Consider the following 57,671-nt stretch of genomic DNA (forward strand, 5'->3'; position numbering starts at 1 on the left):
TGCTCTCGATGATGAAGAAAAAGACAAAGTAATTGCACAGTTAAGCAAAGGCAAGATAAAACCTAATGTCCAACGTTTCAAGGGTTTAGGTGAAATGAATCCCTTACAGCTGCGCGAAACGACCATGGATCCCAATACCAGGCGCTTGGTGCAACTAACCCTGGAAGATGAAGCATCAACCTTTGCAATAATGGATATGATGTTAGCAAAAAAACGCGCAAGTGATCGCAAAGCCTGGCTTGAATGCAAAGGAAATTTAGCTTCTGTCTAATCTTTGCTTACAATTATATAGGGGGCCCTTGGATCTTTTAGCTGGTGTAAGAGGGAGAATCTAGAAAAGTGTCACTGGGTGAATTGGAAGAAGAGATAATTTCTGCAGATTTTTTAAAGAAAAAGCCTATTTTATTTGCTTTATTGGCATGAATGATGCCAGGAATTGTTGGTTTGAATTCTTGCAGATGCGGCAGATCAACTGCTTCATCTTTTAATTCATGCTCCAAATTTGGCTCAGGGAATTGACTTTCTAAAGTCGTGAATTGCTGCTCAAGCTTATCGCGCATCAAGTTTTCTTGCAAGGTTTGGGCCACTGAACTTGCTAAATAAACCAACCCCAGAGCCATCAATCCTAATAAGCCTGGCAGTATACCTGCTGGTATAAAGCACCAAGTTGCAACCACTCCGGTAGCTGCTATTGCTGTTACTAAATTAATAATGATTTTATTACGATGTTTTGTGTATTCGTATGCCAAGCGTATTCCTTGCTGTTGGCTTGCCAGTGGGTCCATTTCACTTATGTCATTATTTTTTTTCCATTCCCGTAAAAATTGTACCGCGCTCACTATTTCTTTCAGCACGCGGATTAAGGAAGATAAAATAAATAAAAAGGAAGTCACAGGTGACAAAGTAGCTGCCGTACCAATAACAATTCCATAAGCAGCAATATTAACTACCGAGCTTACAAAAAGAAAAAAATTGTCTTGAAAAAAATCCCGTGCTGATAATTTTGGGTTGAACAAACTTTGAAAAAAAAGATAGCTGCCGGATGCTAAAGTGTACAGGATTCCAGCGCTGGGGAAAAACACGCCCATGATCAAGAGCTGTTGTATTGCAGTAAAACCGCTTAATAAAAAAGGCGAGAGCGCAGAAAAACCGAGCACAGCCAGTACAACCCCTGTCCCTATCTTAATTTTCTTGCCAATATCGCCCTCATCAACCCTATACAATAATTCCTGTATTGCTGCATTTTGGGGATGATCTTCAATTAATTCACTCAATTCAACTAAAAAATCATATACCTTTATGGGAGTATTAAGAAAACGTCCCCAATAAAGACGAGAGACACCAAGCGAGGACAGCACACGTTCAGCAGCATTCTTGATTTCGACATTGCTATTGATGCCAGTGGTGAGAAATTCTTTATAATCAATGGTTAAATTTGGATATTTATGAGTAAATTCCTGCAAAGAATGCTGACTATTTTCTTGCAAATAGTCACAAAAGCAATTCAACACACTGACTACATGTAAAGCCATTAGATTTAAATAAAATCATTAAAACCGCATTATATAGTGTTATCCTTTTGTATGCATTAAAGATTAGAACTTCAGCAAGGGAAGAATAGTTGAATAATCATCAGTCCAGGTGACGTTTTCTGGTTCCTCTACAAACCGCCATTCTTTTTTTAATAAATCAAACGCGAGCGTCGTATCAAATGTCAGCAAAGCCCATTCTGAAGCCACCTGCCCCAACCGGGGATCTCCTGGATGCTGTAAGTGCAAAACGATCATTTCAAGCTGCCGGCCTGCAGCTGCCACTATAGGTAAAATCCTTAAATGCCGGTTGCTGATGTTAACGAGTATCACTCCGTGCCGCTTTAATCTACTGCGATACGATGAAAAGGCTTCTGTACTCAATAGATGCACCGGTATGGCATCAGAAGTAAATGCATCGATGACCAGTAAATCCAGAGAAGCACGCTTCATTTCTTTGAGCGCCAAACGACCATCGCTACGCAGGAGCGTCAACTGCGAATTACAATCGCGAAGGTAGGTAAACAAGGTTGGATCTTGGGCAATTTGCATAACCTGGGCGTCGATTTCAACCATAGTTAATTTATCTCTTTCGCGAAACTGGCAAACCATAATGCCTGTCCCCAATCCAATAACAACCGCAGAAAGACTTAAGGATTTGCGCTGCATTTCCCTAATTACCGGCAAAACAGCGCCATAATAAGCTTGAATACCCTCTCGCGAATTTGGATCATTTAAAAGTTGGAAACCATGTAAGGTACTTTGGCTCATTAGCACGTGTGCGCCCGGTTGCGCATGCACTTCCTTTATCCCATAAAAATTTCTCTGTTGCGCCAGTAACTTAGTAGATTTTTGGCCGGCAATAAAAATAAAGATAAGCAAGAGAGCCAGGCACAGTAAAAGCGTACGTTGATTTTTAGAAAAAATAAATGCTGCAGCCAATGCCACGACCTCAATGACATGCGATGATTTTACCCATTTAAGCCACTGCTGTGCTGGAAGAAAAAAATTTATTAGCAATAGGGATAAGATAAGCACCGGCAATAGCCAGTCGCTTGTTTTTTCCCTGGCAGGAATGGCTAGTAAGGATAAAAGCAAAATCAGGGGATATTCATAAGCGCCATTAAATAAAACAGGCGCCAGCAAACCATTAAAAATACCTGCCAGCACACCTCCCACCGCTATACAGAAATAAAAACTTGTTAAATGGATGGGAGAGGGGCGCGTTTCAGCCAACTCACCATGACAGAGCAGCGCAAACACAAAAAAATTGGCCAAGTGCACTAAAATGCTTTGCCATGCCGGAATTTTATGAATACCAAGTACAAAACCTAAAACAGGAAAAATTAAAAAGAATATCGCGTTTTTAATAATCCATGCATGAGAAATGATTTTTTTCTGCGCAAACGTTAATACATAAGATAATAAATAAAGTGCGAGTGGGATAACCCACAACAAGGGGGTGGCGGCTACATCTGTGGTGATATAAAAAGTCACTCCCAACATCAAACTGCAAGGAATAAAACTCAAAAATATCCAGCGTAATCTCCTTTTCCAACTCAAGGCAGTTTGCTCTTTATAACGGACGATATGCGGTTGGTAAGGAAAATAAAACAATAAACTCCACAAGAAAATCATATAAATCACATAAAAACCATTCCAGTAATAAAACTGCCCACTGATCTTGAAGAACCGTTCAATTAGCCAGGGATAACAAAGTAAAGCCAATAAACTGCCGCTGTTACTCGCTGCATATAAAAAATATGGATCACGTCTTCTTTTGCTTTTAATTTGACTAAATGTATACTGCAATAAAGGCGCAGAAGCCGCTACAACCAAGAGTGGTAAGCCAAGCTGGAACGTTATCTGTACAAGAATTGCGCGTTCAGGAAAATCTGCATTTGCAAGCGCAGTAAATTGAACTGGCAGGAACAAAAGGCTTAAAAAACAAACGCTAAAATGAATTATTTTCCAGCTATGCGGATGCTGCAAACGACTTAAAAACCAGGCGTATGCGTAGGCCAAAAGCAAGAGCGCCTGGAAAAACAACATACATACTGTCCATACGGCGGGAGTCCCACCGTAAACTGGCAAAAGAACTTTGGCCACCATGGGTTGGATAACAAACAACAAGGCGGCACTCAGAAAAAGAGTAAGTGAGAAAGAAAACTGCACCTGGGTTATCCAACACTGGCGAACTATTAATAAATTATGCTTTAAACTACTTATTGTGAGCCGGCCCCGCTTGTTCCAGTACCGGCAGTTCCAGCTTCAGTATTTGTATTAGCCGGGGTGCTGGTATCTGGTGTGGCATCTGTGTTCGTGGTGGTGCCAGGGGCTGGGGTAGTTGTTGTGGTCTCAGCAGGCGGCAATTGTACGGTAGTTTCTGTAGTCGTTGCGGGGACACTAGTCGTGACCGGGCCACCAAAAACATAATACAAAACGATCGCCGCAACTAATACAATGACGATGATCGCCACTACCGACACCACATTATTAGAATCATTATTAGCCATTATGTTCTCCTTGTTGTTTGCAGTGAAAACGCCGATATAAAAGTATTTTTTTGTGGCATCACTTGGCGTAACTAACGTTTTTCACAGGATGCTCTTAACATCCAGCGCGCTTTTTCGTGAGATTCAATGCGATTAGCCAATAAATTTACGGTTCCTTCATCGTTGTGTTTTTGCGCCATTTCCATCGCTTTATCCAAATCCTTAACCAAAGTATCATGATCTGCTGCTAATTCGCTCACCATTTCATTTGAATTCAAATTTGAATCGCCATCTTTGATGCTTTTTAAGCGTTCGAATTCTTTAAACGTTGCAGGAGCATTACTCCCTTTAATTAAAATCCTTTCAGCCATTTGATCCACCGCTTCCGCCAATTCCTGGTATTGCATCTCAAATAATTCGTGTAAAGACTTGAATTGAGGGCCTTTAACATGCCAATGATAGTTTTGCGTTTTAAGATAAAGTGCGTAAGTGTCTGCTAAAATGATGGATAATTTATCTATTAACTCCTTCATACCGACTCCTTTTCCTAAGTAATGTTCCTAAGAATAGTTGAAAAATGAAATAATTCAATAACTAACTTGCACAAAGCAAAAAGGGTTTCAATTTTCCAGAAAAATTCTTATATGCTGGAACACATATTGTTTCAAAAATGAAAAAATCAGTTAAAATGGATATGTTTTGTTATGAGAGATGAGAATGGATGAGCGGTTTTACACTCTAGAAATCAATGCCTTATCTAGTATTCAGCATGCAATGAAGCAACAGGCAATGCAATCGCTTGAAGCGGGCAAGGTAGTTTATTTTCCACATTATGCATTTATCCCCACCGCGGGCGAACAAGAACAAGACATATTATCAGAATCCATATTGGATCCGAAACATAAAAACATCAGCTATGATTACTGCAGTCAACGCTTGGCAGGCGTCAGCAAACAAACATCTTCTACCTCCCCTGTTATGCAGAAATTTATGCACCGCTTTGCAGAATTTGCCCATGAGTTGGTGGCGCATTTGTTACCGCAATATCAACGCGATTTGATTTGGGGCAGAACCAGTTACCGCCCGGCAGAAATCCGGGGCCGCAAAAGTTCTAAGCGGAAAGATGATACCCGCTTGCATGTGGATGCTTTTCCCTCAACTCCGGTAAATGGGTTAAGAATTTTCCGCGTGTTTTGTAATATTAATCCTTATGGCGAGCCGCGCGTATGGCATTTAGGCGAACCCTTTAGGCAAGTTTTAAACAAATTTGTCGCCACAATTCCTCCCTTCAGTGCAACTTATTCCAGATTATTAAAATTCATCAAAGCCACTAAGACCCTGCGCTCTCCTTACGATCACTATATGCTTCATTTGCATGATCAGATGAAGCTGGATGATGATTATCAGCAATCGACTCCCAAATTTCGCTTCGACTTCCCCCCTTACAGCACTTGGCTCACCTTTACTGATCATGTCTCTCATGCAGCATTAAGCGGGCAATTTCTTTTAGAACAAACATTTTATTTACCTGTGACTGCCATGCAACATCCACACTTATCTCCCTTGCAAGAATGGGAACAAGAAAAAGCGTGCAGTTTAGTTTAAGCGATAGCCCACCTATAAATCGTGTTCTTAGTATTTTGCAAACATAAAAAAACCCGCTTAAAGCGGGTTTTTTTATCACGGGGATAGAGCTTACATCATGCCGCCCATACCACCCATGCCACCCATGCCGCCCATATCAGCAGCACCAGCTTCTTCTTTCTTAGGCAATTCAGCAATCATGCACTCTGTGGTCAGCATTAAGCTGGCAACTGAAGCTGCATTTTGCAGAGCTGTACGGGTCACCTTGGTTGGATCAAGAATACCCATTTCCACCATATCGCCGTATTCGCCGGTTGCCGCATTGAAACCAAAGTTGCCTTTGTTCTCGGCAATTTTGTTCACGATTACAGAAGCTTCATAACCTGCATTGGTTACGATCTGACGCAAAGGTGATTCGATAGCACGGCGCAGAATGTCGATGCCCATATTTTGATCTGGGTTGTCACCTTTCAAACCTTGCAGAGCTTTTTGCGCACGGATTAAAGCAACGCCACCGCCAGCTACTACCCCTTCCTCAACCGCAGCACGGGTAGCATGCAGAGCGTCTTCAACGCGAGCTTTTTTCTCTTTCATTTCAACTTCGGTAGCAGCACCGACTTTAATCACAGCAACACCGCCAGCCAATTTGGCCACACGCTCTTGCAATTTTTCGCGATCATAGTCAGAAGTAGTTTCTTCCATTTGAGCACGAATTTGCGCAATGCGATCGGTGATGTCTTTCGCTTTACCTTCACCATCAATGATGGTGGTATTTTCTTTGGTAACAACAACGCGCTTGGCAACACCTAAATCTTCTAATGTAGCGCCTTCTAAGCTCTTGCCTACTTCTTCAGAAATGACTTCACCGCCAGTCAGAATGGCAATATCTTGCAGCATGGCTTTACGACGATCACCGAAACCAGGTGCTTTGACTGCGCAAACTTTTACTATGCCACGCATGTTGTTAACAACCAGGGTAGCCAAAGCTTCGCCTTCAACGTCTTCAGCAATGATCAACAAAGGACGGCCAGACTTGGCAACACCTTCTAATACGGAAAGCATATCGCGAATGCTGGAGATTTTTTTGTCGACCAACAGAATAAATGGGTTTTCCAGTTCGGCTGACATGTTTTGTTGGTTGTTGACGAAGTAAGGAGAAATGTAGCCACGATCAAATTGCATACCTTCGACCACGGATAATTCATTCTCCAAGCCATTACCGTCTTCAACTGTAATAACACCTTCTTTACCTACTTTTTCCATTGCTTCCGCAATGATTGAGCCGATTGCTGCATCATCATTGGCAGAAACAGTACCCACCTGGGCAATTGCCTTGCTGTCTTTGCAAGGGGTAGACATAGCTTGCAATTCTTTGGTGATTGCAATAACAGCTTTGTCGATGCCGCGCTTTAAATCCATTGGATTCATGCCAGCAGCAACGGCTTTGTGGCCCTCAACCAAAATAGCACGAGCCAATACAGTAGCGGTGGTTGTACCATCACCTGCGGTGTCGGAAGTTTTAGAAGCTACTTCACGAACCATTTGCGCGCCCATGTTTTCGAATCGGTTTTCAAAATCGATTTCTTTAGCAACGGATACACCATCTTTGGTTACTGTAGGAGCACCGTAAGATTTCTCCAATACCACATTGCGACCGCGTGGACCCATAGTTACTTGCACTGCATTTGCTAATGCGTTTACACCAGCAAGCATTTGTTGACGAGCTTGGTCACCAAAACGTAATTCTTTAGCCATTGTATATCTCCTTAACGATATAATTACTTCTCAACAACACCCATGATGTCATCTTCGCGCATCACGACCAGTTCTTGACCATTAATCTTGATTTCTGTACCAGAATATTTGCCGAATAATACTTCATCACCTACTTTTACAGCCAAAGCACGCACATCACCACTGTCTAAAGGCTTGCCTGTCCCAACAGCGATCACTTCGCCCCGCATAGGTTTTTCTTTCGCACTGTCCGGAATTACGATACCGCCTGCTGTTTTAAGCTCCTCTTCCAGACGGCGAACAACCACACGATCGTGTAAAGGACGAATCTTCATACTCATGCTTGTTTCTCCTGTTAATGATTACCAGATTATTTTTCAGAACACATTCTGACTTATTCGCGCACCAATCTGATTGGTTGGCAACGCTGATGACAGGCATATGGGGGCAGTGAAGCATCTTTCAAGGGGTAAGATAAAAAAAATGTTTGCTATTGCAATTCCGGCGTCCAATTCAAAAAATTATTTGTGCCGAAAGTTTATCGCAAACAAACCATGAGTGGTGGAATTGACACGCGTTCCTGATTACAATGGTCAAATAATGATTAATTTGCTTTTATCATCATGAAAAAATATCTGGCATCCATTTTACTGCTCATACCGCTGCTGGGGTATACCGCCCCCCCCAAAGCTGCAGATATTTTTACCTTGGCAGCAAAAGTTGCCGATCCGAATACTCTGCTTTTATCCTGGGAAATAAAACCTGGATATTTTTTATATAAGGACCGCATCAAACTGCTCGATGAAACAAACAGCACTTATTCTCTTGGCAGAGTCATTTTTCCGCGCGCATTAAAAAAGACCGACAAACTTGGCCGCACTTATGCCATATATCGTGAAAAAGTCTTGTTGTCTGTGCCAATCCTTGGCAGGCAGCCAGGGGAATCTATATTACATGTCCATTTTCAAGGCTGCGCCGATAACGGATTTTGTTATCCACCGCAAAGTAAAAAAATTAAACTTACCCTAAATACCGACCTTGCCCTGCAACAAGCTGAAGCGATGGTGGATAGCGCACCGCTTACTCAGAAGAAACCTGAAAATAAAGCAGAGCAAATTTTATCTACCAATAATATGCCCTTTATCATGCTCGGATTTTTAGGGTTTGGTTTATTGTTAGCCTTTACTCCTTGCGTCTTGCCCATGCTCCCTGTCCTGTCCGGGATTATTGTTGGTCACGGACCTGGTTTATCGACCCGGAAAGCATTTTTACTGTCGTTAAGTTATGTATTGAGCATGGCATTTACCTATGCTGTGGTAGGAGCCATCGTGGCGCTTATGGGACAAAACTTGCAAATTTTCATGCAATCTCCTGTAATCATTACGCTATTTAGTCTATTTTTTGTAGCGCTCGCCTTATCGATGTTCAATTTTTATGATTTACGCTTGCCCTTATCCTGGCAAAACAAGCTGGCAAGCGTTACCCGCAGCCAAGAAGGCGGGCATTACCTGACGGCTGCTCTGATGGGCTGCCTGTCTACCTTGATTCTATCCCCTTGTGTGACAGCTCCTTTAATCGGGGCGCTCAGCTATATTGCCCATACCGGTAATATTGTCTTTGGCACCCTCGCTTTATTTTTTCTGGGCCTAGGCATGGGTTTACCTCTATTATTAATTGGTCTTTCCGCCGGTAAATTATTGCCAAAAGCCGGGCATTGGATGAATACCGTAAAATCATTTTTTGGCATTTTATTGATCGCGCTTGCAATTTATTTAATGGAACGGGTATTGCCTGCCATTTATACCATGCTGTTGTGGTCCGGGTTATTGGTATTTTCTGGAATTTACATGGGTGCCTTAACCCCGGCACGCAGCAATTCTGCCCGATTTGCCCAGGGTTTGGGGATCATGTTTTTAGGGTATGGTTTACTTATTCTCATCGGCGCAAGTCAGGGGAATACAAACCCATTATTACCCTTAATGAAAAATAGCGAACACAAAGTACAACTTTCCTATCCCGTGGCCAAAAATATAGCGGAAGTGCAACAAGCTTTGGCAGCTGCAAAAGGAAAACCGGTTATCCTTGATTTTTATGCAGACTGGTGTAGTGCTTGTAAGGTGATTGCCGCGACAACCTTACAAGACCCACATGTACTCAAAGTTCTTAATAAATTTGCGCTGGTGAAGATTGATCTCACCGCCAATGATCACGATGCGCAAGCCTTGTTAAAACACTTCAATGTAGTGGCTCCCCCCACTTTTCTTTTTTTTGATGCAAGAGGCGACGAAATAATCAATGCGAGGATCGTAGGGGAAATAACGGCAAAAAGCTTTTTCATAGAACTTAAGAAAATTTTGTCTTCGGAAAGTTAAACTTGTATAATCTGCAAGCTTTTTTACCACGATTTGAATAACAATGAACCATAAAATAGGATTTGTCAGTTTAGGTTGCCCCAAAGCATTGGTGGACTCAGAACGCATCATCACCCAACTGCGCGCACAAGGTTACGAACTTGTGTCCAGTTATCAGGATGCCGGGGTTGTGGTTATTAATACTTGTGGTTTCATTGACTCAGCAGTACAAGAGTCATTGGATACGATACAGGAAGCTATGGCTGAAAATGGTCGGGTTATTGTAACCGGCTGCCTCGGTGCAAAAGCTGATAAAATTCGCGAAGCATGCCCGGATGTGCTGCACATCAGCGGTGCTCATGCCTATGAAGAAGTAGTACGCGCCGTGCATCGCCACTTACCGCCCCCAGTTGATCCCTTCACCCAACTCATCCCACCGCAAGGGATTAAACTGACACCCAGACATTATGCCTATCTTAAAATCTCAGAAGGTTGCAACCAAAAGTGCACATTTTGCATTATTCCCAGCATGCGCGGAAAATTGCAAAGCTACCCTATTACCCAAGTTTTAAGTGAGGCAAAACGCTTAAAGGATGCGGGGGTAAAAGAAATTTTAGTTATTTCGCAAGATACCAGCGCCTATGGTGTAGATACGCGTTATGAAGCCGTTAGCTGGCAAAATAAAACGATTAATACACGTTTTTATGATTTATGCGAGCAACTGGGCGAACTTGGAATCTGGGTGCGCTTGCATTATGTTTATCCTTATCCGCATGTCGATGAAATCATCCCTTTGATGCGCGATGGTTTAATTTTGCCTTATTTGGATATTCCCCTACAGCATGCAAATTCCAGAGTGCTGAAAGCCATGAAGCGTCCGGCCAGCAGTGAAAATACATTGGCGCGCATTGCTTCCTGGCGGGAAATTTGTCCTGACCTCACCATACGCTCAACTTTTATAGTGGGTTTTCCAGGTGAAACTGAAGAAGAATTTGCAGAATTGTTGCAATTTTTGCAAGACGCCCAGCTGGATCGGGTAGGCTGCTTTCAATACTCACCTGTAGAAGGCGCCAAGGCCAATGAATTGGCTAATCCTGTACCGGCAGAAGTGAAAGAAGAGCGCTATCACCGTTTCATGCAAGTCCAGGCTGAAATCAGCCGCAAAAAATTGGCAGCTAAAGTCGGCACAGAACAAACTGTATTGATTGATGAAATTACCAAAGAACACGTCGTTGCACGCAGTGTCAGCGATGCACCTGAAATTGACGGGCTGGTTTTTCTACCGCATCATCCGGATGCAAAAACCGGTACATTTAGAAATGTCATCATCACCGCTAGCGATGCTTATGATTTATACGCGGAGTTTAAGCCATAAAATTTGTACGGCAGTTGTGCAGCGAAATTATCGTAAACTGTAAGAACTTGGCTTCGTATCTTCTTCGGCAGTGGATTTTTGCTGCATGACCTTGGCCACCTCCTGGTTCCTTTGCAAATACTTCCTAAGTGCCACTGCCGCTTCTTCATCTTTTGTATCCGCAATTCTCAGGAAATAATCCGCTGCGATTTCCACTGATTTTACAGCTGTTCTACGGCCCTCATTATGATACGTACCCATGTTGAATAAGGCCATCGGGACTCTCTTGTCTGCTGCTATTTTTGTCCAAAAAAAAGTCTCGGCATCGGCATCTATAAATTGTGCATAATAGCGCGCTATAGCGAGGGCATCTTTACCCTTTACCCAGTGCCAGTTTTTCTTTATCTCAGGTTCCAATTGTTGAAATGTTTCCTTAGCTTGTTTTAGCTTGAAAACAAAAGAACTAGTTTGCATCGTTGTAATGGCGGCCGTGAATTCTTTGGCTTTTTCTGAAAATTCTTTATATTCATTTTTTTTAGTGGTTAAAACACGCAATACATTCTGCGCCTGATGAGAAGTCAGTGCCAAATTAAGACAAGATGGTGCATCAGCAAAAGAGCCAATCAATTCATTCACTTCCGAGGGTAGACAACTTAGCTGGTTTAGCTCGAGAACTTCTTCTTTTACGGCATCAATTAATTTTTCTGAAGTGGTTTTGGCCCAAAACCAAGGGGATCCTGTGAACCACCATTTAACCATAGGTCCAATAATTATACCGGTTACTAAGGCAAAAGCTGTATTAGCAATCAGCAAGCCTATCCAAGTCGACCAATGACGATGTTTTGTTATTATCGGAGAGTTTTGTAAATGAATTCTGATGTCAAGGTCAATGTCTGCCAACAATTCTTTTTTTGTACCTTTGGTTATTGGTTTAAATCGATATTTTTCAACGGTTTGTTCCAAATCAGATGCCAAATCACATAAAGCTCTGGCTTTGTCATCATCGCCTTCGGTCTTCAACACATCGCCATGTTTTTTTATTTTTTCTATTAAAACAAACAGCCCGGCATAATTAACGTTTCTGGATTTCTCAATCGAAGCGGTCGGTGTCGGCATAATCAACTCAGGTAAAATCCACTAACCATAGTGTAATAAAATTACACAAATATAGCAATCATAAAGCAATTACTTGTTGAGCAAAAATTCCTCACTAATTTCTTTTATCTGTTTAGGAAATTTCGCAACGCTTAGGAAATTTGGTTGCAACAAATAAAAATGCAAAATTTGATGGCAATCATTGTATGCCTTGGCCAATTGTGTAAATTGCAGCTTGCTTAATATTTTTTGCCTATAAAGTTTAGTTAATTGCTCCAGGTTGTGTGTGCAGAAAACAAACTCTTCTGCCGGGTAAGCTAACATTAAAAATTGAATCAAAAATTCTAGATCAATGAGTTCCCCTGCTGCGGGCTTTACCTTGTCCTCATTGTTTTTGCTAATCTTTAGCCGCATTTCTTTTATATCTTTTGCCAGTATCGCCCTATCTCTAGGCAAAAATAAAACATCTTTTTTTAATTGATTAAATGCGGTGTGCAGCTGCGTATTTCCATATAAAATGCGCGCCCGCAACAAAGCTTGGTGCTCCCAAGTCCAGGCACTGTGGTATTGATATTGAATGAAAGCATCGATGTGGCTCACCAAAAGCCCACTCGCGCCTGAAGGACGTAGACGCGTATCCACAGCATACAAGACACCTGCCTGGGCACGCATGGTCAGCATATGCAATATTTTTTGGGTTAAACGGGTGACAAGACTTTCCTCTGCGCGCTCGGCTGCATGTAAGAAGACCAAATCCACATCCGAATCATAATTCATCTCTTGACTACCTAATTTTCCATAAGCAATGATGGCAAAATTGGATTTAATTTTTTCAATTTCGGGATAGCGTTCTGCCAGAGCAGTACAGGCATTGGCCAATACTTCATTGATGATTACTTCGGCAACATCCGCTAAAAAACGGCCAATTCGCACTGAATCACAATGCCCGGATAATTCTGAGCGGGCTGCCAACAACCAGCACATGAGTTTAAATTGACGCAAAATTTCATTGTATTCTTCACGTCCGACACAATGCGTCAAGCGTGCCTGCAAAGATTTTCGTAATTCTTCCTTGTTTGCAGGCTGCCAGCTGTCATCTTGATCGACTAATACCTCCAATAAAAAAGGTTGCTCGACTAAGAGGGATGTAATAAAGGGGCTGGTGGCAAACCAATGCAGCAATTCTTGCAATACATTCGGCTTTTCAGCCAACAAGGCCAAATAGGCACTCCGTGAGACGATGCTTTCAAGCAAGCGGATAACTTGCAATAAAACGGCATCTGTATTTTGTAATTTAGCTAATTCGCTTAGCAGCAAAACCATAAAGCGGTCTAAACGCAAACGGCTGGCTTGCGACAATCTGCGACAGCGCGGCGCATGCCGGAAAGCATAAATAATTTGATAGCAACGCTCCGCTTCCTTAAACCCTAAACTTGCAAGCAAATTAACAGCCATACCTGGTTCCACATGACCTTGCCACAAACTGGTTAATTGATTAAACAAGAGACGCTTTTCATTTTCATATACGTCTGCTTTCCCAAGCACACCATGGAATGCGTGGCTGACAATGCGCCGATATTGCTGCAATTTCTCAAGCAAATCTTCCCAACGCTCATAACTCATCGCCATGGCTATTTGCATACGCACCAGCTCATCTTGCGGGAGAGAATGAGTTTGTTGATCGCCATGTATTTGTAATGTGTTTTCCAATTGTCTTAAAAATAAATAAGCTTGCTGCAAAACATCTGTATGAGCGAGCAACCTCTCCTGTTTTAACGCTTGCAGTGCTTCCAGAGCATTTTCTTTTTGAATTTGCGGTAACCGCCCGCCGCGAATTAATTGAAAACATTGGATAATGAATTCAATTTCACGAATACCGCCACGGCCGCGCTTAATGTCATCAAGCATGGAATTAAGCTGCACTTCTCTCTCGATCATGGCCTTCATGCTGCGCAACGATTCAATCACGCTGAAATCAACATAACGCCGATAGACAAACGGTTTGATTAGGCGAGTAAACCAAACCTTTTGCTGGCCAATGAGTCTGGCTTTCACCATAGCGTAACGTTCCCAATCCCGGCCTTGCTCCTGATAGTAAGTTTCAAGAGCTTCCAGGCTTTGTACTAGCGGCCCACTATCCCCGTTTGGGCGCAAGCGTAAATCGATACGAAAGACAAAGCCATCTGCAGTCATGGTTTGCATCAATTGGGTAAATAGCTGGGCCACCTTAGTGTAATATTGCTGGTTACTAATCCTTTCAGCACCGTCTGTGCATCCTGCTGCAGAAAAAGCAAAAATTAAATCCACATCGGAAGAAAAATTAAGTTCCCGCCCCCCCAATTTTCCCATGGCCAAAATATAAAGTTCTGCTTCATCGCCGTTTTCATGCCTGGGCGTGCCATATTTATGGGATAACTGCTGCTTACAGTAAGTTAAGGTATACAGGATAAGCGTATCAGCGCAGTCTGACCATGCAGCCATAGTCTGCTGCGTAGTAGCTAAATTTGCCAATTCACGCAAAAATAAACGCAATAATTGACGATGGCGAAATTGTCGGATTTGGCTTGCAAATGCATGATGCGGCAAATCCAAGGAAACAACGGTTAGTAATTTCTCATAATCTTTTTTGGCAAAAGCCATGCTGCAATCATCTTCTTGCAGTAAAGCTTGTAAATTAGCCACCTGCCGACAAGCATAGTTACTCACATAAAGGAGGTGTTTTGCAACAGGAAGCAATGGATGCAGCAGATCGGCAAAGTATTTATAAAATAAATTATCTTTTACAGCAAAGAAGTTTGCAGATTTATAAATTGTCATTTAAACGTTCAGAATCCAGAATGAGCGAGTGGATATTCAATATACTACATACTATATCTCAGCAAGAATAAAGCACTTCTTCATCGTATCTGTTTGGATTTTATAAATTACACTACAGGTGTTAATTACAAAGTCAATGGATTATATATATACTGAAAGCAATAATCATTTTTGTCCTGCTTTGAAAAGGTAATTGCATGAAACAACTCAAACTTATCATTTTTCTTCTCACTGCTCTGGCTTGTACCGTTTCTTTCGCCCAAAACCCTCCTTTGCGCGTGGCGCTTAACCGGTTTTCACCCCCATTCGTCATGCAGGGAGCGCATGAGCAATTATTTGGATTCGACGTGGCAATGATGAATGCAATATGTAAAATATTAGAGCGAGAATGCCAGTTTCGCGTAATGAGTTTTAACCAACTCCTCAATGCAGTGGTGAACAAGGAAGCAGATGTGGCGGTGGGCTCTATCGGCATTACTGCCGAACGCGCCGCCCTAGTTAATTTTTCATTACCTTACTTGCCCAGCAAAGCTTTATTTATGGGGGATACGAGTAAATTAAACGGACAAGAATTCAGCATCAAGACTCTAAACAATAAACGGATTGGCGTGGAAGCGGGCACCGTGTTTACCAGCGAAATCACCCACATGGGAATTAATAATCCCGAAGTGGTAACCTTTCAGTATGAGGAAGACATTATTGAAGCTTTAGCGAATGAAGATATTGATTTTGCCTTGCTTGACGCGCCTTCCGCGCAATATTGGCAAGCTCATAGCAGTTTAAAAATATTGGGTGAACCAATCCCTTATGGCTTAGGCTTGGGGATTGGCATTGGCAAAGATGACATGCCTTTGCTGCAATCCATTAATCAGGCTTTATTGCAATACCAAAATAGCCCTGACTTCAAAAAAGATTACAACATGTATTTACAAGCGTTTTAATATAGCCCTCAGGCTAAGCTGGCCGGGGCAAAGCAATTCAGGAAGAATGAATACTGAGGCGGGTATGCAAAAATAATGTTTGCCAGCTTCATGTAACCGCAGCCATGAGTTAGACGTTAAACTGCCGGTCTAGTGAATGGTTTGTCCTTGGGTAATGCAGTAACTGATAACTTGTCGCGTCACGAAATCACCCTGGTTAGCACCATACATGGAATTAAATTGTTTGGCTAAAGCAAGGACCCAATTAGCCAGGCGAAAATTCATTCGCTTTTCACCCTGATCAATGACCAATTCAAACAAACCCAATGTTTGAGTTTCTTGCTCTTTGGCATACTCTTCCATAATAAGTTGTGCAATGTGCATGTCTTTATTTTTAGTAGGCCAATTTTTATTCACTTGCGTACCCCCTTACATAAATTAATTCAGTAAATTGGTATGGTTTGCAAAAATTCAAGTGTGCAACAATATATTGTATAATATTTACATTGTTTGCACAATATAAATACTTTTTATTCACTACGGGCATGCACGACGCCTTGAGATTCGTACCACAATGTCATAAATAACACCATGACAATGGGACCTAAAAATAACCCAAGCAAACCTAGAGTCTCCACACCACCCAAAATACCAAACAATACGGCAAGGAAAGGCAATTCAATCGCACCACCTATGAGTACAGGTTTAACAAAATGATCAGCGACAAACATTACAAAAGTGCCCCATGCGATGACAATAATGGCGGCAATCATACTACCGCTCGCCAATAAAATGAGCGCCACGATTGCAAACACAATCGGCACCAAGAAAGGAATCATGGCGGCAAATGCGGTAATAAAACCTGTTAGGGTTGGTGCGGGAAACCCTACTAAAACATAACACGCACCCATTAAAATACCTACGCCAATACCAACCACAATGGTACCGTTTACCGTGGCGCGTAAGGCATTGGGCAATCTATCCGCATAGCGAAACCACCGCCCGCCTAAACAAGTTTCACCAATATGATTGATTTGTTGGAATATTTTGTCGCCGTCACGATAAAAGAAAAATAAAGTCAACAGCGTAAAACCTAGTTGAAACCCGCGATGCGCCAACCCTACTCCGATTTGCTTAATATAATAACTGGCTGGTGTTAACGACAGATGAAGATTGGATAAAAAATTACGTACATAGCCCGGACGACCAATATTTTCATTCCAATAAATTACCAAATCTTGGCCTATAAACGGAAAATCGCGTATAAATGCTGGAGCTTGCCCCCCTTCACGATTTATTAATTGCAAATAATTAATAAATAACTGCAATTCCTTAACCAATACGGTAACAAGCCAGCTTAAGGGAATGATTAACAACAAAGATAAAACCGATGTAAATAAAAAAGCGGCCAGATTGTGCTTTAAGCCAAACAACCGGCGCCAGCGCTGATATAAAGGATAAGTAGCAATGGCAATGATGGCTGCCCATAAAATGGATGGTATGAAACGGTGAATAATAAACAAAGCCAGTAAAACAATACTGATGGTCAAACCAATGCTTATCAATTCTTTATGATTGTCGTTCACGCAAAACCCCAAGCCAATAATTGTAAAACGATAAAGGCAGGAATAGCCGCCAAAACATCATCGAGCATAATTCCCAAACCGCCACGTACGTGTTTATCAACAAACCGTATGGGCTCAGGTTTCCAAATATCGAAAATACGAAACAGGACAAAACCAATAATCGTCCAGGCGATGCCGGGTGGAGCAAGGAACATGGTCAACAAATACCCTACCACTTCATCCCAAACAATGCCGGCATAATCATGCACGCCTAAATCCCTGGAAACTTTATCGGCTACAAACACTCCTAATAAAAAAGCCGCAAGAGTCCAACATGCATAGATGCCCCAAGAATTTCCCGCGAGCAATAAATAGACAGGGATAGCGGCTATTGTGCCCCATGTCCCGGGCGCCACCGGCATCAAACCACTGCCAAACCCAAAGGCAATAAAATACACTGGATCCTGCCATACCCGCTGTCCGATTTTTAGCATATGCATTTCAACCCCTTCTAAGGTAAAAATAATACCTGCCTCGCCACGGGAGCCATCAAAAATGACTATAACCCTTTACCGGCAACCTCTCAATGCATGCACCCCGTCGCCCCCTTAATCCGCGCGCCTCTTCAATCATGCCAATCTTAACGCATCGCTTGCCGTGCTGCTTGAGTTGTTTTTTAAATTCTTGTTCATGCTCGCGGGGAATGGTAAAGCACAATTCGTAATCATCCCCACCCTGTAATGCCATCGCAAGCGCTTTATGCGGACGGTGTTTCTTAAGCACAGGGTGAACAGGGATTTGCTCAAGATCCAGGCATGCGCCAACGCCACTGGCATCGCAAATATGATTTAAATCCGCATTTAAGCCATCTGAAATATCAATTGCAGCCGTTGCGTATTGTTGTAGATAAGGGATGAGATCGACACGGGGAATGGGATGCAATAATTTTTCCATGAGTAATTCCTTATCCTCTACATGTCCAGAAGATAAATAGTCAACTGCCAAAGCGGCAGCCCCTAATTCACCGCTGACAAAAATTGCATCGCCAGCCTTGGCGCCACTGCGCGCCACGGCTTTTCCAGCAGCAACAAGCCCATGAATTGTCACGGTAATTGTTAATGGACCTCGAGTCGTATCACCACCGATTAAAGCTATATTATAAGGAAGTAAAGCTGCAGTTAAGCCTTCGCTAAAACGCTTTAACCAAACTTCATTGCATTCCGGCAATGTCAACGCCAGAGATACCCAGGCAGGTTCCCCCCCCATGGCAGCTATGTCGCTAATATTGACCATGATTGCTTTATAAGCGATATCAAAGGCATCAAAATCAGCTAAAAAATGAATTCCAGAAACCAAAGTATCGGAACTAACCAGTAAGTGTTTCCCTAAAGGAATGCTAAGACAGGCCGCATCATCGCCAATTCCCAGCACAACGTCATCACGCGTATGCACAATGGATTTAAAAAAAACCTCAATCAATGCAAATTCATTCATGATTGCTGCTGATTTCCACCATTCTCACTTGCTGGGCAAGGTTGTTTAATACCCCATTCACATAGCGATAGCCATCTTGCGAACCGAACGTTTTGGTCAATAACACAGCCTCATCCAAAACTACACGATAAGGCAATTCCGGACAGTGCATCAATTCAAAAGCACTCAAACGCAACACGGTAAGTTCAATCGGGTTTAAACTTTGAATGGGCCGATCCAGAAAAGGGGTAAATGCAGCTTCAAGCTCTTTCACATGCTCAGGAACCCCGTACAATACACGCCGGAAATAATTGCCATCCACTTTTGACATATCATTGCCAGCACGAAACTGTGCTTCAATTTCAGTCGGCTCACTGCCGGACATTAACCACTGGTACAAAGCTTGTAAGGCAAGCTTTCTTGCGCGCCGTTTACCTTTAATATCTTGATTATCCACGGTTACCTCATGAGGATTTATCGAATTTACTTATTTGTTAACTACGTCCTTGCCTTGCTTATAAAAATCCTTTTACTTTTTATCGCCATCCATCTGATCAATCGTTTGCCTGAATTCACTCACATCCTTGAAGCGTTTGTACACGGAGGCAAAACGCACGTAAGCAACATGATCAAGGCGATACAATTGCTCCATAACCCATTCCCCAATTTGACGGGAATCAATTTCCCGCTCACCTTTTTGTCTGATCTTTTGCATGATGGCGACAATTGCTTCTTCTAAAGCATCCACACTGACAGGTCTTTTTTCCAAGGCACGCAACATACCCGCCCGCAAATTTTCAATGTTGAATGCTTCTCTGCGCCCGTCGCGTTTAATTACTACTGGCATGATGAGTTCCGCAATTTCAAACGTAGTAAAACGCTCATGGCAGACAAGGCATTGCCTGCGGCGGCGGACTTGGGTGCCATCGGCGACCAAACGTGAATCCACTACCTTGGTTTCTTCAGCACGGCAAAAAGGACAAAACATAATTAATCACGATAAACGGGAAATTCAGCACACAAAGCTAAAACCTGCTCTCTTATTCTGGCGATTCCTTGTGTATTGTGAATATTTTCCAGGATATCAGCAATCCAGTCAGTGATAAGCTGAATCTCTTTTTCTTTAAAACCCCGAGTGGTTACAGCAGGGGTACCTAAGCGCAATCCACTGGTAACAAACGGGGAGCGCGGATCGTTGGGGACAGAGTTTTTATTCACGGTAATATTAGCCTGCCCCAAAGCAGCATCCGCTTCTTTACCAGTGATATCCTTGTCAATTAAATCCAGCAGTAGCAGATGGTTTTCCGTGCCTCCGGAAACAATGCGATGCCCGCGCGCGAGCAAGGCTTGCGCCATGGTTTTGGCATTACGAATTACCTGTTGTTGATAAGATTTAAATTCCGGTAATAAAGCTTCAGCAAACGCTACGGCTTTGGCTGCAATGACATGCATCAACGGCCCGCCCTGGATGCCAGGGAATACAGCTGAATTTAATTTTTTTTCAATTTCTTCATTTGCTCTGGCAAGAATAAGGCCGCCACGCGGACCTCTTAATGTTTTATGCGTTGTTGAAGTCACAACGTCTGCATAAGGAATTGGTGAAGGATACAAGCCTGCAGCAACCAACCCGGCAACATGTGCCATATCCACCAGCAAATAAGCACCAATTTCATCGGCAATGGCACGGAATCTAGCCCAATCCACGACTTGTGAATAAGCAGAAAAACCCGCAATAATCATTTTGGGTTTATGCTGCAAAGCGAGTTTTTCCAAAGCCTCATAATCGATTAAACCGGTTTCAGTGTTTAGCCCATACTGCACGGCACGGTAAATTTTTCCAGAGAAATTGACTTGAGAACCATGTGTTAAATGTCCCCCGTGCGGTAATGCCATGCCTAAAACCAAATCACCAGGGTTCAATAATGCCATCATGGCAGCGGCATTTGCTTGCGATCCAGAATGAGGCTGTACGTTTGCATATGCTGCAGCGAACAATTGCTTGGCGCGGGAAATGGCTAAAGTTTCCGCTACATCCACATATTCACAACCGCCATAATAACGCTTGCCGGGATAGCCTTCTGCATACTTGTTGGTGAGCAATGAACCTTGCGCCTGCAAAACGCGCGGACTGGCATAATTTTCTGAAGCGATGAGTTCGAGGTGTTCTTCCTGCCGCTTCTTTTCAGCTTGCATGGCTTCCCAAAGCTCATCATCAAATCCTGCAATCGTATATTGTTTGTCAAACATAATTTTCCTTATTCACGTATTGCCATTATTTGACAATTAAATCATTACGAACGCTTTTAACGCCATCCACATCCGCAGCAATAGCCCCAGCTTGTTGCTTTAGCGTATCATTATCGACGAAACCGCTTAATTGTACCTCATCTTTATAAGTTTTAACTTTAATTTCAAAGCCTTTGGCACCTAACTTGTCTAACAATTCAGTTTTTACTTTGGCTGTAACTGCAGAACTATCCAAATATTCTCCTGTACTCTCCTGGGTGGGGGTGGCGGCACAAGCAATGATGATCAAAGCGAAAACGGGCAGCATTAAAAATTTAAACGTCCTTAGCATTATATCTCCTTTGCTGTTTTCGAGATTAATAATCCATTGTTTAGCAATTTAAGATTGTCTGGTAGCATCGCACGCCACCAGACTTTATGGGATGTGAAATCAGGCTAAACCTAACAAGGGTAGCACACTGTTTTATCCTAGTCATGCCCATGCACGTTGGAATCAGCAATGTTGGCATGCTGATGAAGATTATCCGCATGGCCGTGTACATTTTGCCGGCTTTGGTGCTCATGTTTGTGAACACTTTTATTTCTGGCAGCAACCGTAATTTCACCCTGCTCGCCATGACCATGATGGTTATGAGCCCGATGATGATGCTTGTGCACGGAATGACGGGCATGCTCATGGATATTGCCAGGCATAAGATTTACACCGTCTGTACGCTCAAGAGTGACTTCAGGCTTTGCGGGCGGAGCAACAATCGTTATCTCCGCTTTGTTTTGCGCTTGCTTCACAGCGGATTTCTTTACTTCTTTTTTGCCGGCGACAGCTTGAGATTTCTGTACACTCGCTTGCGGTTTAGGCGGAGCAGCAGGCTTATTGTCTCCGCTGCAAGCAGCCAGAAAAGCCATTAAAGTTAAAGCGATATATTTCATAATATTACCTATTGGTTAAAACCGGCGCGAGAAATCTCGCACCTTTTTCTTACTTGGCGCTTACTTCTGCTTTCAGCTGGTTATTGAGATAGGGCACAATGCGTATGGTCATGTTAGTTGGAGTATAAGCATTGTAAATCATATGACCATTGAAAGTACGTATCGTCAAATACATGCCGCTATGACAGTAATTATAATAGTAAAGGCTGATATAATGCGGTGCTTCAAAGCTATACACGCTGAAAGGAATTAACGGGGAGCCGTCATCGAATGTGCCAGTAACCTGTACATTATCGAAGCTATTGTTAATGATTGTAATATCACAATTCGAATATGCTGCAGAAACTTGTTGCCCTTTTTGATCATTAGCCTTGGGATGAATGTGCTGGTTTGTTCCTGCAAAAACGTTACTCAACAAACCGAAACAACAAAGAAAAATGAGCGACTTTATTTTCATAATTGAACCTCGCTTTAAACGGAGGTTAGATGGTAACAAAGTATTTAATTTAGTCAACAGGCTTTTATTATAAACACACAATCTATTTTTAGGGATTCTATTTTTACCAATTATTTATGTTAATATTACTGCTGCTTAATTCCTCCAATTCCATACATCTCTCTGGCTGACTATCATCACTGAGTAGGGAACGAATTTATAGCATAAAAAAATAACTGCATTACGTTGCGCGACAGATAAGGATACATTGGGTAGATGAAAACAATAATGAAGAAACGCATGACCATCATGCTCATCGGTTTGCTCGTAGTTTTTGGCGGAATCATTGGCTTTAACCTGTTCAAAGGTTTTATGATCAAGCGCTTTTTTGCCAGTTATGAGCCGCCTGCAGTTACCGTATCTTCTGTGAAAGCACAAAAAAGAGACTGGCAACCGCACATTGCCGCCGTGGGAAATTTTGTCGCCATTAATGGGGTTGAAGTAAACTCACAAGCATCAGGGAATGTAGTCGCCATTCACTTTGATTCAGGGCAATTTATTGAAAAAGATAAACCCTTGATTGATATTGATGACAGTGTGGATCAAGCGACCTTGAAGTTTAACCAATCTGAATTAGCCTTACAGGATATTAATTATAAAAGGCAAGCGGATTTATTTAAGCGTGGTGCTACCTCAACTTCAAGTCTTGATGAAGCCAAAGCCAAGATGCTGCAGGCACAGGCAAATGTTGAAAAAACAGAAGCGACGATTCGACAAAAGCACATCCGCGCTCCTTTTTCCGGGCAGCTGGGTATCCGCCAAGTCAATTTGGGCCAGTTTATTAGCCCGGGGCAAACTTCCATTGTGACCCTGCAATCCCTTGACCCCTTGTTTTTGGAATTCTATCTTCCCGAACAATTGCTTAAAAAATTGCATTTGAATCAGGCAGTAACTTTTTCAGTCGAACAAAACCCAGGCATCTTGTTTACAGGAAAAATTACCGCAATTAACGCAAAAGTTGATATCAATACGCATAATATTTTAGTGCAAGCGACCATTCCTAACTGCCCAGCCAAGGCTTTAAAGGATCCTTTGCATTCCACACTGATTAAAGCTAAAAAAGAAAAACAGGGAAACCGCATCATCGTGGCTTGCGACAGCGAATTAAATACCAAAAACAAAATCCATGAATTTAATTTTATCCCCGGCATGTTTGCCGACATCGAGGTGGAACAACCTTCCATTCCCAATGTGGTTGTCCTGCCAACAACCGCCATTTCCTTCAGCCTATATGGCAATTCCGTTTTCCTGATTGAAAAGGATGGGAAAAAAGATAAGGAGGGTAAGGATATTTTGGTGGTCAAACGCGCCTTTGTGAGTACAGGAGAACAGGAAGGAAACTTTACCATGATCAAAAAAGGGGTCAGTGCCGGACAAGAAGTCGTCAGCGTCGGTGAGATTAAACTCCAGGATGGCACTCGCGTAGTGATTAATAATGATATTCAGCTTAATGAAACGGTGGATCCCGATGATTTAGGGCAATAGTCTGCTAAACCACAGGAATTTAAATTGAACATCATTGCACCTTTTAAGGTGCACAGCGGAATTAATGCATGAAATTTACAGATTTATTTATCAGACGTCCAGTGTTGGCTACTGTGGTGAGCTTGCTTATCTTATTGTTTGGCTTGAATTCAATTACCAGCATGCAAGTCCGTCAGTATCCACGCATGGATAATACCGTCATTACCGTAACTACTGCTTATCCAGGTGCCGATGCCAATTTGATTGCAGGCTTCATTACCACACCTCTGGAAGCCGCGATCGCCAGTGCTGAAGGCATCGATTACATGACGTCGAGCAGTACCCAGGGCGTCAGCACCATTACCTTGAATATCAAACTTAATTTTGACCCGCAAGTTGCCTTCACTGACGTAATGAGTAAGGTGCAACAAACCTTAAACCAATTACCTCCTGAGTCACAGCAACCGGTAATCGTAAAAAGCTCGGATACTTCCACTGCTTTGTTGTATATGAGCTTTGACAGCACGGAGATGACACCGCAACAAATTACCGATTACGTAACACGGGTGATTCAACCGCAGTTGCAAACCGTCGATGGAGTCGCCAAAGCTGAAATTTTGGGCGGGCAAACTTATTCGATGCGTATCTTTTTAAATCCCAATAAAATGGCGGCACTGGGGATTGCTCCGGCGGACGTATTTACCGTACTTGCGAATAACAACTTTTTAACCGCGGCAGGAAATACAAAAGGCGAATACGTTGCCATCAGCATTCGCGCTAAAACCAATTTAAATAACGTTGATGAATTCAGCCAGCTCATTGTCCGCAGCGACGGCAATTCCATTATTCGCTTGCGTGATATTGCTAAAATCACTTTAGGCTCGCAATCCTACGACACATCCGTAATCTTTGATGATAAAAAAGCGGTATTTATCGGGATCACACCAACGCCTACAGCCAACCCCTTGACGGTCATCACCGATGTAAGAAAAATTTTCCCGGATATCCAAAAACAGTTACCCCCCTCCTTGACCGCAACCATTGTATACGATGCGACCGAATTCATCCGTGCCTCGATTCATGAAGTGATTGCAACCATCGTCGAAGCTGCCTTGATAGTCATCGTGGTGATTTTTTTATTTTTGGGATCATTCCGCTCTGTACTCATCCCCATTGTCACTATCCCACTTTCTTTGGTGGGGGTATGTACCTTAATGCTGTTTTTAGGATATTCCATTAATCTGCTTACCCTGCTTGCTTTCGTATTGGCAATTGGTCTTGTTGTGGATGACGCGATCGTGGTGGTTGAAAATATTCATCGCCATATTGAAGAAGGGAAAACTCCATTTGATGCAGCGCTTGTCGGTGCACGTGAAATCGCAACACCCGTCATAGCCATGACCATTACCTTGGCAGCCGTGTATGCTCCAATTGGATTTATGGAAGGTTTAACCGGCGCATTGTTCAAAGAATTTGCTTTTACCCTCGCCTGTGCGGTAATTATTTCCGGCGTCATCGCACTCACTTTATCTCCGATGATGTGCTCGAAAATTCTATCCAAGGAATTGAGTAGCGGCCGGTTCACCCGTTTTCTGGATAATTTGTTTGAACGCTTGCACGTCCGCTACAAACGCATGCTGCACAGTTTGCTGGAAACGCGAAGCATCATGCTGGTTTTTGCTGCTGTCGTACTGCTCGTTTTGCCTTATCTTTATATAACCACGGCAAAGGAAACCGCTCCTGAGGAAGATCAGGGATTCTTCTTTATTATTGGTACAGCACCGCAATATGCAACATTGAATTACGTTGAAACCTATACCAAAATGTTTGGAAAAATTTACCAGAGTTTTCCTGAAACTGAACATTATTTTGCCATTAACATGAAGCAACCCATGTCAGGAATGGTGCTCAAGCCCTGGGATCAACGTAAAAGCCAGTTTTCACTCAAAGAACCATTACAAAATAAATTAAATGAAGTCCCCGGTTTAATGTCTTTTGCTGTTATCCCGCCTCCTTTGCCAGGAGGCGGCAGAGGCACGCCTATCCAGTTTGTCATAAAAACCACTAATGATTTCCAAAGCTTGTTTGAGGTATCAAATAACTTGCTCAGCAAGGCTAAGCAAAGCGGTCTTTTTATCTTTTTGGATAATAGCTTAAAATTTAATCAGCCCGAAATTGAGCTTGATATCAACCGCTCGAAAGCCTCGGATTTGGGGCTTGATATGCGCACCATCGGCAGCAGCCTGGCCAGTGCATTATCCGGCGGGTATGTTAATTTTTTTGATTTAAAAGGACGCAGTTATCAAGTCATCCCGCAGTTGGACCGAAAGTTTCGCCTCAATCCAGCGCAATTAGGGGAAATTTATGTCCCTACTGCCGGCAAAATCATGGTGCCGCTGTCAACGGTAGTCACCCCGGTTGCCAAAACTCAGCCGAATGAATTGTCGCATTTCCAACAATTGAATTCTGCAATTATTCAGGGGGTCATGATGCCAGGAGTTACCTTGGGTCAAGGGATTGCCTATCTGCAGGAGCAAGCTAAAGAAATATTACCAAAAGGATTCATGGAAGATTATAGCGGTCAATCCAGACAATTCATTCAAGAAGGCAGTGCCCTTATTTTTGCATTTTTCATGGCCATCATTGTGATTTTTCTCGTACTTTCTGCACAGTATGAAAGTTTCCGGGATCCTTTGATTATTTTAATCAGTGTACCGATGTCCATATGCGGTGCATTAATCCCCTTAAATCTTGGTGCGGCGAGTATTAACATTTACACGCAAGTCGGATTAATTACCTTGATCGGTTTGATTAGCAAACATGGAATTCTCATTGTAGATTTTGCCAACCATTTGCAACGTGAGAAAAACCTGGATCGCCGTGCCGCAGTAGAAGAAGCGGCTGCCATCCGCTTGCGACCCATATTGATGACTACCGCTGCCATGGTCTTTGGTGTCATTCCATTGTTAATTGCTTCAGGCGCAGGCGCGGTCAGCCGTTTTGACATTGGCTTGGTTATTTCCTCAGGCTTGTTAATCGGGACTTGCTTCACCTTGTTTGTGGTTCCTACCATGTATACCTTCCTGGCAGCCGATCACCGGCATGATCGCAAACCGGCAACTGCTGGCGAAAATGAAATAAAGCAAGCGGAATAAGAGTTAGCGCATGTAAATGGCGACAGATTACATGCGCTATATTCAGACTTTCTCGCATTTTACTGTCCGGAATGAACAAGCCTATTTTGGCTCTCCCCCAAATACAGGGGCACTTTAATCGGATTATAGTAATCTAACTCTTTGATTTTGCAGTCAAAAGAGGATTAAAGTGCCGAAGAAAGATATTATCCTAAATTTACCTGGTTATTCAATAACCAAGGTGACAGGAAACAATCCTGTTTTTATACAAATAAGTTATAACCGAGTTGTTCGCTGTATTTATTGCAATGGTAAGCGGTTAAGGAAGAAAGATAGTTTTGAGAGGAAGATACGTCATGAGTCGTTAGGTTTACGTTATAGCTACTTGTGTATCAAGGCTCATAAATTTCAATGTTATTCCTGTAAACGCTATTTCAACCAACGTTTTCCAGGAATTGGCAAATACCAGCGAGCCACGGAAAGCTTACGTAAAGAAGTATTTCACCGACATACGGAGGGGGTAAGTCAAAAGGATTTAGCCCGTCACTTTCATACTGGAAAGTCCACAATAGAACGCTGGTATCATTATGGCTATGAACGACAAGAGAAACGGATTACATCCCCTCTATGTCCTCGGGTATTGGGTATTGATGAGCACTCATTTACGAAGAAGCAAGGCTATATCACTACCTTGTGTGATTTAGGGAAGCATAAAGTGTTCGATATTGTTAAAGGCCGTTCTGTGCGGGATTTAGAGAGCTATTTTAAAGCATTGGAGGGTAAGGAGCGTGTCCGCGTGGTTTGTATTGATTTAAGCAGTAGCTATCGTGCTTTAGTCAAACGCTTTTTCCCTCATGCCAAAATTGTGGCTGATAGATTTCATGTTATACGGTTAATTAACCAACTTAGTATGCAAACCTTTCATCAGATTGACCCTGCCATGAAGTATCAAAGAGGTACCCTCATGGCCTTGAAAACCAAGCCCGAAAATCTATCACCATTGCGCTTAAACAAACGTAATCGCTATTTGGAACAGCAGCCCGCCATTGCTGCCATTTATGATTTTAAACAACAACTGCATCAACTATTAACCAAGAAGCATTGTACGGGAAGACCCCCTATTTTGCCATTTGCAAGCGAAGCATCATTTTATGTGCACGCGCAATGATAAGTGGGCTAAATTCGCTTGCGGGTATTTCATCCAGGATTTTATTGGTGATTTCAAGAGCCATTTTCCCCGTTAATGCGACCGAGATATCAGCTTCCCTAGCCATCTGCTCTATGTGGCGGAGAGATAAGGCGTTAAAATCGTATTTACTGCCAATTTTCATCGCCATTTTAGTTGTAAGTTCTGGGTAATATACGGTTGAAATCATATCGTAGAACGGAGCTAAACGCGTTTGTTGTTCCTGATAAATAAGAGAAAAATTTTTACCGTGCGCATCATTGTTGCCAATAATTAAATTAAACAAAATCCCTTTTAATAATTCTTTTATATCAAGAACTGGAAAACTGGATGCCTGTCTGACTAATTGAAAACAATCCCGAATGGCAGGGCCTCCCTCGCGCTGATATTTCCTTTCCGGGATAATGCCCATGGCCTGACAAAAATCCTCCTGGTGTAAACGTTGAATTCCTTCTTTTGTTTCAATCCGATCATAGCGCTTAACCAATAAATAAGGCGTAGCACCAGCATAATGTATCGATGCCTCCACTGCATTTAAACCAATTTTACGTGCCAGATACAAACAAAAACACTCATTTTTAATCAACGAAGGAAAATCGCGATTGATTGGTTTTAAAATATGGGTGCTGGGGGCGCCGTTCAGTGGTATGGCAATGTCCCCAGCAATGATAGCTACTGGAAGTTTATCCTGTGCCCCAGCCAAAGATAAACGTATTCCTTCCTCACCCGCTATCATCGGTCTTTGCCACATGGTTTGCAGAATTTCCCCTACAGCTTGTTTCTTGATGAGTTTATATTCCGGGTTTAGCTGGGTTAAAGGAACTGTTTCTGGTAACATGCTTACTGCCCCTGCACATTCGCCGCCAATGGCGTGCAAGAGCGCAAAATCATTGTTTTCACTAATGCCCAATTGGCGAGCAATTGATGCGCGTAAATGTGCCTCTGGTAAAAGTCCACTAAAAAATGGGCGGCATTGTTTTTCCGCAAAAGGTGTAGTTTGTAAAGGAAGTGAGCGAGATAAAGGAGAATTTTTCTTATTCTCCAAATAATGTTTATCGTAACTAAAGGCCATATTGCCATGCGCGTCGATATTTAATTTTCCTGCGAGCGTTTGCTTTAAATAAACATTCAATTTAGGCATCTTCTACCTCGGAATGGGAGAGATGGAGCTGGATGCCAAGCACTTGCAGTACTTGTAATACCTTTCCAATCTGGCAAGTGGGTTTACCATTTTCCAATTCAATGATAAAACGCAAGCCTGTGCCAGCAGCTAAAGCTAAGTCTTTTTGCGTCACGCCAAGTTTTTTACGGACTCTGCGAATAAAATGCCCTATGTTGTCAGTCGATAACATCATGGTGGTTTCTATGTTCCCGTACGGGAATTTTAACTCTCTTTTTTGAAAAAATCCAGCTAAAATTCCCGATCGGGAATAAAATAAGTTTTTTGTCTGTTGAATGGAAAAATATTACCGATCGGCAATATTTTCCTGTTACCTAACCTGCTTCCCAAGTATTTCTGTCCTCACCTCATCTGAATATGTTAAAATTTGCGATTTTAATTCGTACGTACAGGTTTAAATTATGGATAAGACGTATTCCCCGCAAGCAATCGAACAAAAATGGTATAAAAAGTGGGAAAGCCATCATTATTTTGAGCCACGTGGAGACGGTAAAAATTTCTGTATCATGCTGCCCCCCCCCAATGTAACAGGCAGTTTACACATGGGACATGGTTTCCAGAATACTTTAATCGATGCGCTTATCCGTTATCAACGTATGATGGGATCTCGTACGCTGTGGCAGCCGGGTACTGACCATGCGGGAATTTCCACGCAGTTAATTGTAGAAGGACAGCTCGAGAAAGAAGGCTTATACCGTAAAGATATGACACGCGAGGAGTTCCTGGCGCGCGTTTGGCAATGGAAAGAAGAGTCAGGTGATACCATTACACGTCAAATGCGCCGAATTGGTTCTTCTGTAGATTGGACGCGTGAGCGCTTCACCATGGACGAAGGTTTATCCGCAGCGGTGCAAAAAGTTTTCGTACAATTATACGATGAAGGTTTGATCTATCGCGGTACGCGTCTTGTTAACTGGGATCCTAAACTGGGTACGGCTATTTCCGACTTGGAAGTAATTTCTGAGGAAGAAGACGGCTTTCTTTGGCATATTCGTTACCATCTCGTAGGTTGCGATGAATCCCTGGTAATTGCCACCACCCGCCCGGAAACCTTGCTCGGTGACACGGCAATCGCGGTTCATCCAGAAGATGAGCGCTATCAACATTTGATTGGTAAATATGCTCATTTACCCTTGTGTGACCGCACGATTCCAATTATTGCTGATGAATATGTAGAAAAAGACTTTGGCAGCGGTTGCGTCAAAATTACCCCAGCCCATGATTTCAACGATCATGAAATCGGCAAACGGCATGATTTACCTTCAATCAATATCTTGACCAAAAAAGCTACGATTAATAGCCACGCGCCCGCCAAATACCAGGGATTAGACCGGTTTGTCGCCCGTGAGCAAATCATCAAGGATCTTGAGGAAGCGGGATTATTAGTTAAGGTGGAACCGCATAAATTAAAAGTACCCCGCGGTGAAAAATCGAATGTCATCATCGAGCCATTACTCACTGAACAATGGTATGTAAAAACCAAACCTCTGGCAGAGCCGGCAATCGAAGCCGTAAAAAAAGGGGAAATTCGCTTCATTCCCGATAATTGGAGTAAAACTTATTTCCAATGGATGGAAAATATCGAAGACTGGTGCATCAGCCGCCAGCTGTGGTGGGGGCATCGAATTCCTGCCTGGTATGATGAGCAAAATAATGTATATGTTGGCTACAGTGAAAATGATGTTCGCTTTAAATATAAGCTGGATGAAGCGGTTTTCCTAAGACAAGATGACGATGTACTGGATACTTGGTTTTCATCCGCACTATGGCCTTTTTCAACTTTAGGCTGGCCGGAACGCACCCAGGATTTAGAACAATTTTATCCAACCTCCGTGTTATTTACCGGATTTGACATCATCTTTTTCTGGGTAGCCCGCATGATTATGCTGGGTCTTAAATTTACCGGAAAAATACCTTTTCGCGACATCGTGATTACCGGATTGGTTTGCGACAGTGAAGGCAAAAAGATGTCCAAATCCAAAGGAAACGTGCTCGATCCCATCGACATCATCGATGGCATTGATTTAAACCACCTCATTGAAAAACGCACGGCCAATTTAATGCTGAATTCAGTGCGCGATAAAGTAACCAAGCAAACCCGTAAGCAATTCCCGGACGGTATTCCCGCATTTGGTACAGATGCTTTGCGTTTTACTTTCTGTTCCATCGCTTCTACTTCAAGGATTGTACGCTTTGATTTGGCACGGGTGGAGGGTTATCGTAATTTTTGCAATAAATTGTGGAATGCTTCGCGCTATGTGCTGCTTAATACGGATGAAGAGCAAGTTGATTTTGGCGATGGGGCGTTTCAATACAGTCCAGCTGATCAATGGATTTTATCCCGTTTACAGCGCGTCAAAGACCTTTGCCATCATTATTTTGCCACGTATCGATTTGACTTGCTGGCAAATACCCTGTATGAATTTGTCTGGCATGAATATTGCGACTGGTACTTAGAATTATCAAAACCCGTGCTTTATGATGAAGAAGCTCTGGCTCCCATGAAACGCGGCACCAGGCGGACTTTAATCCATGTTTTGGATCAAATCCTCAAGCTTTTGCACCCCATTATGCCGTTCATAACAGAACAAATTTGGCAGCAAATCACTAAATTAACCAGCGAAAATGGCGAAACCATCATGTTGGCGCGCTACCCGCAGGTTGAACAGGATTTAATCAATCAAACCATTGAAGAAGAAATTGAATGGCTACAAAAAGTTATTCAATCCATCCGCACAATTCGCAGCGAAATGGCGATTAGTCCGGCAAAACTGATTCCCCTGTATGTGCGCAATGCATCAACGCAAATTAGAGAAAGAATACAAAAATATTCTTCCATGTTGCATTCATTAAGCAAGTTAAGTGAAATCCATTGCCTGCACGCAGAAGAAAAAATGCCTGCGTCTGCAACTGCTGTGGTAGGTGAAATCGAATTGCTCATCCCGATGGCAGGCCTTATTGATAAACAAGCGGAGTTACAGCGGCTTGAAAAAGAAATCGCTAAATTAGACAAGGATATTTCATTAGCGGAAGGCAAATTAAATAATCCTAACTTTGCTGATAAAGCACCAGCGGATATCATTGCAAAAGAACAGGAAAAATTGGCACAAGCTAAACAAGCCAAAGAAAAATTGTTACAAAACAAGGAAAAAGTCGAAAACCTGTAATTTATTTGCTGGGAAGATTTTTGGGGGGTTGGGGTGTTCAGCTATCAGCCGCTGAACCCCTTTAAATCAAGTTAATCAAGATGGCCTAATGTACGTTTTTTAATCCATGCCGCCAGCAAAATAATAGAAATAACGCTTAATAAAACGCCATAATTATCCCACCATAAAGGAGCAAGGCGCAGTGCATCAGGGCTATGCCCAATAGAAAAAGGAACAGCCAGCAGTACATCCATCAATGCCGCACCAGCCACCAGGCCACACGCAATCAAAGTACCCACTTGCTTACGCTCATTCATCCTGCCCGGATTTAAATTTTTCTGGCGCAGCCGCCAGTTAATAAACATGCTTATCAATCCGCCCAAAAATAGAGGAAACGAAGAAGCAATGGGTAAATACATCCCAATTGCAATGCCTAAAATTGATAATTGCACAAATCGCATCAGCTTGAAAAAACGGTTACAAAAAATAATTAATAAAATGATGCCAGCTCCAACCAGCATCATGGCCCAGGGCAATGTGTTGCGGAATACCGCCTCGGTTACAGCAGAAAGAAGTGCGGCAGTTGGTGCTGGCAGAGATTGGCTCACATCCATGCCTGGGTGCGGCATGACCCCAGCAATCCCGTATACGTTAAATAAAATCTGCATGACGGGAGGAATAACCAGTGCGGAAATAATAACCCCCAATAACAGCATTAATTGCTGCTTCCACGGCGTTGCACCCACTAACTGCCCTACTTTTAAATCCTGGGTATTATCATTGGCAATAGCCGCAATACCTGTGACGACGGAACCAATTATGATGGTAATTGCCTCAGCTGCCATGATTTGCTCATTGCTGAGCGGCAAAGGCATGGCAATTTGAATTACGCCTAATAACAACCAAGCCGCAAACAATATGCCAGCAATCACTACGGAACTGCCCGGGCTGGCAGTAACTCCAACCATGCCGGAGAAATAAGCAGTAATAACCGAAAACAAAAAACCTACTATTAACACATATAAAACCATGAAAAAAATCAAACTGGGAGAAAAATCCCCCTCAAGTCCCGCTTGAGCCAGTGGAAAATTAAATTGAAAAAACAGGAACAGCAATGCCGCAAGAATCAATATCCCGCTTAAGATAAAAGGCATTGGAATGTCTTTATCGGTACGCGGCAATTCTATTTTTTCATTGCTGCGGGCCATAAAAGCACGCAATGAAATACGGATGCTTTTTATCAGCGGTTTTATTAACTTGATAAACGTCCATATCCCCGCAAACAGCATCGCACCGATGCCAAGATAGCGCATTTCACTGTTCCACAAAAAATGAGCTGCTTGCTCGGTAGGGTATTTACTTAAAAACTCCGGATAAAATTGGCTGGCAATAGGTAATGCGATGAGCCAAGAGATCACTGCGCCTAAAAAAATACTCAAAGCCATATCTTGCCCAACCAGGTAACCAGCACCAATCATGGTGGCGGAAAACCCTGCGCCAAAACCAAATATGGAGCGCTGTGCTACAAACCAATAACTCCAGCTATTGGCAAGAACTTTAAACCCCACTTGTAATAATTCCAATGCAGCACCGACTAACCCGCCTAGTGCGATATTGCGTATGCCAATTTTTTCAGCCGATGTTTTAAGCACTTCCGCAATAGCCCTGCCTTCTGGAAATTTTAATGACTCTTCATTAACCAAAACTCTTCTTAGCGGAATAGAAAAAAGCACACCCAGGATCCCGCCGGCAGCTGCAATAAAAAAATTGGTGAAATAATCAAAATGTGACCAAAATCCAATGATCACCAAAGCCGGAATAGTGTACACAATTCCGCCTGCTACAGCTTCACCAGCCGAAGCCGCTGTTTGTACAGCATTATTTTCTAAAATGGTTGAGTTTTTAAACAAGCGCAATATTCCCATGGAAATGATGGCGGCTGGAATGGATGCAGAAGTTAAAATCCCTAATTTTAACGCCAGATAAGCGTTGGACATGGCCAGTATGACGGTTAATAAAACGGCCAGAATGATGCTGCGCAATGTTAATTCAGGGATTTTTTTTTCTGCAGAAATGAAAGGCTGCGTACTGCTCATTAACTACCCCATATGCTTACCGAGATTTCGGGTTTTAGTATGTTTTTAAAATTTTGCCGTGGAATTTCAATTGTTTGCGGCCCCAATGCATAGGGGGCAACTTGATAGGTATCAAATACAATCGCTATGCCATTCGCGGTAAAATACCAAATTTTATAAAGTTTTTTTACAGGTTTTGTTCCTGCCAAGACCCAATTTTTTTCTAAGTCCTTATTGTTTAATAATTGCGAACGGCAATATTGGGATAGTATCTTTAGATAGTCATGACCCGGAATAAATAAATTCTCTAAAGAAACGGGTTTTCCATTGATAAAGTTAAATGCTTCTTTATTGTTAGCAGGATGCGCAGCCCCACGCATAAAAGTAGACAAGTCAAACAGGATGCTCAAGGCTTTCGCTTGTTGATACATAATTTGGTAATTGATGGATAAGCCATTATTACCCGGTACAGAAGCCGGCAAGTCATTATTTTTTGCCACTTCAGAAAGGAATTGGCGTTGTTTTTTTTGCACCCATTGTTCCAGCATTTCATTAATCGAATGTTCGGGAAAACCATGAGGATATTTAAGATCCAAAATATAGGAGGGTTTTTCTTGTTGGATCTGTACCGTTTCAAGTGTTTTTGCGCATGCGCCATGGAGCAAAAATCCAAAGACAGCTGCATAAACTAACTTTTTAATCATAGTGCGTCCTAATTAGAATGATTTCCACTTTCCAGCCAACATGGTTTCATGAGCAAAGGTAAAACCAAATTGATAACAAAGTTCTGCTGCATCAGAAATAGACCAACGGATTAAATCCGCAGTTTTACCAGCTTCCAAACTCCCTACATTGCGCTCAATGCCCAAAGCCCTGGCCGCCTGATAGGTTACGGCACTCAATGTTTCCGGCACAGTAAGCGAAAACAGTTGGCAAGCCATATTCAGCATCAATAAAAGGGAAGTCGTTGGCGATGAACCGGGATTGCAATCCGTAGCGATTGCGATGCCCACCCCAGCTGCACGTAATACCTCCACAGGCGGCTTGTTTTTTTCCCGTAGGAAATAATAAGCCCCTGGCAATAAAACGGCTACAGTTTTCGCTTCCGCCAGTGCCATAGCCCCTTTTTCATCCAAATACTCAAGATGATCGCAGGATAAAGCGGCATACTTTGCAGCAAGAAAGCTGGCGCCGATATTAGATAATTGCTCCGCATGACATTTAACCGGCAAGCCAAGTTCCTGAGCGCGACTGAAAATTTGCTCGGTTTGCGTGAGTGTGAACCCTATCGATTCACAAAAAACATCCACTGCATCAACCAACCCTGACTCAACAATCTGGGGCAGCATTTCACTGCATAAATAATCGACATAAGCTTGATTCCGGCCAGCATATTCAGGGGGGATGGCATGCGCCCCCAGAAAAGTAGTTTTTACGCGGACCTCAGCTTTTTTGCCAAGCTCGCGTGCCACTCGCAACATTTTAAATTCAGTTTGCAAATCAAGGCCATAACCGGATTTTATTTCAACCGTCAACACGCCTTGAGCACGTAAAGCGAGTAGTCTTGGCAAGGATTGCAGGAATAATTCCTCCTCCGACACGGCCCGCGTTTGCCGCACTGTCGATAAGATGCCGCCGCCATTCCTTGCTATTTCCGCATAAGACGTACCTTCCAGGCGTTTTTTAAATTCCTCCGCCCTGTTGCCTGCATAAACAAGATGCGTATGACAATCAATAAACGCAGGCGTAATTAATTTATTATGGCAATCTTCCACGACATCGGCTTGCAGGTATTCAGGCGGCAGGTCGCCGCTATCCCCAACCCACATGATCGTGCCGCCTTGGATAGCAATGCTATGATTTGCATGCTGTAAGCCATATTTATCAAGTAGGGTTGCATTCAGCAATAATTGATCGCAAGGCATGTTGATCACCATACAGGTACCCGGTGAGGCGGCACCAGCCAATGAGTATGGTGATCCGTAGTGTAAATATCCCATTCTTTAGAAACGAATTCTTCTTTCGTTACATCGAGTAATAGCCAAGATAAAAAAAGGGCGACAGTATCGGGTGTTAGCAATTGTTCGTTTTGCTTTAAACTTTTGAAGAATTGTATTTTTTCAGGCTGCATATATTGGGCGTGGCGAATGAGGGCTTGCATGTCCGTATCAATGATTCCCGGCATTACGCTGCTGCAAGCAATTTCCTGCGATTCCAGTTGCCAGCAACGCGTCAGCATCGATAATGCCGCCTTGGAAGTGCAATAAGCCGCCCAACCGGCAACTGGGAAATAGGCAGCCCCGGAGCCAATATTCAGCACGCGGCCGCCGCTTAATTTATTTTGCAAGGCTTGCGTTAAAAACAAGGGAGCCTCTACATTCGTAGCCATAACGTGCCGCCAGGAAGCTTCATCAATTGCATTGATGGGCATAATCGGCTCAACAACACCTGCATTATTAACCAATCCTTCCAACTTATCCGTACTTTCTAAATGGCTTAAAACCTTTTCCCGACCCGCTTTGGTAGAAACATCAGCCGTGCAATAATGGATCAGTGAAGAAGCAGAACTCATTTCCAGTAAAGGCTTTGTACGCCGGCCTATAATTAGCACCGATTTGCCGCGTGCAGTCAAAGCCTGCGCCAAAGCTTTTCCTATCCCGGTTCCTCCCCCAGTGATTACGAACACGCCAAGCTCCTGTATTAAAATCAGAAATAATAGCAGACCTGTTTTTACATAGCATCTGCTTCAACACAGGTATTTGCAAATGCTGCCTTTCAATTCAGTTTGAACTTGAATTTAAGATTACGCAAACCCTCATTTTTGTTATAATAAAAACATTATGTTTTTTACATTTGTATTTTGTTTAAAATAAACCCATGTCATTCATCAGCTGGCTTAAAAAAATAGTCTCAAAGCAGACATCCGATGCTGCAAAACATCAACCGGACCATCAATCTTTACAAGAAATTGAACATCCTTCTGTTAAATTGATTTATGAACAACTTAATCCGTCGAATAAAAAAGAATTCCCATTATTGAAACCGAGCCATTTAAATCGGTATGAATCTCAACGGATTAATTTAGGTTATACCAATCTGCATCATTCTTCCCAAAAAATAAATTTAATAAAAGATGTGAACTATCTATGGGTATATAATGCTAAAAAAGAATTGATCCTAGGGATTGAAGAACCATGGAAATACCCACAGGCGTTTATAGACAGGCAAAATACCGAGCAGCTTAACTTCTTTAATTCCAAAATCTTACCGCAATTAAAAAAGGCTGGAATATTAGGCCACCCCACCTTGGCTTGCCATTTTTCTGCACAGGGTAGCGCACTGCCGAAAGAGGGCCAGGCTTTTATTGCCGGCGAATTGGGATATCGAGAGGGTAAATGGGTACTTAACAATAATTCAGGACGCTATAGTCAATACAGCAAAGAAGATCCAAAACAGATTAAATTCTACATGGATGAAGTGGCAAAACAATTCATTAGGCACAGCACAGAAAAAGAAATCAAAATTGAGCTTACCTATTCCGGAAGTTACGCTGCCTATGCCAAGCAATGGCATGCAGATAGAAGCCCTGTTGAAAATGCGCTTGTTCTCTTGAAAGATTACGCAAAATCAAATTGGCTTGAATTATTTTTTACAGCTCACTGGAATAGACACCATGTCCATCTCGTGCGCGATGCTTTAACTTATTTTTCGAAGAACCCACCACAAAATATCGATGAAATAATTCATCACCTGGTTAAACAACTTGCATCAATAGGCCATGATAAAATCAATTTGCACGGTTCATTAATGCGCCGTCTCAAGTTTCTCTCAACTCAAGTGGAGAATGATTTAATTAGGGAAGAGCCCAATGCAAGCTTGCTTATTTGAACTGCATTCACCTCATCTATAGCTCATCTGCTTTCACGTTGAATATCAGGTGGAATACACTTAAACGCTAGTGCTTCCTATTCCTGATTTTAGATTGAGATTAGTAACACCTGGTTTAAGTTACCCGGAAGAAAATTTCATCATGATTAATCCAATGGTTATGAACACTGCAGCCATAATTCGCAAAAAACTGACTGGTTCTCCAAGAAGTATAATCCCTGCTAAAAATGCTCCGACTGCACCGATACCTGTCCAAACCGTATACGCTGTTCCAAGAGGAAGCGTTTTCATCGAGATGGATAAGAGGATAAAACTGGCCACCATGGTTATAACAGTCAATAAAGAAGGTATAAGCCTTGTAAAACCATGAGATTGTTTCATCAGCAATGACCAAACTATTTCCAAAAGACCCGCCAGAAAAAGATAAATCCAAGCCATATTGCATCTCACTTAATATATCGGGTCGTCCCGTATTACATAACCCACAATGGGCGAGGTCGTCCTCGAATTCAGGAATGACGAGCGCATTTTGCTGATGTATCATAAAAATTCCGTTTGATAAAGCACTCATCATTGCCCCTGCAATGACTTGTCCTTTCACCCCTGTGGCAACGATCTGGATATGCTTCTTGCTGCAATCATCAATTTCCAATAGCAATTTTTCAGTTTAGTATATGCTCTTGCTAAAAGGAGATGATGATGCTGCATGACTTAGACTATTACCAACCGCCTGATAGTTCTCTTTGGCAAGGGCGTAAGGACAGCTTGCCGGGCGAGCGTTTTTTTCAGCGCGTTCAATGCCTTGATCTACGCAGCGAGCCTTTGGCCAATACCAAAAAACAAAATGTCATCGTCGGCTTTTGCTCGGACGAAGGCATACGGCGTAACGAAGGGCGTACAGGCGCGCGTTCTGGCCCGGAAAAACTGCGTACCCAACTTGCGAGGCTTGCATGTCACACCAAAAAGCATTTTTTCGACCTAGGCGATGTAATGTGTGCGGATGAAAAATTGGAAGCAGCTCAAGCCAATTTTGCAAAATTAATTGATTACAGCCACACGCAAGGATGCAAAACCATTGCTTTTGGCGGAGGCCATGAAATCGCCTGGGGGCACTTCCGCGGGTTGGCAGCCCACTATCCCAAACTTGGCATTATTAACATAGATGCGCATTTTGATATACGCCCTGTATCGAATGCTCAAGGCACATCCGGCACTCCTTTCTGGCAAATCAATGAATACTGCCAGCAAAACGGCCTCCCATTTAACTATTGCTGTCTTGGCATCCAGCCAACTGCCAATACGAAAAGCTTGTTCGAACGCGCCCATGATTGGGATATTGCTTATTTGACGGCAGAGGAAATTAATGAAGAGCGTTTTTCAGCACAAACTGCTTTTTTGGATGAGTTCATGTCACAACATAAACATCTTTACTTATCCATTTGTCTTGACGCATTCGCAGAATGCTTCGCACCAGGTGTAAGTGCGCCACAGCCGTTAGGATTAACTCCCTGGAAGGCATTACCCCTGTTGAAATACATCGTACAAACTGGCAAAGTGGTAAGTCTTGACATAGCGGAGCTTTCCCCCCCTTTGGATCTTGGAGATAGAACAGCACGGTTAGCAGCGATTATGCTTGCTGAATTATTGTGAGTTTATTAATCTGCCCTGCTGTAGCTTGCAAGTATGTGCAAGGATGCAGCAGGCAAAGCGTAATGAAGGAACGAGCATCATGAAGAAATCTATTATTTGTACCGCATTGTTAGCAATCATCAATGCAGGCGTCTGTGCAGCCGCTGATACGGTAAATCCAGTGCCTGCGCAAGCTCCAGCAACTTCTGCCCAAAGCCCGCAACCGATAACGCCTCCCCCGGCAAACACCGTGCCGCCTGAAAATACCATTAATTGCCAATACCGTATTCCGGCTGAAAATACTAACATTAATGAAGCACTGCTCACTACCTGGGCGGAAAAAGCCGTAGTTCAGTCATTTGACTTGGATGCAGCTACCCTGGAGAGTCAGCTTAATGAACTGCAACCCTGCTTCACCGAGCAAGGATGGCAGAGTTTTAACGAGGCCTTAAAAGAATCCGGCAATATCAATGCAATTAAATCACAGAATTTAACGGTAAGCAGTCATATTAACGGCACCACCACGATTAGCGCTGTTAAGGAAAATCAATGGAAAGCTACAGTCCCAGTGCAAGTAGTTTATCAAAATACGAAGGAAAAATTGACGCAACAACTTTCTGTAGAATTATTAATTGGCCGTAAAACTTCCGGTGATTTAGGCATCATGCAAATGATTGCAACACCACGCGTTACTGGAGCTTCTCCAGCACCTACTGTCACTTCAGAGCAACCCGTAACGGTACAAACACCGCCACAGACGGTAACACCAACGCCTGAACCTTAAGCAAGCAGGCATAAAAGTTAATTCAAATAAAAATTTTGGATTGCCCCAAGGCTTTATTCAATCAGGATGAACATGCGCTACTTCATTATTCCAGCCTTAGGTTTAATTTCCCTGAACACATATGCTAATGTGATTCAGTATTTTACCGGGATTAGTTATGCTAATCCCGCGGAATTATTTAAAATCAAGCAAACGGAATTAATCATTGGCGGCACAGGTTTTCATACTGTAGGTAAATTTGAAGGCAGCGTCCTTAACTTTAACACCGGTCAATATGGAGAAGGTAGCGCATACACTCGCACCACAAGCCTCCTTCCTTATGGCCGTATTGCCAAACGCTTTAATGAGAAGACTGTGTTTGCCGTTGATGTGACACAACCTTTCCATTCCAACTTGAACTGGGACGAACAAGCATTTACGCGTTATGCGGCCACGCAAACGTATCTAACAGACATTGATATCAGTCCGCGCTTATCTTATAGCCTGTCAAAACAATGGTATGTGGGCGCCGGAATAAATTTAAATTTCCTGCAAAATAATGAAACAAATTGGGCTTTGCCAATCAATCCGACTGCTTCAGCCAATATGGTTAACCGCACCACAGGATTTGGAACGGGTTATGATTTAGGGATATACCATGTGTTTAACCAAAGCAATTTTTTAGGACTCGTTTATTATTCAGCGATCCGGCAAAATACAAGTGGCACCAGCATGCTCGCCAACCGGATAAACCCAAATTTGCAATTTAATTTCAGCCTGCCGGCAACAACTGTGCTGAGTTATGTGCATTTATTCAATGAGAAATGGTTAACCAATTTGCAGGTATTTGTCAGCGAATGGGATGTTAACCAATACGTGAGATTCATAAATACCAGCGCCCCCCCACCTCTAAACCCTGACTTCACGTTCACTATGCGCTTTCGTAAATCAGCCGCCTTTGTAGCTGCTATCCGTCATCAATACACGCAAAAAACCGGACTCACGCTCATCGGGGTTATCGATCATGGGCCGGAAAAAGATGAATTTCGCCCGTTAAATTTTCCATCAGATACCCAATATTTCCTTGCTTTAGCCGGCGACTATCGCGTTAATGAGAATACCACCATTGAGTTATTGTATGGTTATGGATACGAAAAAACTTTTATGAACAACCACGTGCAAGTCAATGGCCAGAATCTGCCCTTCACGACGGGAAAAGTACATTTATCAGCCAATGTGGTGGATTTAAGGCTTAAAATACAAGCATAATGTTTTAACTCTATACATGAAGGCGTGAAATTATTTGCAAACATGAATGCCTAATCTTTCATAAGTCCGCATCAGACATATGAAAGATGCCATCCCATTCCCCAGGTGAGGTCTTTAATAAAGCTTCACAGCGGCTGATGTAGACTTCGCTCAGCTTATCTCCAGGATATGCAGGAGTCAGTTGCCTGAAAAGTTGCAGGCTCTTTTTCCAATTGCCTTTTTGATAATTTGCAAAAGCTTCTGCAAATTCCTGCTTATGCTTGTCAAGGTTGGTGGTATCTTCTGCTGTAACCAATTCGTAAATGATGGTGCTTTCTTCTTTGCCGCGCACAGCGACTTCATCAAGGATCCGAAATGGAAAATATTCTTCTATTTGACTTACTGTGGCGTGAGTCACAATGATTTGCGTATGATATTTCTTATTGGCTGCTTCAAGACGACTTGCCAGGTTGATGGTATCTCCTATCGCCGTATAGCTAAGCCTATCTTCCGACCCTACATTACCCACAACTGCTTCACCGGTATTGATACCAATTCTTATTGAAATGGCAGGATAATCGGTATTTTGATTTTTTTGATTCAATTTTTTAACGCGGGCGATCATAGCCATCGCGGTTTGACATGCATGCATGGCATGCAAGGGATCGGCTAATGGCGCATTCCAAAATGCCATCACCGCATCGCCAATATATTTATCCAATGTGCCATGTTTTGCAATTACTGCTTCGGTCATGGATTGAAAATAATCAGATAGATAAGTCATCAAACGTTCTGGCGTGGTTTTTTCAGAAATCTTGGTAAAATCCTTGATGTCAGAAAACATAATGGTAATCGTTTGTTTTTCTCCACCCACTTGCGCTATTTTCCCCCGGTAAATGAGTTGCCTTACTAAAGAACCCGGCACATACCGTTGAAAAGACAGTAAACTGCTGCGCATTCTCATTAATGTCCTATCCATGTAGGAAATTTCTTTAATGATGGTATCCAACGGCTCGCGTGGCTCTAAATTCAGGCGCGTGATTTCATTTGCTTCTTCAGCGAGTTGGATAATGGGCTGGGAAATTTTTTGGGAAATGTAGCGAACAATGATGATCCCGATCAATAAAACCACCAACGTTAAAATTAAGGCGCGCCAACTCGTGCGTTTCAAAGGAGCCAGTATGTCTTCTGCCGGCACAATGATCATGACATGCCAATGCTCTTGAATATTTTTATATTCAATGGGCTGATACGCTAAAAAATACTGCACCCCATCCTTAACATAAAATTTTATGGAAGCTTGCAAATGTTTTTTTCCCTTCGCGGGAAACATAGACTGGAATAAATCAGTTAATTGCGGGGAAAGTTTCTCGCCACGTATATCTTTAAGCACATCCGGATCTTGATAAGCAATGACGTTCATCTTATCGTCCGTGATATAAATTACTGAATTAGGGGTTATCAGCAATTGTTTAATGAAATGCTGCAAATTATCCAAAGTCATATCCAGGGCAATTACCCCCTGCAATTTCCCCTGCTTGTCATAGATGGGAGCCGCCGAAGTAATGCCTGGGATAAGTATGTCTCCTTTGCCGAATACAAAAAATTTATAAACCGTCCATATAGGACGGCCGGCTTCAATTGCAGCTTTGTACCAAGGCCTGACCCGCGGATCGTAGGGCTTGGTAAATGGAGCGCTTTTAGTCGGTACACCAATCGCATCCAGTTCATAACGGGTTTTCAGCGTAGGCGTTTTGGAATTAAAAATTTTATTTAAAGAAATTGCTCTTGGATTTTCCCGATCGACGCCAATAAAATCTCCTTTTTCCGTTCCATAATACACCATAAAAATATCAGGGTTATGATTGATCGATTCAAAAAGATACTGGGAAAATTGCCCCTCATCATTCAAATCAATGATCCCGCGGTGGATCATGTTGCGTATTTCAAGCAAATCCTGGCTTAAAGGTAAAAAATAAAAATTTAAACGTTGTTGCAGCAGCATGGAAGTCTGCTCAATATAGTGTTTGGCGCTTTTACTTAAAATATTGGTCAGTGTCCAATAATTGATATTTATAATGGTCAAACCGACAAAACTTAATAATAAAATAAATAAGGTAATGATGCTTAGCCGGATGCTGATTTTAATGTTCTTTAGGCTAAATCTGGAATCCTCTGGTTTTTTGCTCACTGTTTTCAAACATGTTAGCGCTTATACGATAATATTCGCCCCTTAAATGCGGAAGTTCAAGAAAATAGCAGGAATTTGTAGGAATAAGGGGTTGGACTGGTATTGTAAAAAGAGCCATACCCCTTTATGCAAGCAATTTTAATGCAAGAATACTTCTAGTCGAGATTAATGAGGATGTATCGATCCTTTCGTGCCAGAGAAAAATTATGACTCCAAAAAAACGACATGGCGCGCTTAAAATAAGCTACTTTGTTCTTGGGGTCTAATTCGATCGCAGACGTATAACAAATAATGGCTTGCTGATAATTCATGGCATTGTAGGCTAAATCACCTTCTTTAATATATTCTTTAACCCATTCTGCATTTTGAATATCTTGAGATTTCATTTGGTCCCCTGCATGTCATCGCCATTGGTGCAGAGATCATATTACAGACATACTGGTTAAATGTCAATCAATTTGCTTGTGAATTGAGAAAAACAGGATAGGTGTTTGCGTGCTTTACACAAACACCTTGAATTTATGCTAAACGGGATCCTTGTCACCATCTTCATCTTCATAAGATAAAACGGTCACTTGTGTACCGATGTCGATAAATTCTTCATTTAACCATTTTGCGGCACTCGGCAAAACGCGAATGCAGCCATGGCTTGAATTGTTCGGCGGAACTTCATACGCAGCATGGATGGTGAAACCACGATAAAAATACATGCAGTAAGGCATTTTTGCCCCGCCTTCCGTGTCAACAGGATATTCGCCGGATTTGCAATCGACACCGCGCTTGTTGTAAACACGGAATGTACCGGTCACCGTACGACAAGATTTCCCAACGTCTTCACAGAAATCTTTACCTCCTGATGCACTTCCTGTTAACACTCTATTCCCGTCAACGTCATAGGCAGCCCAAGCTGAAGCTTTAGGATCAAAGATAAACTGTTTTTTGCCACTAGGCGTTATTTTTTCCGGGAAATAATTTTTACCACGATAATCCCGTGAATAATGTTTGGTATGGTGCACTACACCATTGTCATCTGTAATGTAGGTTGATTCGTCGAATTCAACGCAAGCGGTAAGGCTTAAAGACAACAAACCCCACAACATCGTTTTTTTCATGAAAGAGAATCCTCTTAAATTTAATAAACTTATTCCCCCCTGTCCCTTAAATCCCTTCTCCTGAAGAGAAGAGATTATATGGACTTTCATTGGCGATCTCTACCAATTTAAAGAAGGAAAAGAATAGAAAACATCAAGTATTTAATCTTCGATACTTGATCCGTGAAGGACGATTGGCTTTATCACCGAGGCGACGTTTCCTGTCTTCTTCATAATCGCTGTAATTTCCTTCTATAAAGACCACTTGCGATTCACCTTCAAAAGCCATGAAATGCGTACAAATGCGATCCAGGAACCAGCGATCATGCGAAATGACGATCGCACAACCCGGGAAGCTTAAAATAGCATCTTCAAGTGCACGCAAGGTTTCAACGTCCAAATCATTACTGGGTTCGTCGAGTAATAAAACGTTACCCCCGCGTTTGAGCAATTTAGCAAGGTGCACGCGGTTACGCTCCCCTCCAGATAATTGCACCATCTTCTTCTGCTGATCCGTACCTTTAAAATTGAAGCGGCCGACATAAGCGCGTGAAGGCATCTGGAAGGAACCCACTTGAATGACATCATGGCCATCCGTAATTTCTTCCCAAACCGTTTTATGATCATCCAAATGATCACGCAATTGATCCACATAAGCCAAATTGACGGTTTCGCCGATACGAAGCTCACCTGCATCAGGAGAAATTTGTCCGGTGATCATTTTCAGGAAAGTGGATTTCCCAGCACCGTTCGGTCCTATAATGCCAAGCACTCCGCCTTTGGGTAAGGCGAAATTCAAATCATCGAAAAGCAAACGATCGCCATAGCTTTTTCGTAAATGATTTCCTTCGAGCACCAAATCCCCCAAGCGTTCACCAGGTGGAATATATAATTCATTGGTTTCATTGCGTTTTTGGAATTCTTTGGAATTTAATTCTTCAAAACGGGCCAGACGCGCTTTATTCTTCGCATGCCGGCCTTTAGGAGACGTTCTTACCCACTCAAGCTCGGCTTTGATGGCGCGCTCGTGGGATGCCTGTTGTTTTTGTTCTGCTTCAAGACGAGCGTTTTTTTGCTCAAGCCAAGCCGTATAATTTCCTTTGTAAGGAATGCCTTCACCTCTATCAAGCTCGAGAATCCATTCCGCTGCATTATCCAGGAAATATCTATCATGGGTTACGGCAACCACTGTACCAGGGAATTCTTCCAAAAACCGTTCGAGCCACGCGACACTTTCGGCATCCAGATGGTTTGTCGGCTCATCCAGCAGTAACATGTCAGGGTTGGACAATAGCAAGCGGCATAAAGCCACCCGTCTTCGCTCGCCTCCTGAAAGCACGTCCACCTTGGTATCCCAATCGGGTAAACGCAAGGCATCGGCAGCGACATCCAATGTACGCTGCAATTCCCAACCACCGCCAGCTTCAATGGCTTGTTGCAGCTCGCCTTGCTCAGCGAGGAGTTTAGTCATTTCTTCATCGCTCATCGGCTCAGCAAATAACATGCTGATTTCATCAAAGCGCTGCAATTTATTTTTCATATCGGTAACAGCTTCTTCCACCACTTCCCGTACCGTTTTACTGGGATCGACTTCCGGCTCTTGCGCCAAATAGCCGATTTTGATTCCGGGTTGAGGGCGAGCTTCGCCTTGAAATTGCTGGTCCACACCTGCCATGATTCGCAGCAAAGTGGACTTTCCAGATCCATTTAATCCCAAAACGCCGATTTTAGCGCCTGGGAAAAAACTTAATGAAATATCTTTTAAAATGAACCGCTGATTTTCAACGATCTTGCTGACGCGGTTCATGGTAAAAATGTATTGCGACATATAAATCTACCTGTTCAATACTGGGTTAATTAGGACCAATCCAAAATCACTTTACCCGATTGTCCGGATGCCATAATTTGAAAAGCATTTTGATAATCGCTAACTGGAAAATGATGCGTGATAACGGGCGATATGTCCAAACCACTTTGCAGCATGGCAATCATTTTATACCAAGTTTCATACATTTCGCGCCCGTAAATACCTTTGATGACTAACCCTTTAAAAATGACTTCATTCCAGTTAACAGGGGTTTCTTGTGGAGGAATTCCAAGCAGTGCAATCCGCCCGCCATGATTCATGGTGCGCACCATATCGTTTAAAGCCATGGGATTCCCTGACATTTCCAAACCTACATCAAAGCCTTCCGTCATCCCAAGTTCAGCCATCACCTCGTTAAGATTTTGATATTTGATATTGACTGCACGGGTTACGCCCATTTCACGCGCAAGCCCCAAGCGATAATCGTTAATGTCCGTGATAACGACATGCCGGGCGCCAATATGACGCACAATTGCCGCAGCCATGATGCCGATGGGACCGGCACCGGTGATCAACACATCTTCGCCGACTACATCAAATGCCAAAGCACAATGAGTAGCATTGCCCAATGGGTCTAAAACAGCCGCTTGTTCATCCGTAATATTGTCTGGCAAGGGTAGAACATTACTGGCCGGCAACGCTAAATACTCCGCAAAACTGCCTGGACGATTCACTCCCACGCCTATTGTATTGCGGCATAAATGTCTTTTTCCGGCCCGGCAATTGCGGCAAAGTCCGCAAGTGATATGTCCTTCTCCCGAAACGCGTTGGCCTGGAACCAACCCTTGTACTTCGCGCCCTACCGCCACAATTTCACCACAAAACTCGTGACCCACGCTCATTGGGACGGGTATGGTGGCTTTAGCCCAATCATCCCATGAGTAAATGTGGATGTCCGTACCACAAATCGCAGTTTTCTTAATCTTGATTAATACATCATTGACGCCATATTCTGGAACTGCAACCTCTTGCATCCAAATACCCGGTTCACGTTTTGCCTTGACTAATGATTTCATATTGCCTCTAATCTTAACGGTACATACTCAAATTACGCTTAATTCTTGCCCTACTTTCTCGAAAGCTGCCAATGCTTTGTCTAAATGATGCAATTCCAATGCGGCCGACATTTGCGTACGGATGCGAGCCATGCCTTTCGGCACGACCGGGAAAGAAAAACCGACTACATAAATCCCTTCGACTAACAAACGTTGTGCCATGCGTGCCGCCAAAGCCGCATCGCCCAACATGACCGGGATAATGGGATGCTCGCCAGGGATTAATTTAAAGCCCAGTTTACTCAACCCGGCGCGGAAATAGTCGCTGTTGCGCTGCAGTTTTTTGAGCAAATCCTGGTTACGTTCTAAAAGATCCAGTACGGCAATGGATGTTTGCGCAATCACTGGTGCCAATGTATTGGAGAAGAGATAAGGGCGCGAGCGCTGCCGCAGCCAATCCACAATTACAGCATTCCCAGCAGTGTAGCCGCCAGAAGCTCCACCAAGTGCCTTACCCAAAGTGCCTGTAACGATATCAACTTGCTGCGATACATCAAAGTATTCTGGAGTGCCGCGGCCGGTTGCACCGATAAATCCTACTGCATGCGAATCATCTACCATGACCAGTGCACGGTATTTCTCTGCCAATTCACAAATTGCAGGAAGATTGGCAAGAATGCCATCCATCGAAAATACGCCATCAGTCGCGATTAAACGGAAACGTGCATCTTTTGCAGCCTGCAGTTGCGTTTCCAAATCTTTCATATCATTATTTGCATAGCGATAGCGCTGTGCCTTGCACAAACGCACGCCATCAATGATGCTGGCATGATTTAAGGCGTCACTGATGATGGCATCTTCAGGACCTAATAAAGTCTCAAAAAGTCCTGTGTTTGCATCAAAGCAAGATGAATATAAAATGGTATCTTCCTTGCCTAAAAACGTGCTGATCTTTTTCTCTAATTGCTTATGGGGAGTTTGCGTACCGCAAATGAAGCGAACTGACGCCATGCCATAACCATATTGGGCAAGCGCACGTTGCCCTTCTGCAATCAATTCCGCATGATTGGCAAGACCGAGATAATTATTGGCGCACAAATTAATGACTTCTTCATGATTGACTTCAACTTCGGCTTGTTGCTGGCTGCTGATTACTCGTTCTGGCTTGTATAAACCTTCCTCTTTTAGGGTATGCAACTCATTTTGTAAAAATTCAATAAAACGACCATCCACAAGAATCTCCTTTTGCGTCGCATAAAAATTACCGATGATAACAAATTTTACACAGCTGCACTATGACCGTTCGTCATTTGCTATGTATTGAAGCAAACTGCAAACAAATGTTGTTTCTCACAAGTCTATAGATAATTGCAATGAGCTATTGCTTTTTTTCACTAATGCATGCATAGATAGGACAAATTTAAGGGAATAAAAAAATATGAATAAAATTAAAACGATAGTGAGCAGCCTTCTCATACTGGGGATGCATCAGGGGCTGGCGGGAAACATGGGAAATTCCTGCACGCCGGGAATCGCCTCGGTTCCTTGCCCAGCAAACCAGTGGTCTTTTGGCATTCAAGCCCTTTATTTAAAACCAACTTATGATAATGCATTGGGGTGGGTAGAAACTTCCGAACAACCCACGGCAACGGGTACCTCTGAATTTTTTGTGCCCAATAATCCTAATTGGAGCTTGAGTTTTAAACTGGAAGGAGCTTATCAATTCAACACGGGCAATGATCTCAATCTTAATTGGTATCATCTTGGCCATAAAGACACCCAATTTGCCGTATCTTCAGTTTTTACCGGCTTCATAGGCGGCAATTTAACCGAGAATGACTATTATACCATCGAGCCTGCATGGGATGCCGTGAATTTGGAGTTAGGCCAAACCGTCAACTTTGGCACTGCTACAAAAATTCGTTTTCACGGTGGTGCGCAATATGCCGCAATGAATATACCGCTTACCTTTCAGGCCGAAGTTTTGTCCCCCACTTTCGGTCTTTATGCCGTCAGCAATGCAGGGTTTAATGCAAAATATCGAGGATTTGGTCCACGGTTTGGAGCAGAGTTAAATTATGACTTAGGCCATGGCATCGAAGTTTATGGCCAAGGCGCTGCTGCACTGCTTGCAGGCGCAAGCAAGATGAACTTCGCCAACGCAAGCACATTTATTTTTTCACCCACTAATTTTTCCTCCGTCACCTCAAGCCGCACAGCGCTCGTTCCTGAAATGGAAGCAAGACTGGGTGTGAATTATCACTACCTCGGCGCTTATGGTGATTTAATATTTAACTTCGGGTATTTATGGTTTGATTATTTATCACCATTTTTGTCTAATCCGCAAGCAAGTGCCGGGGAATCCGACTTTGGAGCGCAGGGCATACAAGCAGGTTTAAAATGGACTGGTAATTTAGCCTGACAACTCGTTGCTTTGACCCTGAATTTTTAAGGATAAAAAATGAAGAACAACCTGATTAAACCATTGCTTATCGCTACCCCCTTAATGATTCTGGCAAACACGCCAGCGCATTGTGAAACCGTGGACATTGCGTTTAAACCGCTTACGCCCGGCAAACTTTCTATGCCGGCAAACACAGTATCGGTTTTAAAATATAAAATCACTAATGCTTCAGCCACGGAAAAAGTGCTAAAACTAACCCCCTTAACCGGGATTACGCAAACGTTTGAAAAAAACAGTTGCAAACAAATCATGCTGCTTGCACCAAAACAGTCTTGTAATTTAATCTTAACCATTAATGGCGAAAAATTGCTGGCAGATATAAACAACGGGCCGGTATTATGCGAACCAGGGAAAAACACTTGTTATGAACCAAGCGACCAATCCATGCGTTTGCGCATCAACATCACTCCCCCGCTACAAAACGCCAAACTCAGCATAGATGGGACGTTAACCCTTACAAATGGTGTAGGCAAATTAACAATCCATAATGACTCCACCGACATCACAGCAACCAACATCCAATCCCAGCTACCCCAAAACATCCGTAACGAGAAACTGCTCGCTGAAACAAAAAATACATGCACAAGTGTTGCGCCAGGCAAAAGTTGCACGCTTGAATTTGCAGCAGACAAAGAACAAAAAATTTCCAATGCCATTTTGGATATTGCCGGCGATAATACAACACACCTTAAAACCAAATTGAGTGCATTGGAAATCGGCAATAAAGCATTCGGAGGAGAAATAGGGTGCTTGGAAAAGCCAAAAAAATTGAAATTGATTGTAGCCGTGTCTGACTTGCCCAATGAGCCTTGGACGCCCAGCCCAGAAAGCCCTGAAGGCGTAATTGCATCCAGTTTTTTGGATGGAGCCGCCAACACCCGAAATATTTTGGCTGCATACGGCAATGGTTCGATGTTTTCATACGCAGCCTGGGCTTGCAGCCAATTTAGTATCGACAGCAATGGCCGCAAACCTTGTAGAGCGGGAGCGCAAGTCTGTTATAACGATTGGTTCCTCCCCGCCGTAGAGCAGCTTTCTTGCATCATGCAAAATAATAGCAAACTTGAAGATGCTCATTTGCACGGTGATTATTGGAGTTCTACCGATGGCACTTCCCAAGAGGGGGCTAATATTGCCTATGTGGTCTCTACCCCTCCCTATGGACGCGATGCAGGCTGGGATGAACAAACAAAAACCATTCCGGCCAAGGTGCGTTGCGTGCGCCTGATGTCTCCTGCACAAGATTAATAATAAAGCCTAGCATCCAGGCACTCCAGGCTGCTAGGCCACATCCCATAGTTATTTAATTCCGCAGTCGTTCATCGCTTTGTTTTGCCCTGTGCTGAATTTGGCAAGGCATAAAAAAATGCCTTCTTTTCTATTCATTTTCCCAGAAATAATGCGTCTTTTTATAATTCTTGCTAAAATCGCGCCAACGTTTTAACCTAATCAATTGTCCAGTGGTGAGCTTCATGAGTAGTCAGATTGCATGCAATAATATGATCGCGCAACAATTGCGTACCGGGGATGTTCTTGATGAGAAAATACTTGATCTCTTTAAGTTACTTCCACGCGAGAACTTTGTTCCCAATGAGTTCAAGTCATTTGCCTACAGCGATATGCAAATCAAGTTGGATCATCAGCAACGAATGATGACACCTTTGGAAGAAGCCAGCTTATTGCAAACACTGGCCTTAAAAGGCAATGAAACCGTGCTTGAAGTGGGCACAGGCACCGGCTTTTTAACCGCTTTATTAAGCCGCTTGTGTAAAAAAGTAATTAGCATCGATTATTTTGCCGATTTTACGGCGAATGCAAAACGAAAACTAACTGCCCATGATTGCAGCAACGTGGAATTACTGACAGGCGATGCCTCGTCCGGCTGGCTTGATAAAGCCCCTTATGATGTAGTAGTGTTCACCGGAGCGCTTGAGGCGTTGACTGATACGCATCGCTTACAAGTTTTACCGGGCGGCAGGCTATTCGCAATCATTGGCCGCGAACCGGTTATGCAGGCCCAGCTGCATGAATTGAGCCATAACGGAACCTGGCAAGCAAAACTCCTTTTTGAGACCAATCTTCCGCCATTGATAGATAAATTAAAACGTAAAGAATTTGTTTTCTAGGATTAGCTTAGATGAAAGAAATGCTCTCGAAGCTTGTTAACAAATTCTCCACTCCAACATTGGATAGATTGTTAACCAAGTCGATCGTGCAAAACCACGCTAAAACTAAGGGTTGGTTTTTTTTGCTGCTTGCTTTTACCGGCCCGGTTAAAGCTACCGATTTAATGGATGTTTATCGGCATGCCCTGGAAAATGATCCCACCTTTAAGTCTGCCTACAGCACATTTATGGCAAACAGTGAGGTTTTGCCACAAGCTCAAGCCGCTTTGCTGCCTCAGCTTGGAGCCAACGCACAATCCAGCCGTAATGTAATTCGAGTCAGAGCCGGCGGCTTTTCCACCGAACAAACATACAACAGCAACCAATGGCAGCTTACTGCTTCCCAAGCTATTTTTAACTATCAATCCTGGGCGCTGGTGCAGCAAGCCAAAGCTTCGGTCAAAGCCGCGCATGCTACCTTTAACGATGCGGCTCAGGATTTAATTTTGCGCACAGCAAGAGCCTATTTTGAAGTATTGTTCGCCAGAGATACTTTAAATTTTGCTGAAGCCAAATTAAGAGCCAATAAAAGACAGCTTGAACAGGCGCAGCAGCGTTTTAATGTGGGGCTTGATGCCATAACTTCCGTTTATGAAGCCCAAGCTGCCTATGATCAATCCGTGGCAGAAGTGATTGCTGCCCGCAATAATCAAATCAACCAAAATGAAAATTTAAGCAAACTCACTAATCATGTCTACGAGTATCTAGTCCCGTTGCGTAACAGTGAAATCCCCCTAATTAAACCCGAACCGAATGATGCCAATGAATGGGTATCGGCTGGCTTGAAACAAAATTACAAACTTCTGGCAGCAAAGTTTAGCATGCAGGCTTCCCGCGAAAACATTAAAGCGCAAACCGCAGGAAACTGGCCTACGTTTGCGCTGCAGGGAAATACCGGTAAAACGCATAACAGTGGCGGTGCAAGCAACTTTTTCGTGCCATCCTCCCAAGCGAGCTCGAATGTGGCTATTGCCATGAATTTTCCATTTTACCAGGGAGGCTTGGTGGAATCGCAAACCAGGCAAGCACAATATAATTTCCAAGCATCCAGTGAACGCATGGAAATGGCTTACCGGGACGTGGTGACCAATAGCCAGATTGCTTTCAACACCATAAATGAGGGAATCAGTAAAGTAAAAGCAGACCGGCAAACCGTCATCTCGCAACAAAATTCATTGGAAAGTACAGAAGCACAATTTCAAGTAGGCACGCGTACCATGGTGGATGTGGTCAATGCACAACAACGTTTGTTTGAAGCCCAAGAACAATTGGCATCCGATCAATATCGCTTGATCAACGCCATCTTAAATTTAAAATATTTGGCAGGCTCTCTTAATGTCAGTGATTTGGAGGAAGTGAACTCCTGGCTGGCAACCACGCGCATCGATGCGCTAGCCCCTGCAAAGAAATCCTGTGCAACAAAATGCCGGAAGAAGCAATCTTAAGCTTCTTCCGCAGTGCGCAATCTGAATATTTTTTTCTCATCTATTTTGCTCACCAGGCATTTTTTATATAAAATGCAGCGTTTTGTTAAGCAGCCCTGACTTATTAAGTCTCAACCAGCAACTAACCGGAATGAATATGGCATCGGCACCCTCCCCTACAGAAAAAAAATTATTGCACTACACTGGCAAAGCAATTGCTGATTTTAATATGATTCAACGCGGTGATCGCGTGATGCTTTGTCTGTCCGGAGGAAAGGATTCATTTACGCTGCTAACCTTGCTGCACACTTTACGCATTCGCTCCAACAAAAAATTCGAATTGTTTGCCTTCACGCTGGATCAAGCACAGCCCGGCTGGGATGACAGCAGGCTGCGCGCCTGGCTGCAAGAACGCAGCATTCCGCATGAAATTCTAAGCCGCGATACGTACAGCATTGTTAAGGAAAAAATACCCGAGGGCAAAACTTATTGCTCGCTTTGCTCAAGGCTTAGACGTGGAATTATTTATCGTTATGCAGAAGAACATGGGTATAATAAAATTGCCCTGGGCCATCACCGCGATGATTTAGTGCGGACTTTGCTGATGTCAATTCTATACAATGGTGATATTCGCTCCATGCCGCCTAAGTTGCTTAGCGATAACAAAAAACACATTGTGATCCGCCCCATGTGTTACGTGCAAGAACGCGACATCATCACCTTTGCCGAAGAACAAAACTTTCCTATCATTCCATGTAATTTATGTGGCTCACAGGAAAACCTTGCCAGGAAACGCATCGGCCGCTTGATTGATCAATTAGCTGAAGAAAACCCCAAAGTGCCAAGCAACATACTGCATGCCCTGCAGAGCATCAAACCGAGCCAACTCATGGATCAAGCTTTATGGAATTTCAAAGATTTAGAAAAAAGTATAAACCAGGTTGAAGAACCAGCGGCTGAAGCTCTATACTCACCAGCAGACTTTGCAGCAGAAACTGAATAACGCAAAAAAAGAGCATTTTTCACTGAAAAACAACAAAAAAAGATTTAACAATTTGATTTTCTTGCGATAACATGTCGCTACAATAACCAGCAGACCCATGAAAACAATGACCGAATCTTTGCTCAAGAATTTTCGTAAACTGCGTGTTTATAAAAGACGAAATTTCAAATTCGACTTTATTGCAGCCATCGTAGTTTTCCTGGTAGCCATTCCGCTTTGTTTGGGAATTGCCCTCGCTTCAGGGGCCCCGCTCTTTTCAGGTATTTTAAGTGGTATCGTAGGGGGCATCGTCGTTGGCAGCTTGAGCGGCTCGCAAGTGAGCGTGAGCGGGCCGGCGGCTGGTATGGCTGCTGTTGTCCTGGCTACCTTGGCGCAGCTAGGCGATTTCAATACGTTCTTGCTGGCTCTGGTTCTAGCCGGTGTTTTGCAAATCATTTTAGGCAGTTTGCGTGCAGGCTTTATTGGTGATTATGTCCCTTCCAATGTGATTCAAGGCTTGCTTTGTGCCATTGGTATTTTGTTAATAATCAAGCAATTGCCTCTTGCTTTCACGCTTTCCTCCACCATCAATGAATTAAAAGCCAATTTGCTGGACATGATGGCGGAAGGATTTACGCTCAAACCATTATATGAACTATCCTTCCACATCAACAGCGGTGCAATTCTTATTTCACTGACCGGGCTCATGATTTTAGTTTATTTCGATAAAACCAAAATCAAATGGTTAAAGCAAGTTCCTGGCGCCATCGTCGTCGTTATTGCAGGCATTATTTTAAATGAACTATTTGTATTGACCGATTCTTATCTTGCCCAAAATACACCAGAACTGGTTAATCTTCCTCAACATAACGGGGTAATCGATTTATGGGAGGAAATAAAAACTCCCAACTGGTCTGCCTGGACCAATCCCAATGTTTATTTATGCGCATTGATATTGGCCGTGGTAGCCTCGCTGGAAAGCCTTCTTAATGTAAAAGCAGGCGAAAAATTAGATAGAATGCGCAGATATTGCTCAAAAGATCAAGAGTTGGTAGCGCAAGGCTTTGGTAACTTAGTCGCAGGTTTAATCGGCGGGATTCCGGTTACCTCGGTGATTGTACGCACCTCAGTCAATGTTCAGGCAGGTGCAAAAACCAAATTTTCTACTATTCTGCATGGCATTTTTATACTGCTTGCTGTGCTATTTATCCCATATGCACTGAATAGAATTCCTTTATCTTCCCTTGCTGCTATTTTGATTTATACCGGATACAAGCTCACCAAGCCATCGATTTACGTCAATATATATCGCCAAGGTTTAAACCGCTTTATCCCGTTTATAACCACCCTGGTGGCTATTGTCGCTTTAAACCTTTTGGCTGGAATTTTAATTGGGTTGCTGGTCAGCCTTTTTTACATTTTAAAATCCAACAGCCAGGCACGCCTGGACATTATTAAAGAAATTTATCCCAACGGAGTTACTAATCGTCTGGTGTTGCCGCAGCAAACAACTTTTTTAAATAAAGCCTCACTGATTGCCGAACTTGATTCTATTCCAAGAAATTCCCAATTGATCATTGATGCCCGTTACTCCGATTATATTGATAAGGAAATTGTGGAATTTTTGAAGGAATTTAAAGAAGAACAAGCTCCTCTGAAACAAATTTCTTTAAATTTGATTGGTTTTAAAGATCATTATGATATTCATAACTATGTGGATTTTATTAATGTGACAACCTATGATGTACAATCCATGCTCGCTCCGCATCAAGTTCTTAACATCCTCAAAGAGGGCAACTCGCGCTTTTTGCAAGATACACGCATTCATCGCAGCTTAAAAATAGATATTAAACACACTGCTGCCACACAATACCCAATTGCCGTAGTGCTTGGCTGCATTGATTCACGTGTTCCGGTTGAGACCATTTTTGATATGAGCTTTGGCGACTTATTTTGCGTTCGCGTTGCCGGCAATGTGGTCAACGACGATGTATTAGCCAGCATTGAATATGCTTGCAACGTGGTAGGGGCAAAACTAATTGTAGTGCTAGGCCATACTCGTTGTGGCGCTATCCAGGCAGCGTGTGATGGGGTAGAGAAAGGACATATCACCCAGTTACTGGCTAAAATAAAACCCGCCATCACAGCAGAAGCGGAAACTTCGCAAAACCGCACGGGTCAAAACAGTCATT

At 42.9% G+C, this 57,671-nt stretch carries 49 protein-coding genes and 1 pseudogene (2 of these 50 only partly in view); 19 read left to right on the forward strand and 31 right to left on the reverse strand.

Annotated elements, in window-relative coordinates; all coding sequences use genetic code 11:
• Positions 1-271, forward strand: the 3' portion of a protein-coding gene (parE, locus tag NKV53_RS01265; RefSeq protein WP_126953632.1) for a DNA topoisomerase IV subunit B. It extends 1,607 nt beyond the left edge of the window; only the last 271 of its 1,878 coding nucleotides appear in the window; its start codon lies beyond the left edge, outside the window; the stop codon is at positions 269-271.
• A gap of 37 nt (positions 272-308) precedes the next feature.
• Here parE and NKV53_RS01270 read toward each other — a convergent pair whose 3' ends face one another.
• The 4 genes from NKV53_RS01270 to NKV53_RS01285 form a co-directional block, all read right to left on the reverse strand.
• Positions 309-1,532 carry a hypothetical protein gene (locus NKV53_RS01270; protein ID WP_126953631.1) on the reverse strand — a complete coding sequence of 408 codons (1,224 nt, stop codon included), beginning with the start codon at positions 1,530-1,532 and terminating at the stop codon, positions 309-311.
• A 63-nt stretch (positions 1,533-1,595) separates the two neighbouring features.
• Complete coding sequence (locus NKV53_RS01275; RefSeq protein WP_253350568.1) at positions 1,596-3,704, reverse strand: fused MFS/spermidine synthase; 2,109 nt, start codon at positions 3,702-3,704, stop codon at positions 1,596-1,598.
• Positions 3,705-3,754: 50 nt separating this feature from the next.
• A complete protein-coding gene (locus NKV53_RS01280) occupies positions 3,755-4,045 on the reverse strand; it encodes a hypothetical protein (RefSeq protein ID WP_126953629.1) in 291 nt (96 codons plus the stop codon).
• 71 nt (positions 4,046-4,116) lie between these two features.
• Positions 4,117-4,557, reverse strand: coding sequence for a Dps family protein (locus NKV53_RS01285; protein ID WP_126953628.1), 441 nt, complete (start codon positions 4,555-4,557; stop codon positions 4,117-4,119).
• Positions 4,558-4,741: 184 nt separating this feature from the next.
• Between NKV53_RS01285 and NKV53_RS01290 the strand changes: the two genes are divergently transcribed.
• Positions 4,742-5,629 carry a Kdo hydroxylase family protein gene (locus NKV53_RS01290; RefSeq protein ID WP_253350570.1) on the forward strand — a complete coding sequence of 296 codons (888 nt, stop codon included), beginning with the start codon at positions 4,742-4,744 and terminating at the stop codon, positions 5,627-5,629.
• A 90-nt stretch (positions 5,630-5,719) separates the two neighbouring features.
• Here the strand turns inward: NKV53_RS01290 and groL are convergent, their stop codons facing one another.
• Entirely contained in the window at positions 5,720-7,363 is a 1,644-nt protein-coding gene (gene groL / locus NKV53_RS01295) for a chaperonin GroEL (RefSeq protein ID WP_126953626.1), read from the reverse strand.
• 23 nt (positions 7,364-7,386) lie between these two features.
• Entirely contained in the window at positions 7,387-7,677 is a 291-nt protein-coding gene (gene groES, locus NKV53_RS01300) for a co-chaperone GroES (protein ID WP_126953675.1), read from the reverse strand.
• 288 nt (positions 7,678-7,965) lie between these two features.
• On the opposite strand from groES, the gene dsbD reads away from it, so the two are divergent.
• Positions 7,966-9,714 (forward strand): protein-disulfide reductase DsbD, encoded by a 1,749-nt coding sequence (gene dsbD, locus NKV53_RS01305; RefSeq protein ID WP_127057288.1) that lies wholly within the window; start codon positions 7,966-7,968, stop codon positions 9,712-9,714.
• A gap of 43 nt (positions 9,715-9,757) precedes the next feature.
• The gene (gene rimO, locus NKV53_RS01310; protein WP_127057287.1) at positions 9,758-11,068 is read left to right on the forward strand and encodes a 30S ribosomal protein S12 methylthiotransferase RimO; all 1,311 of its coding nucleotides are present in this window, start codon (positions 9,758-9,760) and stop codon (positions 11,066-11,068) included.
• 27 nt (positions 11,069-11,095) lie between these two features.
• Here the strand turns inward: rimO and NKV53_RS01315 are convergent, their stop codons facing one another.
• Complete coding sequence (locus NKV53_RS01315) at positions 11,096-12,163, reverse strand: hypothetical protein (RefSeq protein WP_127057286.1); 1,068 nt, start codon at positions 12,161-12,163, stop codon at positions 11,096-11,098.
• A gap of 69 nt (positions 12,164-12,232) precedes the next feature.
• Entirely contained in the window at positions 12,233-14,959 is a 2,727-nt protein-coding gene (gene glnE / locus NKV53_RS01320) for a bifunctional [glutamate--ammonia ligase]-adenylyl-L-tyrosine phosphorylase/[glutamate--ammonia-ligase] adenylyltransferase (protein ID WP_127057285.1), read from the reverse strand.
• Between the two features lie 197 nt (positions 14,960-15,156).
• Between glnE and NKV53_RS01325 the strand changes: the two genes are divergently transcribed.
• Entirely contained in the window at positions 15,157-15,900 is a 744-nt protein-coding gene (locus tag NKV53_RS01325) for a transporter substrate-binding domain-containing protein (protein ID WP_127032678.1), read from the forward strand.
• 129 nt (positions 15,901-16,029) lie between these two features.
• On the opposite strand, the gene NKV53_RS01330 is transcribed toward NKV53_RS01325, so the two are convergent.
• From NKV53_RS01330 to NKV53_RS01375, 10 genes are all read right to left on the reverse strand, one after another.
• Positions 16,030-16,296, reverse strand: coding sequence for a hypothetical protein (locus NKV53_RS01330; protein WP_126953620.1), 267 nt, complete (start codon positions 16,294-16,296; stop codon positions 16,030-16,032).
• A 113-nt stretch (positions 16,297-16,409) separates the two neighbouring features.
• Positions 16,410-17,465, reverse strand: coding sequence for an AI-2E family transporter (locus tag NKV53_RS01335; RefSeq protein WP_127032677.1), 1,056 nt, complete (start codon positions 17,463-17,465; stop codon positions 16,410-16,412).
• Positions 17,462-17,944: a phosphatidylglycerophosphatase A gene (locus NKV53_RS01340; protein WP_127057284.1), complete on the reverse strand. Its 483-nt coding sequence runs from the start codon at positions 17,942-17,944 to the stop codon at positions 17,462-17,464. The genes NKV53_RS01335 and NKV53_RS01340 overlap by 4 nt, the downstream gene beginning before the upstream one ends.
• Before the next feature lie 49 nt (positions 17,945-17,993).
• A complete protein-coding gene (gene thiL, locus NKV53_RS01345; protein ID WP_127057283.1) occupies positions 17,994-18,938 on the reverse strand; it encodes a thiamine-phosphate kinase in 945 nt (314 codons plus the stop codon).
• On the reverse strand, positions 18,931-19,374 hold the full coding sequence (nusB, locus tag NKV53_RS01350; RefSeq protein WP_126953616.1) for a transcription antitermination factor NusB: 444 nt from the start codon (positions 19,372-19,374) through the stop codon (positions 18,931-18,933). Before nusB ends, thiL begins: the two co-directional genes overlap by 8 nt.
• A gap of 72 nt (positions 19,375-19,446) precedes the next feature.
• Positions 19,447-19,905, reverse strand: a complete 459-nt coding sequence (gene nrdR, locus NKV53_RS01355; protein ID WP_126953615.1) for a transcriptional regulator NrdR — start codon at positions 19,903-19,905, stop codon at positions 19,447-19,449.
• A gap of 2 nt (positions 19,906-19,907) precedes the next feature.
• The gene (gene glyA / locus NKV53_RS01360) at positions 19,908-21,164 is read right to left on the reverse strand and encodes a serine hydroxymethyltransferase (protein WP_253350572.1); all 1,257 of its coding nucleotides are present in this window, start codon (positions 21,162-21,164) and stop codon (positions 19,908-19,910) included.
• 25 nt (positions 21,165-21,189) lie between these two features.
• The gene (locus NKV53_RS01365) at positions 21,190-21,495 is read right to left on the reverse strand and encodes a BON domain-containing protein (RefSeq protein ID WP_126953613.1); all 306 of its coding nucleotides are present in this window, start codon (positions 21,493-21,495) and stop codon (positions 21,190-21,192) included.
• 137 nt (positions 21,496-21,632) lie between these two features.
• On the reverse strand, positions 21,633-22,091 hold the full coding sequence (locus tag NKV53_RS01370) for a hypothetical protein (RefSeq protein ID WP_126953612.1): 459 nt from the start codon (positions 22,089-22,091) through the stop codon (positions 21,633-21,635).
• Positions 22,092-22,140: 49 nt separating this feature from the next.
• Positions 22,141-22,548: a hypothetical protein gene (locus NKV53_RS01375; RefSeq protein ID WP_126953611.1), complete on the reverse strand. Its 408-nt coding sequence runs from the start codon at positions 22,546-22,548 to the stop codon at positions 22,141-22,143.
• A 267-nt stretch (positions 22,549-22,815) separates the two neighbouring features.
• On the opposite strand from NKV53_RS01375, the gene NKV53_RS01380 reads away from it, so the two are divergent.
• The 3 genes and pseudogenes from NKV53_RS01380 to NKV53_RS01390 form a co-directional block, all read left to right on the forward strand.
• Positions 22,816-24,072, forward strand: a complete 1,257-nt coding sequence (locus NKV53_RS01380; RefSeq protein WP_126953674.1) for an efflux RND transporter periplasmic adaptor subunit — start codon at positions 22,816-22,818, stop codon at positions 24,070-24,072.
• Between the two features lie 68 nt (positions 24,073-24,140).
• Positions 24,141-27,206, forward strand: a complete 3,066-nt coding sequence (locus tag NKV53_RS01385; protein WP_126953610.1) for an efflux RND transporter permease subunit — start codon at positions 24,141-24,143, stop codon at positions 27,204-27,206.
• Between the two features lie 169 nt (positions 27,207-27,375).
• A pseudogene (locus NKV53_RS01390) lies at positions 27,376-28,299 on the forward strand (ISL3 family transposase); the annotation flags it as partial.
• Positions 28,300-28,303: 4 nt separating this feature from the next.
• Here NKV53_RS01390 and NKV53_RS01395 read toward each other — a convergent pair.
• A complete protein-coding gene (locus NKV53_RS01395; protein ID WP_233579708.1) occupies positions 28,304-29,512 on the reverse strand; it encodes a type II toxin-antitoxin system HipA family toxin in 1,209 nt (402 codons plus the stop codon).
• Positions 29,505-29,726, reverse strand: coding sequence for a helix-turn-helix transcriptional regulator (locus NKV53_RS01400; protein WP_126953608.1), 222 nt, complete (start codon positions 29,724-29,726; stop codon positions 29,505-29,507). The genes NKV53_RS01395 and NKV53_RS01400 overlap by 8 nt, the downstream gene beginning before the upstream one ends.
• Before the next feature lie 226 nt (positions 29,727-29,952).
• Between NKV53_RS01400 and NKV53_RS01405 the strand changes: the two genes are divergently transcribed.
• A complete protein-coding gene (locus NKV53_RS01405) occupies positions 29,953-32,718 on the forward strand; it encodes a valine--tRNA ligase (protein WP_127057383.1) in 2,766 nt (921 codons plus the stop codon).
• A 71-nt stretch (positions 32,719-32,789) separates the two neighbouring features.
• Here the strand turns inward: NKV53_RS01405 and NKV53_RS01410 are convergent, their stop codons facing one another.
• The 4 genes from NKV53_RS01410 to NKV53_RS01425 are packed head-to-tail and all read right to left on the reverse strand — an operon-like array spanning position 32,790 to position 37,458.
• Positions 32,790-34,793, reverse strand: coding sequence for an OPT family oligopeptide transporter (locus tag NKV53_RS01410; protein ID WP_127057384.1), 2,004 nt, complete (start codon positions 34,791-34,793; stop codon positions 32,790-32,792).
• On the reverse strand, positions 34,793-35,476 hold the full coding sequence (locus tag NKV53_RS01415) for a DUF3298 and DUF4163 domain-containing protein (protein ID WP_126953605.1): 684 nt from the start codon (positions 35,474-35,476) through the stop codon (positions 34,793-34,795). The genes NKV53_RS01410 and NKV53_RS01415 overlap by 1 nt, the downstream gene beginning before the upstream one ends.
• A 12-nt stretch (positions 35,477-35,488) precedes the next feature.
• The gene (hutI, locus tag NKV53_RS01420; protein WP_253350574.1) at positions 35,489-36,709 is read right to left on the reverse strand and encodes an imidazolonepropionase; all 1,221 of its coding nucleotides are present in this window, start codon (positions 36,707-36,709) and stop codon (positions 35,489-35,491) included.
• Positions 36,703-37,458, reverse strand: a complete 756-nt coding sequence (locus tag NKV53_RS01425) for an SDR family NAD(P)-dependent oxidoreductase (protein WP_253350576.1) — start codon at positions 37,456-37,458, stop codon at positions 36,703-36,705. The genes hutI and NKV53_RS01425 overlap by 7 nt, the downstream gene beginning before the upstream one ends.
• A gap of 191 nt (positions 37,459-37,649) precedes the next feature.
• Between NKV53_RS01425 and NKV53_RS01430 the strand changes: the two genes are divergently transcribed.
• The gene (locus NKV53_RS01430; protein WP_253350577.1) at positions 37,650-38,660 is read left to right on the forward strand and encodes a DUF5617 domain-containing protein; all 1,011 of its coding nucleotides are present in this window, start codon (positions 37,650-37,652) and stop codon (positions 38,658-38,660) included.
• A 120-nt stretch (positions 38,661-38,780) separates the two neighbouring features.
• On the opposite strand, the gene NKV53_RS01435 is transcribed toward NKV53_RS01430, so the two are convergent.
• Positions 38,781-39,098, reverse strand: a complete 318-nt coding sequence (locus tag NKV53_RS01435) for a multidrug efflux SMR transporter (RefSeq protein WP_126953602.1) — start codon at positions 39,096-39,098, stop codon at positions 38,781-38,783.
• Between the two features lie 261 nt (positions 39,099-39,359).
• On the opposite strand from NKV53_RS01435, the gene hutG reads away from it, so the two are divergent.
• From hutG to NKV53_RS01450, 3 genes are all read left to right on the forward strand, one after another.
• Positions 39,360-40,310, forward strand: a complete 951-nt coding sequence (hutG, locus tag NKV53_RS01440; RefSeq protein ID WP_126953601.1) for a formimidoylglutamase — start codon at positions 39,360-39,362, stop codon at positions 40,308-40,310.
• A 79-nt stretch (positions 40,311-40,389) separates the two neighbouring features.
• Positions 40,390-41,073 (forward strand): DotI/IcmL family type IV secretion protein, encoded by a 684-nt coding sequence (locus NKV53_RS01445; RefSeq protein WP_127032670.1) that lies wholly within the window; start codon positions 40,390-40,392, stop codon positions 41,071-41,073.
• Between the two features lie 72 nt (positions 41,074-41,145).
• On the forward strand, positions 41,146-42,321 hold the full coding sequence (locus NKV53_RS01450) for an OmpP1/FadL family transporter (RefSeq protein ID WP_126953599.1): 1,176 nt from the start codon (positions 41,146-41,148) through the stop codon (positions 42,319-42,321).
• A 58-nt stretch (positions 42,322-42,379) separates the two neighbouring features.
• Here the strand turns inward: NKV53_RS01450 and NKV53_RS01455 are convergent, their stop codons facing one another.
• The 6 genes from NKV53_RS01455 to NKV53_RS01480 form a co-directional block, all read right to left on the reverse strand.
• Positions 42,380-44,491 (reverse strand): adenylate/guanylate cyclase domain-containing protein, encoded by a 2,112-nt coding sequence (locus NKV53_RS01455; protein ID WP_233588419.1) that lies wholly within the window; start codon positions 44,489-44,491, stop codon positions 42,380-42,382.
• Between the two features lie 155 nt (positions 44,492-44,646).
• Positions 44,647-44,877 (reverse strand): hypothetical protein, encoded by a 231-nt coding sequence (locus NKV53_RS01460; protein ID WP_126953598.1) that lies wholly within the window; start codon positions 44,875-44,877, stop codon positions 44,647-44,649.
• Between the two features lie 138 nt (positions 44,878-45,015).
• Positions 45,016-45,603 (reverse strand): L,D-transpeptidase, encoded by a 588-nt coding sequence (locus NKV53_RS01465; RefSeq protein WP_126953597.1) that lies wholly within the window; start codon positions 45,601-45,603, stop codon positions 45,016-45,018.
• A 133-nt stretch (positions 45,604-45,736) separates the two neighbouring features.
• Positions 45,737-47,410 carry an energy-dependent translational throttle protein EttA gene (gene ettA / locus NKV53_RS01470; protein ID WP_126953596.1) on the reverse strand — a complete coding sequence of 558 codons (1,674 nt, stop codon included), beginning with the start codon at positions 47,408-47,410 and terminating at the stop codon, positions 45,737-45,739.
• A 29-nt stretch (positions 47,411-47,439) separates the two neighbouring features.
• A complete protein-coding gene (gene tdh / locus NKV53_RS01475; protein ID WP_126953595.1) occupies positions 47,440-48,465 on the reverse strand; it encodes an L-threonine 3-dehydrogenase in 1,026 nt (341 codons plus the stop codon).
• Between the two features lie 27 nt (positions 48,466-48,492).
• The gene (locus NKV53_RS01480; protein ID WP_126953594.1) at positions 48,493-49,677 is read right to left on the reverse strand and encodes a glycine C-acetyltransferase; all 1,185 of its coding nucleotides are present in this window, start codon (positions 49,675-49,677) and stop codon (positions 48,493-48,495) included.
• Between the two features lie 205 nt (positions 49,678-49,882).
• Here NKV53_RS01480 and NKV53_RS01485 point away from each other — a divergent pair, with 205 nt between their 5' ends.
• From NKV53_RS01485 to NKV53_RS01510, 6 genes are all read left to right on the forward strand, one after another.
• Positions 49,883-50,866: an Lpg1974 family pore-forming outer membrane protein gene (locus NKV53_RS01485; protein WP_126953593.1), complete on the forward strand. Its 984-nt coding sequence runs from the start codon at positions 49,883-49,885 to the stop codon at positions 50,864-50,866.
• A 39-nt stretch (positions 50,867-50,905) separates the two neighbouring features.
• On the forward strand, positions 50,906-52,156 hold the full coding sequence (locus tag NKV53_RS01490) for a hypothetical protein (RefSeq protein WP_126953592.1): 1,251 nt from the start codon (positions 50,906-50,908) through the stop codon (positions 52,154-52,156).
• Between the two features lie 224 nt (positions 52,157-52,380).
• Positions 52,381-53,034, forward strand: coding sequence for a protein-L-isoaspartate O-methyltransferase (locus tag NKV53_RS01495; RefSeq protein ID WP_126953591.1), 654 nt, complete (start codon positions 52,381-52,383; stop codon positions 53,032-53,034).
• Between the two features lie 11 nt (positions 53,035-53,045).
• Complete coding sequence (locus NKV53_RS01500; protein ID WP_233579682.1) at positions 53,046-54,518, forward strand: TolC family outer membrane protein; 1,473 nt, start codon at positions 53,046-53,048, stop codon at positions 54,516-54,518.
• Between the two features lie 136 nt (positions 54,519-54,654).
• Positions 54,655-55,500 (forward strand): tRNA 2-thiocytidine(32) synthetase TtcA, encoded by an 846-nt coding sequence (ttcA, locus tag NKV53_RS01505; protein ID WP_126953670.1) that lies wholly within the window; start codon positions 54,655-54,657, stop codon positions 55,498-55,500.
• Positions 55,501-55,606: 106 nt separating this feature from the next.
• Positions 55,607-57,671 carry the 5' portion of a bifunctional SulP family inorganic anion transporter/carbonic anhydrase gene (locus NKV53_RS01510; protein ID WP_126953669.1) on the forward strand. 275 nt of this gene lie beyond the right edge of the window, so only the first 2,065 of its 2,340 coding nucleotides appear in the window; its start codon is at positions 55,607-55,609; its stop codon lies beyond the right edge, outside the window.

Origin of the sequence: Legionella sp. 27cVA30, assembly GCF_024160945.1 — a bacterium.
Taxonomy (GTDB): domain Bacteria; phylum Pseudomonadota; class Gammaproteobacteria; order Legionellales; family Legionellaceae; genus Legionella_A; species Legionella_A septentrionalis.

Excerpts from the sequence above, each read along its gene's own strand:
- groES (WP_126953675.1), bottom strand. The coding sequence starts at position 7,677 with ATGAAGATTCGTCCTTTACACGATCGTGTGGTTGTTCGCCGTCTGGAA.
- glyA (WP_253350572.1), bottom strand. The coding sequence starts at position 21,164 with ATGTTTGACAAACAATATACGATTGCAGGATTTGATGATGAGCTTTGG.
- NKV53_RS01290 (WP_253350570.1), top strand. The coding sequence starts at position 4,742 with ATGGATGAGCGGTTTTACACTCTAGAAATCAATGCCTTATCTAGTATT.
- NKV53_RS01410 (WP_127057384.1), bottom strand. The coding sequence starts at position 34,793 with ATGAGCAGTACGCAGCCTTTCATTTCTGCAGAAAAAAAAATCCCTGAA.
- ettA (WP_126953596.1), bottom strand. The coding sequence starts at position 47,410 with ATGTCGCAATACATTTTTACCATGAACCGCGTCAGCAAGATCGTTGAA.
- groL (WP_126953626.1), bottom strand. The coding sequence starts at position 7,363 with ATGGCTAAAGAATTACGTTTTGGTGACCAAGCTCGTCAACAAATGCTT.
- NKV53_RS01375 (WP_126953611.1), bottom strand. The coding sequence starts at position 22,548 with ATGAAAATAAAGTCGCTCATTTTTCTTTGTTGTTTCGGTTTGTTGAGT.
- NKV53_RS01500 (WP_233579682.1), top strand. The coding sequence starts at position 53,046 with ATGAAAGAAATGCTCTCGAAGCTTGTTAACAAATTCTCCACTCCAACA.
- NKV53_RS01485 (WP_126953593.1), top strand. The coding sequence starts at position 49,883 with ATGAATAAAATTAAAACGATAGTGAGCAGCCTTCTCATACTGGGGATG.
- NKV53_RS01280 (WP_126953629.1), bottom strand. The coding sequence starts at position 4,045 with ATGGCTAATAATGATTCTAATAATGTGGTGTCGGTAGTGGCGATCATC.
- dsbD (WP_127057288.1), top strand. The coding sequence starts at position 7,966 with ATGAAAAAATATCTGGCATCCATTTTACTGCTCATACCGCTGCTGGGG.
- NKV53_RS01385 (WP_126953610.1), top strand. The coding sequence starts at position 24,141 with ATGAAATTTACAGATTTATTTATCAGACGTCCAGTGTTGGCTACTGTG.
- NKV53_RS01365 (WP_126953613.1), bottom strand. The coding sequence starts at position 21,495 with ATGCTAAGGACGTTTAAATTTTTAATGCTGCCCGTTTTCGCTTTGATC.
- NKV53_RS01340 (WP_127057284.1), bottom strand. The coding sequence starts at position 17,944 with ATGCATATGCTAAAAATCGGACAGCGGGTATGGCAGGATCCAGTGTAT.
- NKV53_RS01370 (WP_126953612.1), bottom strand. The coding sequence starts at position 22,091 with ATGAAATATATCGCTTTAACTTTAATGGCTTTTCTGGCTGCTTGCAGC.
- thiL (WP_127057283.1), bottom strand. The coding sequence starts at position 18,938 with ATGAATGAATTTGCATTGATTGAGGTTTTTTTTAAATCCATTGTGCAT.
- NKV53_RS01380 (WP_126953674.1), top strand. The coding sequence starts at position 22,816 with ATGAAGAAACGCATGACCATCATGCTCATCGGTTTGCTCGTAGTTTTT.
- NKV53_RS01430 (WP_253350577.1), top strand. The coding sequence starts at position 37,650 with ATGTCATTCATCAGCTGGCTTAAAAAAATAGTCTCAAAGCAGACATCC.
- tdh (WP_126953595.1), bottom strand. The coding sequence starts at position 48,465 with ATGAAATCATTAGTCAAGGCAAAACGTGAACCGGGTATTTGGATGCAA.
- NKV53_RS01400 (WP_126953608.1), bottom strand. The coding sequence starts at position 29,726 with ATGATGTTATCGACTGACAACATAGGGCATTTTATTCGCAGAGTCCGT.
- NKV53_RS01395 (WP_233579708.1), bottom strand. The coding sequence starts at position 29,512 with ATGCCTAAATTGAATGTTTATTTAAAGCAAACGCTCGCAGGAAAATTA.
- hutI (WP_253350574.1), bottom strand. The coding sequence starts at position 36,709 with ATGGTGATCAACATGCCTTGCGATCAATTATTGCTGAATGCAACCCTA.
- glnE (WP_127057285.1), bottom strand. The coding sequence starts at position 14,959 with ATGACAATTTATAAATCTGCAAACTTCTTTGCTGTAAAAGATAATTTA.
- rimO (WP_127057287.1), top strand. The coding sequence starts at position 9,758 with ATGAACCATAAAATAGGATTTGTCAGTTTAGGTTGCCCCAAAGCATTG.
- NKV53_RS01315 (WP_127057286.1), bottom strand. The coding sequence starts at position 12,163 with ATGCCGACACCGACCGCTTCGATTGAGAAATCCAGAAACGTTAATTAT.
- nrdR (WP_126953615.1), bottom strand. The coding sequence starts at position 19,905 with ATGTTTTGTCCTTTTTGCCGTGCTGAAGAAACCAAGGTAGTGGATTCA.
- NKV53_RS01465 (WP_126953597.1), bottom strand. The coding sequence starts at position 45,603 with ATGAAAAAAACGATGTTGTGGGGTTTGTTGTCTTTAAGCCTTACCGCT.
- NKV53_RS01270 (WP_126953631.1), bottom strand. The coding sequence starts at position 1,532 with ATGGCTTTACATGTAGTCAGTGTGTTGAATTGCTTTTGTGACTATTTG.
- NKV53_RS01325 (WP_127032678.1), top strand. The coding sequence starts at position 15,157 with ATGAAACAACTCAAACTTATCATTTTTCTTCTCACTGCTCTGGCTTGT.
- NKV53_RS01435 (WP_126953602.1), bottom strand. The coding sequence starts at position 39,098 with ATGGCTTGGATTTATCTTTTTCTGGCGGGTCTTTTGGAAATAGTTTGG.
- ttcA (WP_126953670.1), top strand. The coding sequence starts at position 54,655 with ATGGCATCGGCACCCTCCCCTACAGAAAAAAAATTATTGCACTACACT.
- hutG (WP_126953601.1), top strand. The coding sequence starts at position 39,360 with ATGCTGCATGACTTAGACTATTACCAACCGCCTGATAGTTCTCTTTGG.
- NKV53_RS01405 (WP_127057383.1), top strand. The coding sequence starts at position 29,953 with ATGGATAAGACGTATTCCCCGCAAGCAATCGAACAAAAATGGTATAAA.
- NKV53_RS01460 (WP_126953598.1), bottom strand. The coding sequence starts at position 44,877 with ATGAAATCTCAAGATATTCAAAATGCAGAATGGGTTAAAGAATATATT.
- NKV53_RS01495 (WP_126953591.1), top strand. The coding sequence starts at position 52,381 with ATGAGTAGTCAGATTGCATGCAATAATATGATCGCGCAACAATTGCGT.
- NKV53_RS01450 (WP_126953599.1), top strand. The coding sequence starts at position 41,146 with ATGCGCTACTTCATTATTCCAGCCTTAGGTTTAATTTCCCTGAACACA.
- NKV53_RS01490 (WP_126953592.1), top strand. The coding sequence starts at position 50,906 with ATGAAGAACAACCTGATTAAACCATTGCTTATCGCTACCCCCTTAATG.
- NKV53_RS01445 (WP_127032670.1), top strand. The coding sequence starts at position 40,390 with ATGAAGAAATCTATTATTTGTACCGCATTGTTAGCAATCATCAATGCA.
- NKV53_RS01415 (WP_126953605.1), bottom strand. The coding sequence starts at position 35,476 with ATGATTAAAAAGTTAGTTTATGCAGCTGTCTTTGGATTTTTGCTCCAT.
- NKV53_RS01285 (WP_126953628.1), bottom strand. The coding sequence starts at position 4,557 with ATGAAGGAGTTAATAGATAAATTATCCATCATTTTAGCAGACACTTAC.